Source organism: Nocardia sp. X0981 (assembly GCF_977089955.1).
Window position 1 is genome coordinate 6301709 of record NZ_OZ372435.1, and the last position, 55247, is coordinate 6356955.

The 55247-nt window shown below is 65.6% G+C and carries 60 protein-coding genes and 4 pseudogenes (1 of these 64 cut by a window edge); 32 read left to right on the top strand and 32 right to left on the bottom strand.

Translation table 11 applies throughout. The features are described 5' to 3' along the window. Positions 1-79 precede the first annotated feature (79 nt). The 8 genes from ACYR7D_RS28090 (at position 80) to ACYR7D_RS28125 (ending at position 8232) form a co-directional block, all read left to right on the top strand. Positions 80-946: an isocitrate lyase/PEP mutase family protein gene (locus ACYR7D_RS28090; protein ID WP_459547512.1), complete on the top strand. Its 867-nt coding sequence runs from the start codon at positions 80-82 to the stop codon at positions 944-946. 17 nt (positions 947-963) lie between these two features. After that, complete coding sequence (locus ACYR7D_RS28095) at positions 964-2208, top strand: 3-isopropylmalate dehydratase large subunit (protein WP_459550322.1); 1245 nt, start codon at positions 964-966, stop codon at positions 2206-2208. After that, positions 2205-2741: a 3-isopropylmalate dehydratase small subunit gene (locus ACYR7D_RS28100; RefSeq protein ID WP_459547513.1), complete on the top strand. Its 537-nt coding sequence runs from the start codon at positions 2205-2207 to the stop codon at positions 2739-2741. Before ACYR7D_RS28095 ends, ACYR7D_RS28100 begins: the two co-directional genes overlap by 4 nt. Beyond that, entirely contained in the window at positions 2738-4087 is a 1350-nt protein-coding gene (locus ACYR7D_RS28105; protein WP_459547514.1) for an MFS transporter, read from the top strand. Before ACYR7D_RS28100 ends, ACYR7D_RS28105 begins: the two co-directional genes overlap by 4 nt. Further along, complete coding sequence (locus tag ACYR7D_RS28110) at positions 4084-5769, top strand: class I adenylate-forming enzyme family protein (protein WP_459547515.1); 1686 nt, start codon at positions 4084-4086, stop codon at positions 5767-5769. Before ACYR7D_RS28105 ends, ACYR7D_RS28110 begins: the two co-directional genes overlap by 4 nt. Positions 5770-5867: 98 nt before the next feature. Continuing rightward, positions 5868-6185 (top strand): antitoxin VbhA family protein, encoded by a 318-nt coding sequence (locus tag ACYR7D_RS28115; protein ID WP_459547516.1) that lies wholly within the window; start codon positions 5868-5870, stop codon positions 6183-6185. Continuing rightward, on the top strand, positions 6182-6583 hold the full coding sequence (locus tag ACYR7D_RS28120) for a Fic/DOC family protein (protein WP_459547517.1): 402 nt from the start codon (positions 6182-6184) through the stop codon (positions 6581-6583). The genes ACYR7D_RS28115 and ACYR7D_RS28120 overlap by 4 nt, the downstream gene beginning before the upstream one ends. A 146-nt stretch (positions 6584-6729) precedes the next feature. Next, positions 6730-8232 carry a plasmid pRiA4b ORF-3 family protein gene (locus ACYR7D_RS28125; protein WP_459547518.1) on the top strand — a complete coding sequence of 501 codons (1503 nt, stop codon included), beginning with the start codon at positions 6730-6732 and terminating at the stop codon, positions 8230-8232. Between the two features lie 10 nt (positions 8233-8242). Here the strand turns inward: ACYR7D_RS28125 and ACYR7D_RS28130 are convergent, their stop codons facing one another. The 7 genes and pseudogenes from ACYR7D_RS28130 to ACYR7D_RS28160 all read right to left on the bottom strand — a co-directional run bounded on the left by ACYR7D_RS28130 (position 8243) and on the right by ACYR7D_RS28160 (position 15954). After that, complete coding sequence (locus tag ACYR7D_RS28130; RefSeq protein WP_459547519.1) at positions 8243-8515, bottom strand: hypothetical protein; 273 nt, start codon at positions 8513-8515, stop codon at positions 8243-8245. Then, complete coding sequence (locus ACYR7D_RS28135; RefSeq protein WP_459547520.1) at positions 8503-9138, bottom strand: AAA family ATPase; 636 nt, start codon at positions 9136-9138, stop codon at positions 8503-8505. The genes ACYR7D_RS28130 and ACYR7D_RS28135 overlap by 13 nt, the downstream gene beginning before the upstream one ends. Before the next feature lie 103 nt (positions 9139-9241). Further along, a complete protein-coding gene (locus tag ACYR7D_RS28140) occupies positions 9242-10177 on the bottom strand; it encodes an aminoglycoside phosphotransferase family protein (RefSeq protein WP_459547521.1) in 936 nt (311 codons plus the stop codon). Further along, the gene (locus tag ACYR7D_RS28145; protein ID WP_459547522.1) at positions 10174-11304 is read right to left on the bottom strand and encodes an aminotransferase class V-fold PLP-dependent enzyme; all 1131 of its coding nucleotides are present in this window, start codon (positions 11302-11304) and stop codon (positions 10174-10176) included. Before ACYR7D_RS28145 ends, ACYR7D_RS28140 begins: the two co-directional genes overlap by 4 nt. Then, positions 11301-13706, bottom strand: coding sequence for an ATP-binding protein (locus tag ACYR7D_RS28150; protein WP_459547523.1), 2406 nt, complete (start codon positions 13704-13706; stop codon positions 11301-11303). The genes ACYR7D_RS28145 and ACYR7D_RS28150 overlap by 4 nt, the downstream gene beginning before the upstream one ends. 314 nt (positions 13707-14020) lie before the next feature. Beyond that, positions 14021-14236, bottom strand: coding sequence for a hypothetical protein (locus ACYR7D_RS28155; protein ID WP_459547524.1), 216 nt, complete (start codon positions 14234-14236; stop codon positions 14021-14023). A 333-nt stretch (positions 14237-14569) separates the two neighbouring features. Further along, a pseudogene (locus ACYR7D_RS28160) lies at positions 14570-15954 on the bottom strand (IS1380 family transposase). Positions 15955-16106: 152 nt separating this feature from the next. Here ACYR7D_RS28160 and ACYR7D_RS28165 point away from each other — a divergent pair. Beyond that, complete coding sequence (locus tag ACYR7D_RS28165) at positions 16107-16481, top strand: hypothetical protein (protein WP_459547525.1); 375 nt, start codon at positions 16107-16109, stop codon at positions 16479-16481. Positions 16482-16546: 65 nt separating this feature from the next. After that, positions 16547-17074 carry an HD domain-containing protein gene (locus ACYR7D_RS28170; RefSeq protein ID WP_459547526.1) on the top strand — a complete coding sequence of 176 codons (528 nt, stop codon included), beginning with the start codon at positions 16547-16549 and terminating at the stop codon, positions 17072-17074. Here ACYR7D_RS28170 and ACYR7D_RS28175 read toward each other — a convergent pair. Further along, positions 17036-17524, bottom strand: a complete 489-nt coding sequence (locus ACYR7D_RS28175; protein ID WP_459547527.1) for an NUDIX hydrolase — start codon at positions 17522-17524, stop codon at positions 17036-17038. The two genes, ACYR7D_RS28170 and ACYR7D_RS28175, sit on opposite strands and share 39 nt — an antisense overlap. Before the next feature lie 1437 nt (positions 17525-18961). On the opposite strand from ACYR7D_RS28175, the gene ACYR7D_RS28180 reads away from it, so the two are divergent. Together ACYR7D_RS28180 and ACYR7D_RS28185 are read left to right on the top strand one after the other, a co-directional pair. Next, positions 18962-19603 carry a hypothetical protein gene (locus tag ACYR7D_RS28180; protein WP_459547528.1) on the top strand — a complete coding sequence of 214 codons (642 nt, stop codon included), beginning with the start codon at positions 18962-18964 and terminating at the stop codon, positions 19601-19603. 814 nt (positions 19604-20417) lie between these two features. After that, the gene (locus tag ACYR7D_RS28185; RefSeq protein WP_459547529.1) at positions 20418-20765 is read left to right on the top strand and encodes a hypothetical protein; all 348 of its coding nucleotides are present in this window, start codon (positions 20418-20420) and stop codon (positions 20763-20765) included. Positions 20766-20870: 105 nt separating this feature from the next. Here ACYR7D_RS28185 and ACYR7D_RS28190 read toward each other — a convergent pair whose 3' ends face one another. The 3 genes from ACYR7D_RS28190 to ACYR7D_RS28200 form a co-directional block, all read right to left on the bottom strand. Beyond that, entirely contained in the window at positions 20871-21179 is a 309-nt protein-coding gene (locus tag ACYR7D_RS28190) for an AMP-binding protein (protein ID WP_459547530.1), read from the bottom strand. 121 nt (positions 21180-21300) lie between these two features. Next, positions 21301-21900, bottom strand: a complete 600-nt coding sequence (locus ACYR7D_RS28195; protein WP_459547531.1) for an IS3 family transposase — start codon at positions 21898-21900, stop codon at positions 21301-21303. A gap of 2 nt (positions 21901-21902) precedes the next feature. After that, positions 21903-22202: a transposase gene (locus tag ACYR7D_RS28200; protein WP_459547532.1), complete on the bottom strand. Its 300-nt coding sequence runs from the start codon at positions 22200-22202 to the stop codon at positions 21903-21905. A gap of 82 nt (positions 22203-22284) precedes the next feature. On the opposite strand from ACYR7D_RS28200, the gene ACYR7D_RS28205 reads away from it, so the two are divergent. Further along, a complete protein-coding gene (locus tag ACYR7D_RS28205) occupies positions 22285-22548 on the top strand; it encodes a hypothetical protein (protein ID WP_459547533.1) in 264 nt (87 codons plus the stop codon). Between the two features lie 215 nt (positions 22549-22763). On the opposite strand, the gene ACYR7D_RS28210 is transcribed toward ACYR7D_RS28205, so the two are convergent. The 6 genes and pseudogenes from ACYR7D_RS28210 to ACYR7D_RS28235 all read right to left on the bottom strand — a co-directional run. Continuing rightward, positions 22764-23129 (bottom strand): hypothetical protein, encoded by a 366-nt coding sequence (locus ACYR7D_RS28210; protein WP_459547534.1) that lies wholly within the window; start codon positions 23127-23129, stop codon positions 22764-22766. A 417-nt stretch (positions 23130-23546) separates the two neighbouring features. Continuing rightward, positions 23547-23825, bottom strand: coding sequence for a hypothetical protein (locus ACYR7D_RS28215; RefSeq protein WP_459547535.1), 279 nt, complete (start codon positions 23823-23825; stop codon positions 23547-23549). Further along, positions 23822-25195 (bottom strand): caspase, EACC1-associated type, encoded by a 1374-nt coding sequence (locus tag ACYR7D_RS28220; RefSeq protein ID WP_459547536.1) that lies wholly within the window; start codon positions 25193-25195, stop codon positions 23822-23824. Before ACYR7D_RS28220 ends, ACYR7D_RS28215 begins: the two co-directional genes overlap by 4 nt. After that, the gene (locus tag ACYR7D_RS28225; protein WP_459547537.1) at positions 25122-25487 is read right to left on the bottom strand and encodes an effector-associated constant component EACC1; all 366 of its coding nucleotides are present in this window, start codon (positions 25485-25487) and stop codon (positions 25122-25124) included. Before ACYR7D_RS28225 ends, ACYR7D_RS28220 begins: the two co-directional genes overlap by 74 nt. A gap of 55 nt (positions 25488-25542) precedes the next feature. After that, the gene (locus tag ACYR7D_RS28230) at positions 25543-26802 is read right to left on the bottom strand and encodes a DUF4041 domain-containing protein (protein ID WP_459550323.1); all 1260 of its coding nucleotides are present in this window, start codon (positions 26800-26802) and stop codon (positions 25543-25545) included. Between the two features lie 39 nt (positions 26803-26841). After that, positions 26842-26961 (bottom strand): annotated as a pseudogene (locus ACYR7D_RS28235) (DUF2510 domain-containing protein); the annotation flags it as partial. A 173-nt stretch (positions 26962-27134) separates the two neighbouring features. Between ACYR7D_RS28235 and ACYR7D_RS28240 the strand changes: the two are divergent. Further along, positions 27135-27489, top strand: a pseudogene (locus ACYR7D_RS28240) (macro domain-containing protein); the annotation flags it as partial. Between the two features lie 106 nt (positions 27490-27595). Here the strand turns inward: ACYR7D_RS28240 and arfB are convergent. Further along, positions 27596-28024 carry an alternative ribosome rescue aminoacyl-tRNA hydrolase ArfB gene (gene arfB / locus ACYR7D_RS28245; RefSeq protein ID WP_459547538.1) on the bottom strand — a complete coding sequence of 143 codons (429 nt, stop codon included), beginning with the start codon at positions 28022-28024 and terminating at the stop codon, positions 27596-27598. Positions 28025-28332: 308 nt separating this feature from the next. On the opposite strand from arfB, the gene ACYR7D_RS28250 reads away from it, so the two are divergent. Both ACYR7D_RS28250 and ACYR7D_RS28255 read left to right on the top strand, forming a co-directional pair. Beyond that, entirely contained in the window at positions 28333-29154 is an 822-nt protein-coding gene (locus ACYR7D_RS28250) for a CPBP family intramembrane glutamic endopeptidase (RefSeq protein ID WP_459547539.1), read from the top strand. Between the two features lie 470 nt (positions 29155-29624). After that, positions 29625-30200, top strand: a complete 576-nt coding sequence (locus ACYR7D_RS28255) for an alpha/beta fold hydrolase (RefSeq protein ID WP_459547540.1) — start codon at positions 29625-29627, stop codon at positions 30198-30200. Positions 30201-30334: 134 nt separating this feature from the next. On the opposite strand, the gene ACYR7D_RS28260 is transcribed toward ACYR7D_RS28255, so the two are convergent. The 3 genes from ACYR7D_RS28260 to ACYR7D_RS28270 form a co-directional block, all read right to left on the bottom strand. Continuing rightward, a complete protein-coding gene (locus tag ACYR7D_RS28260; RefSeq protein WP_459547541.1) occupies positions 30335-30940 on the bottom strand; it encodes a dihydrofolate reductase family protein in 606 nt (201 codons plus the stop codon). Positions 30941-31431: 491 nt separating this feature from the next. Next, entirely contained in the window at positions 31432-32271 is an 840-nt protein-coding gene (locus tag ACYR7D_RS28265) for a carotenoid oxygenase family protein (RefSeq protein ID WP_459547542.1), read from the bottom strand. Between the two features lie 216 nt (positions 32272-32487). Continuing rightward, positions 32488-32688, bottom strand: coding sequence for a hypothetical protein (locus ACYR7D_RS28270; protein WP_459547543.1), 201 nt, complete (start codon positions 32686-32688; stop codon positions 32488-32490). Between the two features lie 301 nt (positions 32689-32989). On the opposite strand from ACYR7D_RS28270, the gene ACYR7D_RS28275 reads away from it, so the two are divergent. From ACYR7D_RS28275 to ACYR7D_RS28285, 3 genes are all read left to right on the top strand, one after another. Next, positions 32990-33817, top strand: a complete 828-nt coding sequence (locus ACYR7D_RS28275) for a CPBP family intramembrane glutamic endopeptidase (RefSeq protein WP_459547544.1) — start codon at positions 32990-32992, stop codon at positions 33815-33817. Positions 33818-35137: 1320 nt separating this feature from the next. After that, positions 35138-35305: a hypothetical protein gene (locus ACYR7D_RS28280; protein WP_459547545.1), complete on the top strand. Its 168-nt coding sequence runs from the start codon at positions 35138-35140 to the stop codon at positions 35303-35305. A gap of 507 nt (positions 35306-35812) precedes the next feature. Next, positions 35813-36244 carry a pyridoxamine 5'-phosphate oxidase family protein gene (locus ACYR7D_RS28285; protein WP_459547546.1) on the top strand — a complete coding sequence of 144 codons (432 nt, stop codon included), beginning with the start codon at positions 35813-35815 and terminating at the stop codon, positions 36242-36244. Positions 36245-36351: 107 nt separating this feature from the next. Here the strand turns inward: ACYR7D_RS28285 and ACYR7D_RS28290 are convergent, their stop codons facing one another. The 3 genes and pseudogenes from ACYR7D_RS28290 to ACYR7D_RS28300 form a co-directional block, all read right to left on the bottom strand. Then, positions 36352-36900, bottom strand: a complete 549-nt coding sequence (locus ACYR7D_RS28290) for a hypothetical protein (RefSeq protein WP_459547547.1) — start codon at positions 36898-36900, stop codon at positions 36352-36354. A 19-nt stretch (positions 36901-36919) separates the two neighbouring features. Beyond that, positions 36920-37195 (bottom strand): annotated as a pseudogene (locus tag ACYR7D_RS28295) (dihydrofolate reductase family protein); the annotation flags it as partial. A gap of 415 nt (positions 37196-37610) precedes the next feature. Next, complete coding sequence (locus tag ACYR7D_RS28300) at positions 37611-38579, bottom strand: alpha/beta hydrolase (RefSeq protein ID WP_459547548.1); 969 nt, start codon at positions 38577-38579, stop codon at positions 37611-37613. A gap of 48 nt (positions 38580-38627) precedes the next feature. Here ACYR7D_RS28300 and ACYR7D_RS28305 point away from each other — a divergent pair, with 48 nt between their 5' ends. Beyond that, a complete protein-coding gene (locus tag ACYR7D_RS28305) occupies positions 38628-39077 on the top strand; it encodes a MerR family transcriptional regulator (protein ID WP_459547549.1) in 450 nt (149 codons plus the stop codon). Between the two features lie 57 nt (positions 39078-39134). Here ACYR7D_RS28305 and ACYR7D_RS28310 read toward each other — a convergent pair whose 3' ends face one another. The 4 genes from ACYR7D_RS28310 to ACYR7D_RS28325 form a co-directional block, all read right to left on the bottom strand. Next, entirely contained in the window at positions 39135-39257 is a 123-nt protein-coding gene (locus ACYR7D_RS28310) for a hypothetical protein (protein ID WP_459547550.1), read from the bottom strand. A 168-nt stretch (positions 39258-39425) separates the two neighbouring features. Next, a complete protein-coding gene (locus ACYR7D_RS28315; protein WP_459547551.1) occupies positions 39426-39746 on the bottom strand; it encodes a hypothetical protein in 321 nt (106 codons plus the stop codon). 537 nt (positions 39747-40283) lie between these two features. Beyond that, positions 40284-41363 (bottom strand): linear amide C-N hydrolase, encoded by a 1080-nt coding sequence (locus ACYR7D_RS28320; RefSeq protein WP_459547552.1) that lies wholly within the window; start codon positions 41361-41363, stop codon positions 40284-40286. A 243-nt stretch (positions 41364-41606) separates the two neighbouring features. Beyond that, a complete protein-coding gene (locus ACYR7D_RS28325) occupies positions 41607-42317 on the bottom strand; it encodes an SDR family NAD(P)-dependent oxidoreductase (protein WP_459547553.1) in 711 nt (236 codons plus the stop codon). Here ACYR7D_RS28325 and ACYR7D_RS28330 point away from each other — a divergent pair. Further along, the gene (locus tag ACYR7D_RS28330) at positions 42216-42878 is read left to right on the top strand and encodes a TetR/AcrR family transcriptional regulator (RefSeq protein ID WP_459547554.1); all 663 of its coding nucleotides are present in this window, start codon (positions 42216-42218) and stop codon (positions 42876-42878) included. The genes ACYR7D_RS28325 and ACYR7D_RS28330 overlap by 102 nt on opposite strands. A 122-nt stretch (positions 42879-43000) precedes the next feature. After that, positions 43001-43582: a DUF1707 SHOCT-like domain-containing protein gene (locus ACYR7D_RS28335; protein WP_459547555.1), complete on the top strand. Its 582-nt coding sequence runs from the start codon at positions 43001-43003 to the stop codon at positions 43580-43582. Between the two features lie 82 nt (positions 43583-43664). Here the strand turns inward: ACYR7D_RS28335 and ACYR7D_RS28340 are convergent, their stop codons facing one another. Next, positions 43665-44336 (bottom strand): hypothetical protein, encoded by a 672-nt coding sequence (locus ACYR7D_RS28340; RefSeq protein ID WP_459547556.1) that lies wholly within the window; start codon positions 44334-44336, stop codon positions 43665-43667. A 256-nt stretch (positions 44337-44592) separates the two neighbouring features. On the opposite strand from ACYR7D_RS28340, the gene ACYR7D_RS28345 reads away from it, so the two are divergent. From ACYR7D_RS28345 to ACYR7D_RS28365, 5 genes are all read left to right on the top strand, one after another. After that, positions 44593-45405, top strand: a complete 813-nt coding sequence (locus tag ACYR7D_RS28345) for a helix-turn-helix transcriptional regulator (RefSeq protein WP_459547557.1) — start codon at positions 44593-44595, stop codon at positions 45403-45405. Positions 45406-45500: 95 nt separating this feature from the next. Then, on the top strand, positions 45501-46127 hold the full coding sequence (locus tag ACYR7D_RS28350) for a LysE family translocator (protein WP_459547558.1): 627 nt from the start codon (positions 45501-45503) through the stop codon (positions 46125-46127). Positions 46128-46337: 210 nt separating this feature from the next. Then, positions 46338-46676, top strand: a complete 339-nt coding sequence (locus tag ACYR7D_RS28355) for a hypothetical protein (RefSeq protein ID WP_459547559.1) — start codon at positions 46338-46340, stop codon at positions 46674-46676. Positions 46677-46723: 47 nt separating this feature from the next. Beyond that, the gene (locus ACYR7D_RS28360) at positions 46724-47626 is read left to right on the top strand and encodes an SGNH/GDSL hydrolase family protein (protein WP_459547560.1); all 903 of its coding nucleotides are present in this window, start codon (positions 46724-46726) and stop codon (positions 47624-47626) included. A gap of 2 nt (positions 47627-47628) precedes the next feature. After that, positions 47629-48873: an acyltransferase family protein gene (locus tag ACYR7D_RS28365; RefSeq protein WP_459550324.1), complete on the top strand. Its 1245-nt coding sequence runs from the start codon at positions 47629-47631 to the stop codon at positions 48871-48873. A gap of 105 nt (positions 48874-48978) precedes the next feature. Here the strand turns inward: ACYR7D_RS28365 and ACYR7D_RS28370 are convergent, their stop codons facing one another. Then, positions 48979-50229, bottom strand: a complete 1251-nt coding sequence (locus ACYR7D_RS28370) for a cytochrome P450 family protein (RefSeq protein WP_459547561.1) — start codon at positions 50227-50229, stop codon at positions 48979-48981. A 783-nt stretch (positions 50230-51012) separates the two neighbouring features. Between ACYR7D_RS28370 and ACYR7D_RS28375 the strand changes: the two genes are divergently transcribed. After that, positions 51013-51201 (top strand): hypothetical protein, encoded by a 189-nt coding sequence (locus ACYR7D_RS28375; protein ID WP_459547562.1) that lies wholly within the window; start codon positions 51013-51015, stop codon positions 51199-51201. A 130-nt stretch (positions 51202-51331) separates the two neighbouring features. Here the strand turns inward: ACYR7D_RS28375 and ACYR7D_RS28380 are convergent, their stop codons facing one another. Then, positions 51332-51865, bottom strand: coding sequence for a hypothetical protein (locus ACYR7D_RS28380; RefSeq protein ID WP_459547563.1), 534 nt, complete (start codon positions 51863-51865; stop codon positions 51332-51334). A gap of 182 nt (positions 51866-52047) precedes the next feature. Between ACYR7D_RS28380 and ACYR7D_RS28385 the strand changes: the two genes are divergently transcribed. Together ACYR7D_RS28385 and ACYR7D_RS28390 are read left to right on the top strand one after the other, a co-directional pair. Then, positions 52048-52488, top strand: a complete 441-nt coding sequence (locus tag ACYR7D_RS28385; protein WP_459547564.1) for a DUF2267 domain-containing protein — start codon at positions 52048-52050, stop codon at positions 52486-52488. A gap of 52 nt (positions 52489-52540) precedes the next feature. Beyond that, positions 52541-53485, top strand: a complete 945-nt coding sequence (locus ACYR7D_RS28390) for a DUF5996 family protein (RefSeq protein ID WP_459547565.1) — start codon at positions 52541-52543, stop codon at positions 53483-53485. An 83-nt stretch (positions 53486-53568) separates the two neighbouring features. Here the strand turns inward: ACYR7D_RS28390 and ACYR7D_RS28395 are convergent, their stop codons facing one another. Further along, positions 53569-54012: a DUF6069 family protein gene (locus ACYR7D_RS28395; RefSeq protein WP_459550325.1), complete on the bottom strand. Its 444-nt coding sequence runs from the start codon at positions 54010-54012 to the stop codon at positions 53569-53571. A 253-nt stretch (positions 54013-54265) separates the two neighbouring features. Here ACYR7D_RS28395 and ACYR7D_RS28400 point away from each other — a divergent pair, with 253 nt between their 5' ends. Beyond that, a complete protein-coding gene (locus ACYR7D_RS28400; RefSeq protein ID WP_459547566.1) occupies positions 54266-54817 on the top strand; it encodes a dihydrofolate reductase family protein in 552 nt (183 codons plus the stop codon). A 264-nt stretch (positions 54818-55081) separates the two neighbouring features. After that, positions 55082-55247, top strand: the start of a protein-coding gene (locus ACYR7D_RS28405) for an antibiotic biosynthesis monooxygenase (protein WP_459547567.1). Its footprint extends 455 nt past the window's final position; only the first 166 of its 621 coding nucleotides appear in the window; its start codon is at positions 55082-55084; its stop codon lies beyond the right edge, outside the window.

Here is a 55247-nt window from a genome sequence, read left to right on the forward strand (position 1 = left end):
GACTTTGTGACCCGCACCACCCTACCGTGCCTTATCGAAATGTGAAACACATTCCGCATTGCGAAACGGAGAGTGGACTGTGCGCAGCCCGACCCTGAAAGACCTCACGGAACGCGGCCTCGTCTACGCCCCCGGCGTATGGGACGGCCTGACCGCCCGCCTCGCCGAACAAGCCGGTTTCAGCGCCCTGTGCGCCTCGGGCTTCGCCGTCTCGGCGGCCCTGGGCCTGCCCGACGCCGAGCTCTACACCCAGACCGAGAACCTGCAGGCGGTCCGCACGATCCGCGAATCCTCCAAGCTGCCCCTGGTCGCCGATATCGACACCGGCTACGGCAATGCCGTCAACGCCGCCCGCACCGCCACCAAATTCGCCGACGCCGGCGTCGGCGGGATGTTCATGGAAGACCAGGTCTCCCCCAAGTCCTGCCCCATCTGCGTGGGCGACCCCGTAGACCTGATCCCCGTCCCCGAGGCCACCGGCAAGATCCGCGCCGTCCGCGACTCCATCCCCGACGACGTCCTGCTGATCGCCCGCACCGACGCCCGCGGCGACGAAGCCATCCGCCGCGCCCGCGCCTACGTCGAGGCCGGTGCCGACATGATCATGCCGGTCACCAAGACCTTCGACACCGTCGAACAGTGGCAGCGCTGCCACGAAGAGGTCGGCGTCCCGTTGATGGCCACCCTCACTGCCTCCACCTGGACCGAACGCGAGTTCACCCCCGAGATCCTGGATCAGATCGGCGTCCGGTTGGCCCTGCTGCCCACCCAGGTGCTGATGGCCGTGGCCGGAGCCGCCCGCGAGACACTGAAACGCCTGGCCGCCGGCGAAGCCCCCGCCCAGGTCAGCGCCAGCACCCTCCAGCACCACGAATTCGTGGACCTGATCGGCTTCCCCGAGGTCGAGGCCATGCAGAACAAATACCTACCCGCGAAGGAGCAGTGACCGCCGTGGGTTACACGATGACGGAGAAGATCCTGAGCCGCGCCTCGGATCAGCAGACGGTCCACGCCGGCGAGAACCACGCCGTGCACCCGGCGCGCATGATCGCCTACGACTTCCCCGGCTACACCGATGTGATGTTCCGCCAGATGCGCGAGGACTTCGGGATCACCGAGCTCGCCGACCCGAGCCGCTACATCGTCTTCATCGATCACATGCTCACCAAGCGCAACGACAAGGAAGCCGAAGTCCACCAGGTGACCCGCGACTGGTGCGAGTTCTACGGCATCGAGCTGCACGAGGGTCGCGGTATCGGCCACCAGCTCACCGCCGAACTCGGCCTGGCGATCCCCGGCGAATTCCTCGTCCATTTCGACGGCCACATCAGCGGTATCGGCGCCTTCGGCGCTCTGGGCTGGGGTATCCGGCGCGACCTCATCGAAGCCTGGGTCACCGGCCGGGTTTTCGTCGATATCCCCGCCACCACCCGCTTCGACCTGGTCGGCGAGTTCCCACCCGGCGTCGACAGCCGCGATCTCGTGCACACCATCATCGATATGGTCGGCGCCGACGGCTGCGCCCATCAGGTGATGGAATTCGGCGGCCCCGGCGCCCGCTCGATGGCCATCGACCACCGCCAGGGCCTGTGCGGAATGGCCATGTTCACCGGCGCCGTCTCCGCTCTCTTCGAACCCGACGAGACATCACTGGCCTACGCGAACAAGGTCGCCCGCCGCGCCTTCGACCCGGTGTACCCCGACCCCGACGCCACCTACGCCGCCCGCCACACCATCGACCTCTCCACCCTGACTCCCCGGGTGGTGCTGCCCGGCTCGGCCCGGGCCGTCAACACCAAAACCGCCCGGGAACTCGCCGGCACCCCCATCACCAAGGCATTCATCGGCTCCTGCGCCAGCGGCCGTATCGAAGACCTGCGCGCCGCCGCCCTGGTCTTGGACGGTCGCAAGGTGGCCCCCGGCGTCGAACTCAATGTCGTCCCCACCTCGCAGAAGGTGTACGAGCAGGCCGAGCGAGAAGGCATCCTCGACGTGCTCCGTGCCGCAGGTGCGCATATCAATATATCGAGCTGCGATTTCTGCTTCGGCTACCAGAAACCCCTGCAACCCGGCGAGAACTGCATATCCACCGGCGTCCTGAACATCTCCGGCCGCATGGGCAGCCCCGACGCCAATATCTACATGGGCTCCCCCTACACCGTCGCCGCCAGCGCGCTGACCGGCACGATCCAGGAGTCGGTCCAGTGAGCGCCTATCCCCCACCGCCGGACATCATCGAAGGCAAGGTCGCCTGGATCTTCGGCGACGATTTCGATATCGACCTCGTGGTCGGCGTCGCCAATATCAAGTCCTACGACCCCGACCACTTGCGTTCGGTGTGCATGCAGGCCTACGACCCCACCTTCACCGACCGCGTCCGCCCCGGCGATATCATCGTCGGCGGCCGCAACTTCGGCTACGGCCATCCCCACTATCCGCCCATGGTCGCCCTGCGCAACGCGGGAATCTCGGCCATCGTCGCGGAATCCTTCTCGCCCGGTTTCTGGCGCGGCGAGACCTTCAACGGCATGCCGTTGATCACGATCCCCGGCGTCTCGACCGTAGTGCGGGTCGGCGACGCCGTGGCCCTCGACTGGCGCACCGCCACCCTGCGCCTGCCCGAGGGAACCGACCTGGTCGGAACCCCACCGAGCCTGCGGACCGTCAAGGTCATCGAGGCCGGTGGTTCGTATGAACTCCTGCTCGCCGAGCACGCACGCGAAAGACAAGAAGCTCAATGACGAACCTCGAACCTCGCGTCGGGTCCACGGACCCCCACCCCTCCGGACCGCTGCCGGCGACAGCAGCGAAGAAGTCGACCTCCGTGGCCCGCCGCGCCGCCATCGCCGGCGGCGTCGGCACCCTCATCGAGTACTACGACTTCGCGGTCTACGGCTTCCTCGCCGTCACCATCGCACCCCTGTTCTTCCCCTCCGACAATTCCGCGGTATCGATCCTGTCGACCCTCGCCGTCTTCGGCGTCGCCTATGTGGCCCGCCCCCTCGGCGGCATCTTCTTCGGCCGCCTCGGCGACCGTCGCGGCCGCCGCCACGCCCTCGTCATCACCGTCGTGAGCATGGGCGTGGCCTGCGGCATCCTCGGCCTGCTGCCCACCAGTTCCGCCGTCGGCATCCTCGCCCCCATCCTGCTGGTCCTCGTCCGTCTCGCCCAGGGCTTCTCCGCCGGTGGCGAAGTAGGCGGTGCCGCCACCTATATCGCCGAATCCGCCCCGCCCAAGCGCCGCGGTTTCTTCGGCTCCTTCACCCCCGTCGGCTCCACCCTCGGCTTCGCTGTCGCCGCCGCCGTCGTCGGCGTGGTCGCCCTCGCCACCACGGATGAGCAGATGGAATCATGGGGCTGGCGTATCCCGTTCCTGCTCGCCCTCCCCCTCGCCTGGGTGTGCCTGCGCGTCCGGATGAAGCTCGAGGACACCCCCGAATTCGAGGAGATGGCCGAGAAACAGCAGGTCACCAAGAGTCCGCTGGTCGACACCGTCACCAAGAACCCGTGGTCCGTCGCCCGCGTCGTCGGTGTCGCCATCGCCATGAACGGCTCCGGCTATATCGGCCTCACCTACTTCAGCGTCTACCTGATCAACGATCTCGGCTTCTCCAAAGACGCCGTCTACTGGACCTCCGCCATCGCCATCGCCCTGGCCTGCGCCACCTTCCCGCTCAGCGGTATGGCCACCGACCGCTGGGGCCGCAAACCGGTCCTCATCGGCGGCTACCTCGCCTACGTCGTGATCGCCCTGCCCGCCTTCATGATCATGGGCGCCACCGAGAGCATCCTCGTCATCGGCATCGTCTACTTCCTCTACATGGTGCTGAACGGCGTGGTCCAGGTCCCCGCCTTCCCGCTGTTCACCGAACTCTTCCCCCGCACCGTCCGCTACACCGGCGTCTCCCTGGGCTTCAATATCGGCACCATCGCCGCCGGCGGCACCGCCCCCTATGTCGCCGCCCAGCTCGTCGAATCGACCGGCAACGCGATGTCGCCCGCCTACTGGGTGATGGGCGTCTGCGCCATCGGCCTCCTCACAGTCGCCACCATCCGCGAAACCAGCCGCAAGGAACTCCCGGCATGACCACCGGTAACACCGGGAATGCCCCGTCCGCCGCATGTGATGAGGGTGCGGCGGGCGGGGCGTCCCGCTCCCAAGAAGAGCTCGGCACTCTGGTGGCGGCCTGGCACGACCGGGTCCGGCACGAACCCGACGCCCCCGCCCTCGTCTACTTCGACACCACCCTCACCGTCCGCGAGGCCGACGACCTCGCCACCGCCCTCGCGGCCGCCTTCGCCGACCGCGGTGTGAGCCACGGTGAACGGGTGGGCATCCACCTCCAGAACATCCCGCAATACGCGCTGGTCCTGCTCGCCCTCTGGAAACTCGGCGCGATCGCCCTCCTGCTCAACCCGATGTATCGCGGCCGCGAACTCCGCGAACTGGTCACCGACGCCGAACCGGTCGGGATCATCACCACCGACCGCGATGTACCGCAGGTCCGCGAGGACGTCGCCGACAGCACGGTCCGCTGGGTACTCGGCACCGCCGAATCAGAACTCCAGTGCCGCAACGACCGCCGCATCTTCAACGGCGAACCCGCCCCCGCCACACCCGCCGAGCCCGACCTACTCGGCTTGGCACACCGATACCTCGGCAAACACCCCCCGCAAACCCAGGTACACGGCGAAGACCTGGCCTTTCTCGCTTACACCTCCGGCACCACCGGCCCACCCAAGGGCGCGATGAACTCGCACGCCAACGTCCGCGCGGTAACCACCAGCTTCGCCGAACTGGCCGGCATCACCACCGGCGACGTCGTCTACGCCCTCGCCCCGCTCTTCCACATCACGGGCGCGGTAGTCATCGGCTCCCTCGCTCTCACCGAACGCACCGCCCTGGTCTTCACGGGCCGCTTCCACACCGAGGTCGCGGTCGATGCGATCCGCGAGCACGGGGTCACGTACACGATCGGTTCCATCACCGCCTTCAACGCGATGATGAACTCGGAATACGCTTCGGCGGAACACTTGAGGTCGATCAAGACGCTGTACAGCGGGGGTGCGCCGGTGCCACCGAGTACGGTCGAGCGGTTCCAGGAACGCTTCGGCCACTACATCCACAACGCCTACGGCATGACCGAAACCTCCTCAGCAGTCACCGCAGTCCCGCCCGGAACGAGCGCCCCGGTCGACCCGGACAGCGGCACTCTCTCCATCGGACTACCGCTCCCGGGAGTGAACGTCGAGGTGGTCGACCCCGAAGGTCACCCTCTCCCACCCGGCAGCCAAGGCGAACTCGTCGTCACCGGCCCCCAGGTGATCCGTGGATACTGGCGCAAACCAGAAGAATCCGAAGCCGCCCTACCCGAAGGCCGCCTCCGAACCGGCGACAGCGCGATCGTCGACCAACAGGGCTGGGTGTACCTGGTCGACCGGATCAAAGACCAGATCAACGTCTCCGGGTACAAGGTGTGGCCGCGCGAGGTCGAGGATGTTCTCTACGAACACCCGGCCGTACTCGAAGCTGCTGTCGTGGGCGTTGCTGACGAATACCGAGGCGAGTCGGTAGCCGCCTACGTCTCTCTGAAAGACGGCCACACCGCCGACGCCGACGCGCTGATCGCGTTCGCCCGGGAACGCCTCGCGCCCTACAAGCGGCCCAGGTCCGTGGGAATACTCGCCGACCTACCCAAAACACAAACCGGCAAGATCCGCCGACGAGCGCTGCGCGAGCACCTGCAAGACATCCGGACAACACAATGAGTTCCAGCTGATCGGCGACAACGGCGCGGCCTGAAGGACTTGAACAGCAGAAGGCCTCTACCATCCAGAATGTGTACACGTTCGGGTACACATTAAGCATGTTGATCGAGACGTGGTCAGTTAGGGAAGCCCGCGAGCGGCTACCGCGAATGCTCGATCGATTCCGCCACGGCGACCGAACACCGGTCGGAGTCGATTCACGACGCAAGACCGAAGCCGTGATGATCCCTGTCGAAGTCTTCGAGGAGTTGACCGCCGAGCGTACTCGCGCGACCGCGGAGGCCAGGGCGTCGGTACGCGCCGAAGGTCTGACCCCCAGTCCTGAAGCCGACGACATCACGGCCCGATGGTCGCGGGGCGAGATCAGCACCGAGCAGATGCGTCAAATGGTTCGCGAACTGCACGGCGCGACGTGACAATAGACCCCTATCTCGATCCCGAATCAGGTGTATTGAGAAACCGGCTCGGCATCGCACGCACAGAACCCTTCTGCCTGCCATCCCATATCGACTCCTATGCCGCGCAGGTATTCGGACAGCTTGCGGCCGAGAATTTCCTCGGCGGAGCAACCCGGCAAGTATTCGTCGACCGCCTCACCCATTTCCTCGCCGAAGTCAACGCGATCCACCCGTTCCGCGAAGGCAACGGCCGCGCTCAGCGTGCATTCTTTGGCCAACTCGCCCGCCAGGCAGGCCACCCGATCGATTGGTCCCTACTCGATCCGGTGGAGAACGCCACAGCGTCGAGACTCTCGCTGGTCGGCGACAACAGGCCTCTGCGCGGCCTACTCGACCGACTGGTCCAGCCGGAGTAGCCCGATACGCACGTCATTCGTTGCTGTCTCGGCGTTCGTCAGCCGGTAACGGAGCTACTTCACTGTTCTGGTTTCCCGCCTTGTCAACGTGCCGGATACCGATCTCCGATGCACCTGCTTCGCAGGAGTTCCGTACGGTGTCGGCCATGACCGACAACGACCCCGCCCCCGACCTCGACAAGATCTTGGCCGCGATGCCGCCGGCGGCAGTCACCAGGTTGTTCGGTGAACTGGTCGCCGATATCGCCGGGCAGCTCGGGGCGCCGGGACCGGCGGCACCCCGCGACGTGCCGAGTGCACGGCGGCTTCGGCGCTCGACGCCGGTGACTTACCGGATTCGTATCGACCTGCTGCATGCGAAGCCGCCCGTGTGGCGGCGGGTGGAGGTGGCCTCGGAGATGTTCCTCGACGAGTTGCACGAGGTGATCCAGGCAAGCTTCGATTGGTACGACTGCCACCTGCATCAGTTTGCGAGTTCCGGCGATCATTTCGCGGACGAGGCCGAACTGTATCTGTGCCCATACCAGGTGGAAGAGGGCGATCCCGGCGTACCGGAGGAGCAGGTGCGGCTCGACGAGGTGCTCGTCGATGCCGGTGACGCGATGTCGTACTGGTACGACTTCGGCGACGACTGGATGCACGTGCTGAAGCTGGAGGCGGTGCTGCCGCGGGCGGATGATGCGCCGCGGGCCCGCTGCACGGCCGGACGGCAGCCGTCGCCGGCAGAGGACTGCGGCGGAATTCCGGGATACGAGTTGTTCACCGCGGCCTGCGATCCCGGCCATCGCCGACACCAGCAGGCCCTGGCCGAAGTGCGTGAGTGGTACGGCGAGGATTTCGACCTCGACTCCTATGCCCCGGTGCCATTCGATCTCGATGAGATCAACGCGGCGCTGGCAGAACTCGGCACCGGCTCGCGCACCCGTAGCGCCGGTGCCGATGAGGCGCAGGCGATCCCGCCCGCACTCGCCGAGATACTCCGGGCAAACGGAACGGTCCGCGGCAGGCGGCAGCTGCGGGCGCTGATCACCGACGCCGCGCTGGACCGGCCCGCCACCGTCGATGCCGGCACCGCAGCTCGAGCCGTCCGGCCTTACACATGTCTGCTGGACCGGATCGGGCCCGACGGCGTCGCCCTCACCTCGGCCGGCTACCTGCCACCCACAACGGTGGCCGCGGTCTTTACCGACCTCGATCTGGGCGAACGGTGGATCGGGAAGGGGAATCGCGAGGATCTCACCCCGCCGATCGCGAACCTGCGGCAGACGGCGCAACAGGCCGGCTTGCTGCGCAAGTATCGCGGGCGGCTCAACCTGACCGCCAAAGCGCGCGCGATCGATGGCGACCCGATCCAGCTGTGGATGTTTCTCGCGGAACGGATCCCGGCGATGCTGAAGGGAAAGGCCCGCCACGACGCCGGCCTTCTCTACTTCCTGGCGCTCGCGGCCGGCGACGCCGAGTCCGCCGTCGCCGAGATCCTCGACAATATGGGCTGGTGCCACAGCGACGGTTCCCCGGTAACGGCGCATTCAGTGATCGAACTCCTACGCGATATCAGATATGTCCTGGAACCGACCGGCCTGCGCTCCCCCGACGCGAGCCTGGCCACCGAACCGTTCGCCCGGGCGGTTCTGGCCCGATTGCTGTAGTCGTCAGGTGTCAGTCGCCCCGATACAGCCGCTCGAGGTCGACCAGTTCCACATCGTCGCGGGAATCGGCCACGGCGCGCAATTCGGGGGTGAAGTCGTATCCGGTGAAGAGCAGCAGTTTGGTCTGCCGCGACACGCGGGGATCGCGTTGAACCAGCAGATCCCGGATCCGGTCGAGCCGGTTGACCTGTTTCTCCCCGACGACCGCATGGTTCTTCGCCTCACCGATCGCGAGGATCCGTTCCGCACCACCGGCGTCCCGCCCGAACACTACGACGTCCAACTGATGGCCGGTCTTACCCGCGGGGTCGGGCAGAACTCCGGAAAGCACATGCGTGCGCCTGCCTCCCACGGTGCCCGGTGCTGCGTACCACCGGCACCATGCGCGCGACAACTGCTCGAAATGCGGACCGAGTACTCGACTTGTGAAGGTGGCCCCGAGCGTTCCCATACCTCAGTGGCGTGCCCCGGGCGTTCGAGGTCGCTCCATTCCGAGCGCATGATCGCGTAATAGAACGTCAGCAGCGGCTCGGTGATCCGGTAAGTGGACCGGCGGGCGTGGAAGGCGTCCTGTTCGCAGGCGACCATGCCGACGCCTTCCAGGACGGTAAGCGGGTGCCCGAGGTCGGTGGACTTGCGGCCGAGGAAGCTCGCAATGCCGCCCCGGGTGTTGTTACCCTCGGCAATCGCCGCGAGAACACCGTGATAGAGCGCGCTTTCCCGTAGTTCGGGCTCTTCCGCCAGCAGGAACCGCGCTTCCCGGAACAGCGGCCTCGACGAGTTCAGCACATTGCGAACCACCTGCGCTGTGGGGCGTTCGGCGTTGCGCCTTCCCCCGGCCGCAGCATCGCACACTGCAGCAATCGCGGCCTGAACTGAACTGCGGGTAGCCGCAAGACCTTCCACGAAGCGATCCGCGATCTGAAACGATTCCTCGACGAACCCCAGACCACCAGTCGATCAGAATTCACATAGGTGAGTCGGCTCGCCGGCACCGAAACCGCGGGCTTCACCGAGCCGGCTGTACACGATTTGTCAGCTCCGCGGGATCCACCGCCTGGACGAATGCCTCGATCCGATCGCCGGACACCGGGAGGTAGGAGCGATACTCAGCGACAGCCAGCACGTATGTCCAGGCGTAGAGCCTGTTTTCATCGAGCATGGGATGCGCGCAAAGCTCGCTCAGCCGCTCCGGAATCGACTCCGGTCCGTCTTGGATCGCAACCCATAAGCCCGCCTCGGCATTGATATCCCCGACCGCGCCGAGTGGATCGATCGTGTACCACCTACCCGGGCCTTGCAGGATGTTCTTCGCCTGCAGGTCCGCATGGAGCACATGACGCTCAGTAGTAGTGCTGAGCAGTACCTCCAGCAGCTTCTCTGCCTTTGCAAGATTAGTTGCAGCACCGAAACGTTCCATGGCGTCGGCATAGCGCTCGTCCGCGAAACGCTCGCGCGCCCAACCGATCCGCATCCACGCTATATCGGCTAGGTCCTTGAGCTTCGGCGATTCGGGCAACCCGGGAGCGTTGAGCCTGCTCAGCAGCTCACCGAACTGCGCCGAATCACCGGCGCCGTGCACGGGCCAGGCAATCTCACCCGGCACGATGCGAGACATCAGGAAGACGCCCGACTCTTGGTCGAAGTGCAGAACTTCCGGTGTCGCACCCGAAGCCGACCAGCGATCGAGCATCGCCGTCTCGGTGGCCCCGGATTCTTGGTCCACGGGAATTTTCAGTACCGTAGCCGTTCCGTCTCCGGTGCTCGAATACACGCAGCACGACATGGCCCCGCTATCGGCGATACTCTCCAACCGCAGACCCCACCTGTCGGCATAGCCCGCGATCCGTTCGGGCAACGCGTCGAGCCACAACCGGCCGTCGTCTTCACCTCGGAGAAAGATGATCGCCCTTTCGAGCCGTTCGGGAACGAGAGGCACTGTCATCGTGAGAGAGCCTCCTTGATGCGGCCGGCGAGGGCTTCGAGGTCGTGCTGGTCATTGTAGATGTGGGTCGCGAATCGAAGCAGGCATTCCCCCTGCGGGCCAGGACCAACCCAAGCACGAATGCCGGCTTCTCTCAGGACGGCCTTGATCTCGGCCACGGTAACGCCTCTCAGAACGAATGCGCGCATTCGCGGCGCGGAAAGTTCGGTGGAAGCGGTGGGCTGGGCTCCTACTTCTGTCAGCAGCTCCGACCCCAGATCGGCCAGGCGTCCACATTCGGCGAGCAGACCGGCGTCCTGCCATTGCTCCCACTGGTCGATCGCCGAGGTGGCGGTCAGTCGGGGCACCGGGTCGAAGGTGCCTGGCCAGGAGAAGCGTTCGACCAGATCGGGCGAGTCCCAGGTAAGCGACACCTCGGCTGGCCGGATACGGTCGACGAGATCTCCGGTGAGCCAGAGCAACCCGACCGGACGGAGAGTGGGCAGCCATTTGTGCAGTGTGCCGAACATGGCGGCGGCACCCCAGGCATCGGGCGCGACCGGGATATGCCCCGGAGCATGTGCCACATCGAGGATCAACCGGCCCCCACGCTCACGCACCCACCGGGCAATGTCCTCGATCGGGAGTCGTAGGGCAGCCGAAGACGAGATGACGCTCAGCTGCATATAGGTCACGGAGCCGGGGACTGCAGAATTCAGAGCCGTGAGCAACTGATCCGAGCTCTGGAGCGGGAGCGGCACCGGCACCTCGACCAGATGCGCCGAGGCGCGCTGGCAGGCGGTTGCCCAGGCTCTGATGATCGACGAGTACTCGGCGTCGAGGATCACAACGGTGTCACCCGCGGCGAGGGGAAGCGAGCCGATCAGTGCGGCGGCGCCGGAGGTAGCGTTCATACAAAAGGTAGTTCGACTCGCATCGAGGCCGAGCATCTCCGCTGTGCGGAATGTTCGGGAGCGCAACCCGTCTGTGAGCTCACTGCCGAGATGGATTGTCGGATCGGATTCTATTCTGTAGCGCTCGGATTCGGCCGCATTCAGCACGTGACGGGAGGTCAGGCCGTACGACGGGTGGTTCAGCTGAACCAATCCAGCTTCGAGCGCAAAGTCGACGTAGGCGGACCTTTTCACGATCCGGCACCGTTGCCGAGTATCGAACGCAGATGCGGCAGACTCGGCACGTCGAAACGGAAGATCGCATCCGCAGCCAGCGCGTCATCGGGGGGCACGCCGAGGCCGGCGATCGAGAATTCGACTGGGTTCCATCCCGGCGCACGCAGGTCGATCGCGTCCAGAACCTCCACGAGCCGCTCACCACGCTCAGTGGCGATGACGGCATCTCGGGAGACCCGGCGCAGCTGAGCCAGCAGTATCTCGCTCGCCATCCGCCCGTGGAGATTCTCCACCTCATGGATTTGGCAGGCCAGAGTTGCCGCCGCTCGCGGAAGCGCCAGCGGGAGACTGATATCGAGGTACCGCGCGAACGCTTCCGCCGCTTCGGGGTACCGCCGCTGTAAGCCCAGCACGCGACTCGAGTCGCGCAGATGGGGCGGATTCTCGCTCGCGACACCGGAGGTTCGTGACATCCGGCCCAGCTCCTCGAGCAATTGCCAGGACCGATCGAGTTCCAGGCAGGCCATCGTTTTCTTGCTCAGCCAGTGCAGTGCCTCGTAACCGGCGTAGGGATGGCCGGTAGAGCTCGCGACGTCGATCGACCGCCCAAGCCAATGCTCGGCGTCGGCCGGCTCATATGCGGCAAGATGCGCGAGGCCGCGATGCCCGTGCGCGCGAGACCGGATATCGGGACGATTACTCATCGCGGCGACGGAGTCACATAGTTCGATACAGCGCCTGGCGTCCTGACTCGGTCCGCACAAGGCGATCTCTGCTTTGAGCATCAGCGCTTCAGCGTGGATTTCGCCAGGCCCGGAATGCTCGGCGAGCAACTCGTCGAGCGCCCGGTCGACCTCGTCCCAACGGCAGGTCATGCGAAGGTTCCGAGCCCAGAGCAGCCGGACATCCGCTTCCCGCCCGGGATCGACCGTCTCGTCGACCGTGCATGTCAATGCTTCCGCGCAGGCCCGAGTGGCCTCGAGATGATCCCCGCGTGCCGAAAGCGACTCGGCCAGCAGTGACCAGGCATCGAAGGAGGGAGCATGGTCCACTGCTATTTGCGCGAGTTCCCGCGCCTTCGACACCGCGCCGAGCGCAAACTGTCGGCGCGCTGCCGCCAGCGACAACGCACCAGCCTTCTCGCGATCCCCCGCAGCAACAGCGACCGCCGCCACCCGGACCTGCATCTCGTCGTCCCAGTCCGGCTCGGATTCCAGAACCTCCAGGAACCGAATGTGATGGCGACGCCAACGCGGCGAGTTCGACGCTCCCCGTTCCCGGAGAATTTCCGCAAACAGCGGATGGTGGATCAGGTACCGGTCGTACTTCCCGCGTGGTTCCGCCGGCCGCACCAGACCGTGCTCATCGAACAGCACATGCAGCCGCTCGTACACATCGTCGACATCCATTCGCGCCAGGACGGCGAGGTAGTCGACTTCGAAGCTGTAGCCGATCAACGCGGCGGTCTCGAGCAGCCGCTGATCCTCCGGCCGCAGGAACGACAACCGTTCTTCCAGCACCGCGGCGATTTGCCGTGGCGCCACACCGTCACCCTGACCACCGAGCCGCATGAGCGACTCCGCGAACAGCGGGTTCCCGGCACTCAACCGGACGATCCGCGACACCACTCGCGGCGAAACAGGACTACCGTCCGCCGCCTGCCGGACAAGCTGCTCGGTATCAGCACTCGACAACCGCGGCAGGTCCATGACAACCGTTTCGGGCCGGTACCGGCACAACCGGAACACCGCCCGCTGCAGCGGATGAGTCTGATCGGCCGAAAGAAGCTGGTCGGGCCGATAAGCCAGCACCATGACGAGCGGACCCTCCACGCGCAGCGCGATCGTGGTCAACAGGTCGATGGTGGCGGTATCGGCCCAGTGCAGGTCATCCAGAACCATCAGCACCGGCCCGTCGGCGAGCAACGCTTCGATGAACCGGAGCAGCTGATCGAGCCGGCTGTCGATCTCGGACTGATTCCGCCCGGACGCCGCATACGTCTGTCCGGTCCGCACCCCCGCGGCGAGCAGCTGCCCTACGACAGGGACAGATTCGATCCAGTCGGGAGCATGCTCACCGAACGAGGAGGCCAAGCGCTCGAGCCTCGACTTCGGTCCCGATCGATCTGCAGACGAGGTGAGCGAGCGCAAGCATTCGCGGATGGCCTGGAACGAATCGGAGGCAAGAGAATTCAGCATCGCCTGCCCGTAGCCGGACAACAGACCAGAGGATCCGTGCCGCTGCACCGCCCGATGCGCCAAGGTCGCGAGCAAACTGGTCTTCCCGACACCGGCTTCCCCACGAAGAACGAACACGGTACTCGCCCCGGATTCGACAGCGTGACCGACGCCTTCGAGCAGTTGGGAGAGCTCGTCGATACGATCGACCAGCGGTGCGGGTTCCGCGAGACTCGACGACAATTCCCCTCCAGATCAGCCGAGCGACAGATGACCACGATTCTAATCTGTGATCACGGCCCGAGAACGACTGATCGCCAAAGGATCTGGCCGCGTACGCTCTCGCCCTCCCACGTAGAGCCGTTCGCACGGCAGCCGCGGCAGATCAGCCGCGGACACAGGAATAACGGCGACCGAACCAGCCGCGTGCCGGTAGCGCCATTCAGCCATGAACAACAACGCCGCCGACCGGCACGCCAGGTATTCGAGCCTGATCCCGTGCAGGAAGATACTCAGGCACAGATCCGGCTCCCCCGGCCGCGGCGTTCCCTGCCCGCTCATCCGGCGCAGTCCACCAGCGCGTCCACGACGGTCTTCAAACTCGGTCGGTAGACATCACGCGCCGACACCACCCACCGCCGATAGGCGTCGGCGACCGGACCCGGCAACGCGACTATCGCGAGCGGTGGAACGATCTGCGAGTTCGTACGTAGCAGGGCGCGTGCGTAGAGCGAGCTCTCCTCGACCTCGGGCGAATACCCGGTCAGAAACATGTACCGGCGCGACCGATGCGAAACGACCGGGCCGACCAGAGACCGTGCGGACAGGAATTCACGTATTACTTTCCCGAGCCCATCCGGAGTGGTGACCGCCCGAACCCGCCTGACCAGTCCCCGATAACGCGACCACCCGGTTTCAGAGTCGGTTTGTCGTGATCGGCGTTAGCCTCGATTTTTCGTGAGGGGTGTCAGGTGGTCTGATCGGGTTCGGGTGGTTGTTTTCGCTGTTCGGGGCAGCGTCAGCTGCCCCGAACAGCGGGTTGACTGCCGGGTTCCACGGGCCCGGAGTGATTCGCCTTTCCTGGTTGCAGGGGAAGTTGATGCTGGTCAGGGGGCTGACAGGCGTCCGAAGGTGGTGAAGGCGAGACCGGCCCACGGGTGGTGGGCCGACAGTCGCAGGTGGACGCGGCGGGCGTGGCGGACGAGGCGAGCGGGGATCGAGAACAGCCGCAGCCGCAGTGTTTTGGGTTCCCATCGGCGAGCGGGGTGGTCAGCGAGGGCCAGGATTTGTGTCCAGGCGATCAGGTCCATAGCGAGGGTGACCACGGCCAGCCAAATACGGTTGGCGGCGAACCCGCGGAACGGGAGGTTGCGTCCGCCGGTGTCCTTCGCCGCGCGGATACGGTCTTCGCAGCGTGCTCGGCGCCGGTGTCGTAGTTCCAGGTCCGGCAGGTGCCCGCCTCGGGTATTGGTGACGAACGCTGTGAGCCGGTGCCCGTCGTGGTCGGTGAACCGCAGTTGCGCACCAGGGTGCGGGCGTTCTTTCCGGACGATCAACCGCATGCCCGGTGGCCAGCCCGCCAGACCGACGATCCCGGTGACTTCGGCTACCCAGGCACCGAGCCGCAGCACACCATCGGCTCGCAGGCCGGGATCCACTCGGCGGCGGTGAGGCCGGCCTGCATGGCCGCGACGATATCGTCGGTGAGGGTGAATCCGATCGAGTATTGGACTCGGCGGCGGTGGCAGTAGTCGAGGAAATCGTGGGTGCCGCCTCCGGAATCGGCGCGGACCAGCACTTTGTGCCCCGCTCGCCACTCGGTGACCTGCGGCAGCTGCGCCAGCGCATCGGCGAGGACTTGTTTGTGGTCGTGGGCGGTGTTGGAACCGGCGTTGCCTGGGCGCAGCATCACCGCCGCCGGTTCCCCGGTGCCGCTGCGGCCGTGGTCGATGAACGCCCAGAGCGGGTGGAAACCATAGCCTCGCTTGAATGTCGGCGCCGCGTGTTCTTTCTCCGAGTACGCCTCGGTCAAGGTGGCATCGAGATCGATCGTCAATGGCGCGTAGGCATCGATCCCGTGATCGGGGGCGGCGGCTCCCGCAGATTCCCACGCTCGCGCTCGCGCTTGCGCGCGAGCAGACGCTATGGCCGCCAGCACTTTCGGAGTGTCCTCGGTCAAGGTCGCGATCAGTCGTGACACCGTCGGATCCGAGGCCACCGCACCGAATACACCGGGCTCGCCCCGCAGCACCGCCAGGTCCGAGACACAATCACCACCGACCGCGAGCATCACCGCCAGATCGAGCACGATCTTACCGGGATCGTGCACAGCGCCGGGTCTACGCCACGACGCGAAGGCATCCGATAACTCCCCGGTCAGGCCGGTCTTCTCCGCAGTCCGCAGCAGCACACCTGCCCCGGCCTGCGACACGACACTCGGTCCACCGTCCTCGATTTTCAGCGACGGATACCACGACATAGACTCACTCACCGAAAGGGTGCTCCACAACCTCGATCTTCGATCCTCAACAAATCGAACTATCGCAGGTCAGAGCACCCTTTCGCCAATTCCGGCACTTCGTGCCGGAATTGGCGTGAACAGGGGAGGCTAAGACGGTACTGCTCACGTTGTTCGTATGCGCTGTGCTGACCCTGACTGCGTGTTCCGATGATGAAGGGGTTGCTTTGGAAGAAGACCGAACACTGTCGACTCAACTGGCCGACCTCCGCCAGAACGGTGGGTCGGTCAGCCTTCGCGAGCTGACCGGCGGCGACTGGGATTCCGTTTATGTGTCGCACCAGCCGGTCTCGCGCGACTACGTCGAGCGCCAGGTCGGGGGGAAGATCGACATGGACGAGACGTTCATGCAACAGGGCAATATCCTCGTCTTCCTCGAGAACGGCGAGGTCGTTCGGGCGACCTACGTCATCCCCGATCTCCTTCAGCCCGGTGAGTACTCCAGCAGCGTTCGAATCACCGCCGATGGATACCCTGCGCTGCTCGAGATGTCCGAATAGGGCACCCGAGCACGAGGAAAGGAAGCCATGCTTGCTTCCGTGATGCCGGGCGTACCATCTCGGCCGTGAATCGGGTTGTGGCTGCCCTGCTGGCGCCGCAGACCGAATCGCGTCGGGCTCACTCGGTCGCGGTGGGGCAGCGGATGGAGTCCCTAGCGGAGTTACTGCCGGTCGACCTTCGTGGGGACGCGGTGACAGCCGCCTACCTGCATGACGTCGGCTACGGGCATCCTGACCTCGGGTTTCACCCGATAGACGGTGCCCGGTTGCTGCGGTCACTCGGGTACTCGCCGGTCGTGTGCCATATGGTCGCGTTCCATACGGCAGCGGAGGTCGAGGCGGGAGTGAGAGACCTGAGCCCGGACATATTCGAGGAGTTCCGGCTCCCGAATGCGACCGGGCTCGACAAGGCCGCAGATTTCCTGTGGTGGTCCGACCTGTCGACGGGCCCGAACGGAGAGGATTTCACGGTGGATGAGCGGCTCGCTGAAATCTTGCGGCGCTACGAACCCGGCAGTGCCGTTCACACCGCGATTACGAAGGCGGAACCGCGACTACGTGCAGCCGTTCAGCGCGTATCGGGGTCGATATGAGGTTCGCTCTGCCCAGTCGATGCGCTTGCGCTGGCTGCGGTCCATCGGTAAGTCGGGTATCTGCTCGACTGGCACCCACTCGACGTGCGTGCTCTCGCTGCTCGTCGTGGGGTGGCCACCAATCGGCTCGCCGCGATACACAACGGTGAATTCCTGACGGACCTCGTAGTTGCTCGTGTAATAGATGACGTGGGTCGGATCGGTGAAGATGCCGACAATGCCGGTTAGTTGGATATCCACTCCCGTCTCTTCCCGAGTCTCGCGAACAGCGGTGCGACTGAGGAGTTCACCCGGGTCGTGCGCGCCTCCCGGCATGGACCAGTTGCCGTTGGCGGACCGGCAAATCAGCAGGACTTCCCCGCCACTTCGGACGAATGCGGCTGCGCTCGGCCGGACACTGTTCGCGGCCGGTGCATGGGGGTCCTGATAGTAGTCGATTCGCCGTCCCATGAGGTCAGGTTGCGGTGCGGCCTGTCTTCCAAACAGCCTCGAACGAATCCCATGTAGTAGGCGAAGAGTCGTCCGCCGGGGACCTTCTGGAGGTGCTGAACCGGAGATTTCGACGCGTACGCACCGTAGCTGTGGGTGTTGACCAGCAGCGAGTCGCCGAATCGGTAGATGCTGTTGTACAGCGGGGTGCGATGCGTCCGGATATCTACCATCGGCAGGTCCATCGTTTCCCGAAGATACTCCAGCATCGACTCACACCGCTTCGCCAGCGAGGGCAAGCCTTCTTCACGCCCCGTGCTACGACCTCCGGTGCGTCACTTTCGCCCAGCAGGATCCGAACTCGTACACCAGCACCCGCATTGGCGCGGACGACGTTCACGAAGTCCAGCGACTCGACCAGAAAGCCTCCTGCATAGACACGGGACTGTCCCGGTCGAATGCGCCTTCGGCCGCGTTCAACGAGCCCTCGCAGGATCGTGCATCGGAGCGAGCGGCGTGGCCGTGGGCTTCTACCATGTGGCATCCGGCTTCCAGCGCGGGTAGGCCGGCCGAGCGGGCCGCGATCTGCGCTGCGCGTGCGAGGTCCACCGCATCGCCGGGCCGACCCACGTAGGTCGCCTGGTGACTCATCGCCGCCAGGATCTCCGCGCCCAGCGCGGCGTCACCGGCTGCTCGTGTCGTCCGAAGTGCCTGGATCAGATACCGCTGCGCCAGACCATGTTCCTCGAAACGACCGGGTCGAACCGGCCTCCTCGCCGCCAGTGGCGACGTTCTGAACTACCGTGAGCACGGACGTACCTTCCCGACCGGCGTTGGCGCGCCGGCATGATCAAGACTTCGGACTGATAGATCATCCGGGAAGGTGCGTCCTTCCCGTCATCCACAGGTCTTGATCATTTCTCGGCCGCACGCGGTGTCGTCGGTCGCTCGCGCCCTGCTGCGGCCCGGCGGCGGGTGCTACTCGAAGCGACGGCCTGCCCCAGCGCACTGAAGCCCTCGTGGTCGGCGGTGAACGGTCGACTCGCTCAGCCGAGCCTGCCGGATACCGGTGATTCCGCACGTCGGCCTCCGGAACCAACGAGCACGAACGCCGGTCGGCATGGGTACTATCCATCCTGGTCGGGGGAGCCCCGCGCTGCAAAAGAGGGTGTACTGATGGTCGACGAAAGACAGCGGGGGCAGAACCGCGCCGAGGATTTCGCATGGGGAGCGCACGGAGCGGCCACGCCTCCGAATGGCCCCGCTGTCCAGCAGCAGTATCCCGGTGGGCAGCAGCCGTTTCCCGGCGGTCCGCAGTTCCACCCGAACATGCAGGCGCCCGGTCCAGGCATGACGGGGCAACCACAGCCACACCCGATGGGAGGAGCGCCGCCGCAGCTGTGGCAACACGGAGGACCGTCGTCGCCAATGGGATTCGCGCCTGCGCCCTATCCAGGTATGCCCGGTCCACCGGGCTCCCGTAGCAATGTCGGCCTGATCATCGGGCTCGTGGTGGCCATGGTGGTGGTTCTGGTGCTCACGGTGGTCGGCATCGGGGTCGTCGCATCGAGATCGGGTGGCGATGACGAAGCCGACCCGTGGGCCGGGGACTACTCGCCGGAAGGGGTCACGAATACTTGTCATCTGGTCGATACCACGGTCTTCGATCCATGGGCGCCGGACCAGACGGAACTCGTGCACCACGAAGATATCGCCGGGCAATACGGCGGTCCGTCGATCGACTGTCGTACAACGAACTCCGGACCGAACAGTGCCTACGTCACCTTCAAGATCAATGTGGCGTTCGAGACCGATCTGTATGGGTTGGAGCTCGATCGCGCCAAGAGGTCGGATACCGAAATACTGCCCGATGACTACGTGTTCGGTTCGGTGACCGGGCTTGGGGAGGGCGGGTACTACGGAGTCCGGAATCCTCCGGACTCGGACCGGTATCTGGGCTACACAATGGCGATCAAGGACAGCAATGTCCTGGTCGACGTCGACGTGGAAGTCATCTCGGACAAGGCTTTCGACCAGGCCGAGGCCGACCGGATCTGCCGGTATCAGATCGGGAAGATCCTGGACAACCTCCGTAAATGATGCGGTGTAGCAGTTCAGCTTCGCCCGCTGGGCTTTCGCGAAGGTGGGCCCATGAGCGCCCCGGTGGCAGTTGGCTTCGCCATCGCGATCGGACTACCGCTGCTGGTGATCGCGGCGACGATCTGGTGGTCCTGATCGTCGCATTGTGAATGGGCCACCGGCAGTAGCACTCGGGTACAACGGTGCAGCCCGCATTCGGGAACACTCACCTCACGCCGCGGGGTCGGTCGGCATCTTCAGCAGATGCCCGCCGATGTCGGCCAATAGGCAGAGGAGAAGGAAGAGCGATGAGTAGCTCTCGACAGCGTGGCTCGATGGCCACCTCCCGCCGCAATTCGTGCCCCGATACGATTAAGAACTCGTCTACGCGCTGAAGGCCGCTGTGAATACGTTCCGCACGCGCTTCACCGCTGGCCATCCGGTCGCGCATACAGTGCTGGAGGAAATGCGCGGCGGCCCCATTCGGATGCGGATTCCGAACCGGCATGGGCGGCGTGACCCACGTACTCGACACCACCGGCGTCGCGAGGGTCCTCGGCGATGCTGTCGCCGCTCTCACGACGGGTGCGACAGTGGTGGCCGTGGGGCTCGGCGCAGGCACGCCGCCGGTCGATATCAGGCTATCGGGCTGTACGGCGAGAGATTCGCGCTGCCTGGAAGTGCCGCCGTGCCGGGTGAATTCGATTACGCTTGCGTTCCGGCGGCGATGCTGCAGGATGCTACCTACACGTCGGCCGTCAGCACGTAACAGTAGCTGCGCATTTGCCGATACGCGAGAGCGAACCATTTCCACCCAGTAGATGGAGCAGAATAGATGCGTTCTACGGTCCGCAACGGGCTTGTCGCCGCCGCGATCACCGCGGCGGGACTCACCGCGCTCACCCCGTCCGCCGCCGCCCAGCCCTCCATGTACAACCCGGTGATCACGCCGTGCAGCCACCTGTTCCGCACCCCACTCGAGGCACCGCGCCCCGGCACCGAGGTCTATTGGAGCCCGTTCGGCACCGCCGATATCGTCTGCTTCGACGCCGACATGGGAGGGTTCAGCTTCTATCAGCGTGATCCATGGGGCGGCTGGCACAGAATGAACGAACTGAGGCCCGGCCACTTCTTCTATGAGGTGGTCACCTCGACCGTGCCCGACCAGGCCACCTGGGGCTGAATCGCCGAGCGCGCGTCCCGGATTCGTGGGATCAGGCTGCCGGTCACGCGACGTCGTCGATCGCCGGCCACGGCGCTTGCGCGACGACGCCCGGAGTCGGATCGGTCATCGCCTCGGCTCGACGGTGCGGATGCGATCCGTCGGCATAGCCGACCTCACCCGGCAGCGGTCGGCCCACGCCGCCCGCCTTCCGGCACCGAATTCCCAGCACAGGTCGGCGGTCCACGCACAGACCGAACCGGCGAATTCCGCTGCCCCGTAACCCCACAGCAGGACCACGCCGAATCGGCGTTCGAACTCCGCGCGTAGGTCCGGGTCCAGCGGACTCGACCCGCCGGGCAGGTATTCCAGCGAGGAGAGGTCCTCCGATGCCACGTCGGCGTCGAGCAGCATGCGCAGGATGGTCGGCTGCACTCCGGTCCGCCGGATCCGGTAGGTTTCACAGCCCGGACCCACGGCTGACCGCGAACTTCTCCAGCAGGATCATCCGCTTACCCTGATAGTGCGCGGCGAGCAAACTGGGGCTGATGCACGGTCAGGTGACAGTGTCACCTGACCGTGCATCAGCCCCGTTCGCCGTCGCGGATGTCGCGGCTCCAGACCGCGAACTCGAGTGCGCCCAACACCAGTTCGGTGTCGCAGCGGTCCGAGGTTTTCCAGCCCACGATCCGGTGGAGAACGCATCCCGCACTGCCGCCGGCCAGAACGCGCCCTGCCCGCACGGGATCCTGGTCGCATCAGCCACCCACAACCGGTTCGGCCGGTCCGCGGTGAAGACCCGTTCGACCAGATCCGGTGCCGGCGTTGCTCGTGGATCGGTTCGTGTCGAGGCGATGCGCCACCGTTTCCGCAGGAACGCGCACTGCAATCCGGCACCCCGCATCACCCGTTCCACTCGTTTGCGGCCGACGGAGATGCCGCGGCGGGCCAGCATCGCGTGCACGCGTGGAGACCCGTAGGTGCCGCCGGAGCTGGTATGGATATCGGCGATCTCGGCCAGCAATGCTTCGTCGGCGACCTGGCGCGCCGAGGGCTGTTCCAGGCGTTTGCACCACCAGTAATAGGTCGACGAGGCGATGCCGAGGACCCGCAATACGAGCTCGACCGGGTGCCGGCTGTCCTTGACGAACCGCACGATCACCTCCGGGTCTGGCCGAGCTCCGAGGCGAAATACGCACTCGCAGAGCGAAGGATGTCGTTGACCCGCTCCAGCTCGGCGACCTGTTTACGCAGCCGCTTGTTCTCCTCGGCCAGATCGGACGCCTCCGGCTCGGGCCGTTGACCGGCGTCGGCTTGGCGGATCCAGTTCCGCAATGCCTCGTGATGGACCCCCAGCTGCTGGGCGAGCTTGCGGATCGTCGGCTTCGGGTCCGACTCCAGATACAAGCGGACCGCTCGAGCCTTCAACTCGTCCGGATACTTCTTCGGTGCTGCCACGCGGGGCTCCTTCCTGGCCCTATCGGACCATGCTCAGAGCCCTCCGAGGAAGCGGGGAAACCTCACCCACGGCGTCCCCACCTTGGCCGGACTTCTGGCGCTCGGCACTTATCCCCAGCAGTGGTTTCCCCAGTACGGCATCCGCGCCGCCGCAGAGGCCGGGCCCACCGACCCACCGGGCGCCCGGGCACGCAACCAGGTCACGTTGACCGGACCGATCCCCCGCATGCTGGACGCGGCTCTGGAGTGGGCCGGACAGACCTTCGATACCGCCATCGTGAGCAGGCCCGACGGCACCGTAAAATCGACGTACCGCCCTATCCGCTGGTCGCATTCCGCGAGCTGATCGCCAACGCACTGCTGCACCGTGATTTGGACCAGTGGTCACAAGGGATGGCCGTGGAGGTACGGCTGCGCCGCGACCGTAGTCGATGTGTATCGGGCGCTGCTGGAGGACCGCGGGTCGGTGGCCGGCCGCACGCCCGAATCGGCGGACCTTCGTTCACCGAATGGCTCGACGCCACCTACCCCGTCAAGGGCTGGCCCCGCGGCCCCGTCCGATCAGCAGCCCTGCGGAGCCCGCCAGGCGTCCTGCGCGTAGGTGGTCGAGCCGACCATGGCGCCGATCACGCCACCGATGATCCCGAGCGGGATGGCCCCAACAAAGGCGAGGGGCAGCCCTGCGATCGCGCCGCTCCCGGTCCCGAGCAGGGCGCCCAGACCGGCCCGGAGTTCGATGGAGTCGCCGGGCGCCATGCACGCCGCGATGGGCGCCACCGCCCCGGGCCCCGGGGCATCGGGTGCTTGCACCGGCGCGACCGGCGCGGGCGCCGGGGCCGGCTCGGCCGCCGCGACGCCCACTGAACCGACAATGAGTTGCACGGCAATGACGCTGCCGAGCATGGTGCGGGTCGATATCTTCAACATATGCACGCAGATCCCTGATCAGTCGAAAAACGCAGTGTGCGACCTGAGTAGTCAGATCTGCGACCATAATGTCGCATCGGCCGGTGTAATGCTCGCTTTCGATATCTCGGTCGGAGCGAGCCAGAAACCGCGCTCGCCGATGATCCGGCCTGGCCCGCCTGCCCGTCCTGCGCAGGTAGACCCGGTTTCCATCCTCCCCCATGTCGTCGGCTCGAAGGAGTTGCCGTCCGATTCTCGAATCGGCCGCCGACACCTCGTAGGGCCGGGTCGAGTCTGCCAGAATGCCCTTGACCTGACCGGGGGTAGAGGCTCATCCGCCAGAAATCCGGCGGTAGTGATTCAAGGCAGACAGTGACCCACTATCTGCCGGACACTGTGACTCGGCCTCGCGTGATGACGGTTCCGCGATAGGGCGGATCAGTCTTCGTCGAAAACGAGGATCGTGACGACGATCCCGCTGCCTACACCGATCACCACCGCGTCGAACACGTGCCGTGTCACCGGGTTCCACCCACCGGCGCCGTCGGTGTTACTCCACCAGCGGCTTCCATGGCCGAGGAGGCGGACCAGCGAACCGAACACCTCAGCTGCCTTGGCCCGGTCATAGCGTCCGCGCGAGCCGTAGGCGAGCGTGGTCGAGGCAAGGCCGATCAGCCGGTGCACAGCACCGTCCACATCGATCTCGGTGATTATCACCGAGCCTGCGTCCAGGAGACCGGGCCACGTGGTTTGTCGTTGGCGCGCTGCACACGCTTGTGCCCGGCCCTGCGCCACCAGGCTGCAGCTTCGTCGCTCTGTCCCCGGAGACGGAGGCGAATCGCCAGGTTGTGCATCGCATCGGTGTGGCCGGATTCGGCCGCCCGCTGATACCAGGTGATGGCATCGTCGAACCGGAGAGTCCGGTCGAGCATGACGGCCAGGTTGTACATGGCGTCAATGTTCCCGGCTTCTCCCGCCCGCTGCCACCAACGCTCTGCCTCCTCTGGAAATTGCTCTTCGCACAGCAGGTTTGCCAGATTCCCCATGGCCTCGGGGCTCCCCGCCTCAGCAGCCTTGCGGTACCAGTCATGGGATTCAGTGGCCTGTTTACGCACGATGAGCAAATTGGCGAGGTTGTTCATTGCACCGAGGTGCCCCTGCGCCGCGGCACGCCGCCACAGGGCTTCCGCTCCGACCGTGTCTCCCTGGTCGGCCGAGTGCTGCGCGCTGTCGAACAGAGACTCGCTATTCGCGTCGGTCGCCGGGACGGTCACAACAGCTGCGGTCGTGTTCGGCTGGGGGTCAGGCGCGGTGAACAGGCGTAGCTCGCCGGCGATGTTGACGCTTCGTCGCTGCGGGCGAGGCTGGCTGTTCTGATACAGCATCCGATCGACCCTGTGATAGAGCTGATCGAGGGTCAGTCCGGTGTCTGCCGCGGCGCTCAACAGCGCACCGGTGAAAGCCGTGTAGCGATGACCTTCCGGCGCGAGTGACGTCTCGTCCCGCGCAGAGGACGTGATGGTATAGGTCCCCCTGATATCGATCTGTCCGCCGATCACGGCACCGGGTGAACTCATCGCTTCGAACGCACGTCCCGAGAAGCAACAGTCGAGGATCAGGATTCGGGCGCGGGCCCGACTTTCCATGAGCTCATCTCGAAGCACCGTGAATGCCACCGAACTCCATTCGGGCTGTTCATGGTCGGTGTCGGGAAGTGCCAGGTACAGGCGTCCGCGGCGGTCTACTACACCATGACCGGTGTAGTAGACGAGAAGGACCTCCTCGGCGTCACGCGCAGCGGCAGCGACAGCCTTTCCGACCTCGGTGCTCTGCCCGGGATCGCTGAGCACAGTGCAGTGCTCCTCGTCGAATGCTGCCCCGGGAGCGGTCAAGCTTCGGGCGAGGTCTCGGACATTGTTGCCGGCAGCCGGAATGTCCGGGAACTGAGGATCGGAGTACCGGCTCACCCCGATGAGTGCGGCACGCCAACCGTTTCGATTCCGCATCGCTCCTCTATCGGTTGTCGAGCTGCTCCAGCATGGACCGCAGTGCTTGCGCGACTTCCGGCATCTTGACTCGTTCGGCATCGAGCGTGATCTCGGGGCCCGCGCCGGCCTTGATAGTTACGGCGATCTTGGACCTACGGACAGTGAACCACGTGGTCAGCGACCTGGCGAGCGCGGTGGCGACCCCACCGGCTCCGGCCGCGACGATCAGTACATCGGTCAGTCCACCCATCTGCCCGGGTCGAATTTGTTTCGAGGGCAGATTCACTCTGCCGCGCAGTTCATCGTTGTCGTTGAACCATTCGAGGAGCTGGAAGAGATCGTCGGCGCTGCCGTCCGTCTCGATGGTTACCTGGTCCACAGATTGCGTCATACCTTCCGTCCTTCATGTCGAGACGATGAGCGGTTGGGTTGTAGTTCGGCCCGTATTACGGCCGACCAGGGCCCTGCTGGGCATTGCGGCTCTGGCGGTATTGATCGGCCTCCGGCGTCTCGGTGAACTCGAGCAGTCCATCGGTCACCTCCCGGAGGTGTTCTCGCACCTCGGCGGGCGTCACACGGAAGAATTCACGGCGCCGATTGACCTTGTTTATGCGCTTGTCCTCCAGCCGACGGTGGAGCTCGGCTTCGATACCGGCAGCATCCTTGTCGAAGAACAACGCGTGAACGTCGTACTTGAACGGCACAGACGCATTGCTGAGTTCGCTGATCCGCTCGTACGGATGGAACCGTCGGGTCAACCCGATCTGTACCACGTCTGGGCCGAACGCGCCGATATTGGAGATGACGTACACGTATCCGGCACGGACATCGTCCACTCGGGCCTGGATAGAGGCGATGGCCCGATCCCGGTCCGCCAGCCGTTCGCGTAGCTCGTTCGCGGCATCCGTTTCTGCATTCCCCGCAGCTTCGAGGCCAGAAAGAGCCTGGCGGTCTCTTTCCTGTTGCTGCTCGAGTTTCGATTGCTCTCGAGCCAGTTCCTCCTGCGCCCGGCGTTCCTCGCGTAGCCGATCGCGTTCGTCGCGCTCCGCCTCTTTCTGACGTGCCAGCAGTTCGAGATGATCGGCGGTCAGCTCCAACTCGCGACGACGAAGCCGGTGATAGTCAGGAGCGATCCGTAGTTGCATGGTCGCGCCGAACCGCTCGAGAGTGTCAGCGAGCCGGTCCAAACGGTCGAGCGTCTTGCGTAGCCTGTACGGTTTCAGGCCACGCACCAGGTTCTCGGCTTCTGCATTGTAGGCGCGCAGCATCAGCTTCGAGTACTCGCGGATCATTCTGCGGCCATCGGTGACCGATCCTTCGACCACCCACGTCTTTGGTGCCTCTATCGCGCCGCCGTCCCGACGAGCTAGCGCTTTTATCTCGCCCTGCAGACGCCTCAACTCGTCACGGTAGGCGACGGAGTCCGACAGAGGATGCCGGTATTCGTAGATCCCGATTTCCTGAAGGACGTGCTGCTCTCGCATATCGACCACCTGCTCCACCAGGTCGTCCCGCACTGCCTGCTGCTCAGCGATCTCTGCCTCGAGCTGAGCCTGCAACCGCTGCAGGTCGCCGATCCCGAGGCCGCCGATCTGCTCCAGCTGTTCACGTAACCGCCGGTTTTCGAAGAGTGCGTCGGCCAGCGCATCCGCCTGTCTCTTCGCATATGCGCGAGCTCCGAACAGCGGGACCTTCGACTGGTCCATAGCGCCGGATAGGGCATGGTCCGCGGACATGGCTCGCCGATCCGCCGTCCACGCCTGCCCATCCCAGTATCGCAGGAAACCCTCATTCTGCGGGTCTGGATACCAATCCGGTGGCACCCTGCTCATGATCCCCCTTGCTACAGTTCGCATTTCGAGCATGCCAGCTCAATCCAAAGCTTGCACAGCGAATCTCGAAACAACTCACACTCCAGTGAACCGGCAGAACTGGTGGGCGGTCGAACCACCCATCGCTCAGCCAAGGCCACAATGCGACCCGGAGATCTACTGGACAGAGTCGATCACGACTCGTCAGCGAAAGTGTCCCGGTAGAGGGCGTCGACGGCGCCACCCACCGCAAGGGCGGACCCGAGATCCTGTCGGAGTGCCGAGCCCTGCGCGCCGGGCACCTCGGCAAGAGGCTGCCGACCGGACAGGCGGTGGCGACGACCGCGGGACGACTGCCCGGGCGCTGGGTGATCCACACCGTGGGGCCCGGTATGGTCGGCCACCGAGGACCGCTCGGCGTTGCTCGCCTTGTGCTACAGCGGATCCCGGCGCGTGGCACCATAATTGGGCGCCGAGGCTGTCGCTTTCTCTGCGGTCTCCACCGGCATCTTCGGCTGGCCGATGGACGATTGTGACCGAATTGCCGTCGAGACGGTGGGTGCTGCCGAAACGGCCGTCGAGGATCCGATGGGTGTCACTCGACGAGGCGGTAGAGATGATCGCCCCTGGAGAGGCCATCGCCCGCCTTCCATTGTCAGTGGTGTATCGGGTACTCACACCGATCTGGCTAATCGTCGGGAAAGGCGCGGCGGTTTCGCTTGGTGATGCCGCGTCGTTTCTTCGCGGCGATGCGACGTTCCTTCGCGCCGCGCGAGGGCTTGGTGGCGCGGCGAACGGGCGGCGGAGGGGCAGCGGCGTCGCGCAGTAACGCGGCCAGGCGTTCGCGGGCGGCTGCGCGGTTCTGCAGCTGTGCGCGGTGCTCCGAAGCGGCGATCGTCAGCACCCCATCGACCAGGCGGGTTGCCAGGCGGTCGAGCATCCGGGTGCGCAGCGACTCCGGCACGGAGGGCGAGTTGGCGAGGTCGAACGACAGCTCGACCCGGCTGTCGGTGGTATTGACGTGCTGCCCACCCGGGCCGGACGAGCGTGAGAACCGCTCGCGTAACTCGGATGCGGGTATCACCAGCGTCCGAGTCACGGTCAGGTCTTCTGCCATGATCCGATGCCGTCTTTCCGATTCGCGAGGCCACTATTCCGAGTGGCTGAATGGTGACTCTCTCGTTCACGATAGTGACGACCTCGGGTACGGGTAACTGGCAGCACGCGGTCGTCGCGTTCTCACCGATGTCGCCGACGCCGGACTCGCACGCCTCGCGAAGCCGCGCCTCGAGGGCCTGACCGAAGAGCGAGCGGACAGTACGGTGTCCCCCTCGAGTACTACCGGGAAGTCTCCCGTGGAGTGATGCGACGCGGCTCTGCTCGTTCGTAGCCTCGCCGTACTGCACAACGGCGAGAGGATTTTCAATGGCCATCCCCACCGAGCGAAAACCGCCGATACAGCGGTTCCGGGTGCCGGTTCTGCTCGTCGGAACGATCGTGTTGCTGATCGCCGCCCGGGGGCTGGACGCGCTCGTTTCGGGTGTGCCTGTGCTGCGTTTCTCCCTCGGGATCGGCGCGGCCGCCGGAGCGATCTTCGCCTACACGTGGCTGTCCCGCCGTGTCGAGAACCGGCCGGCGGTCACCGAACTGGCCGCCGCGGGGCGGTGGCGCGGGCTCGGGCACGGCGTACTCATCGGCGCCGGGGCTTTCCTCGCGACGATGCTGCTCGCCGCCCTGTTCACCGACGCCGACGTCACCGGTGGCTCGTTCGGGGCCTGCCTGGGCGTGGCCGGCTCGATGGCCTCGGTGGCGGTCACCGAGGAACTGCTGTTCCGTGGCGTGGTGCACCGCATCCTGGAGGAGCGCACCGGCAGCATCGTCGCGATCACGGTCTCGTCACTGATCTTCGGTCTGACACACTCGATCAACAGCAACGCCACGCTATGGGGCGCCCTGGCCATCGCGGTCGAAGGCGGCGCGCTGCTGGCCATTGCCTACACCGCCACGCGATCGCTGTGGCTGCCGATCGGCCTGCATTTCGCCTGGAACTTCACCGAGTCCGGCGTGTTCGGCACCGCGGTATCCGGCGCCGACGGCGAACCCGGCCTGCTGCGCACCGTCCTTTCCGGACCGGAGGTACTCACCGGGGGGACGTTCGGTCCGGAAGCGAGCCTCTTCGCGCTGCTGTGCTGCCTGGTCCCGGCGGTCTGGCTCCTCCGCAGCGCGAAGCTCGTCACGCCGCGCTGACCAGTTCACCTCCGAAACTCCCGGGATCCTGCCGCCGTGGCACGCCCTATGAAGCTGCGTAGCGCGACCTCGTCCTGGTACACGCGACCCTGAAGTCACGCGGCTGGGGTAACAGCGACCGTTGATCGATTTCGCCACCAGCGCGCTACGCACAAAGACCGGTGGTTATGCCAGTGAATTCGGGCGTCGTTGGTCGGCGAATTCGGGCAGTGACGGGACCTATCTGTACGAGAACCTGGTAGTACTTTCTTCGCGCGTGGAGATTCCCGATGACCGAGGGGGAAGCATCCGGGTCAGCCGGTTCGACGATGAGTCGGCGAGAGTGGAGACAGGCTGGTGTTTCAACCTGGTGGTCGACTATGTCTTCGATGACGAGACTCGTCCGGCTCCCGCACTCGAAGTGGTCGAGGCGATCTGTTCCGGACGCGCACAGGAGAGCTGCCTACTCGACTCCAGCGGTAATTGGGTCGGTGTGCTGGGAACATGCCGACGCCATACGCACCGAATTCGGCGAACCGGTGGATGTCCTCGGTGTGTCTTCCGGGGGTTCGATCGCCCTGCAGCTGGCCGCCGATCATCCCGAGGTAGTACGCAAACTCGTAGTGGTGTCGGCGGCGTGCCAGTTGGGTGCGTCCCTGCGGATCGGTCAGCGTCGCTATGCGGAAGCGATTCTGTCGGGTAGGCGTGCGCTGCATCACATGGCGTCGTCCACCGTCGGCAATCCGATGGGTGCGCGTCTGGTGGCGGCGGCGATGTGGTTGGCCGATCCGCTGGTGCGGCCGAAGGTACCGGCCGACACCCACCGCTTCTTGCTGGCCGAGGACAGCTTCGATCTCACCGCGAGACTCGGCGAGATCGCGGCCCCCACCTTGGTCATCGCCGGCGACCGCGATGGCTGCTACACCACCGATATCTTCCGGTGCACCGCCGACTGCATCCCGGCCGGACGCCTGATCCTGTACCCGCGCACCGGCCACCTCGGCACGGTCTCGCATCCACGTTTCGTGGACGACGTCGTTCGCTTCCTCGGTGATGCGGAGCGGTAGGCGCTGGTGCGTTCGATCGAGCGGGAAGCTGCCACCGAACAGCACATGGATCATCGTCCCACCGTGGCAGCCCAGCGGATGAGTATCGATGCCCGCCGACCCGGCGGCGGGCCGGACCGACGGACGGGGCGACGTCACGCAGGGGCGCCGAGCGGCGGGTGCTCGAGCACGCGGGGCTTGTACTCGACCAGCTGGATGCGGCCGTCGAAAGTGCGGTGGTCGAGCATCTCGAGAGCCACGTCCGGATAGCCGTCGTAGATGCGTTCTTCGCCCGTCGCCCCGGTGATCACCGGGAACATCACCACCCGGAAGCGGTCGACGAGTCCGGCCCGCAGCAGGGACCGGCACAGGCTGAGGCTGCCGATCGTGCTGAGGAGCCCCGAGCCACTCGACTTCATGGCGCGGACCGCCTCGACGGCATCGTCACGGACCAGCGTGGAGTTGGCCCACGTCAGTGGCTCCTCGAGCGAGGAGGAGAACACCACCTTGGACGCTCGCGTGAGCTCATCGACCGACGCCTCTTCTTCGGGCCGGAACTCGTCCTGGCCATCCGGGACCTCGCCGGCGGCGAAGCCCGACATCAGGCGGTAGGTGTTCGCTCCCATCAGGTAGGTGACCTCGGGCTGCTCACCGAGCCACGCGAGGTACTCCGGGCCCTCCAGACCCCAGAACCCGGGCCACCCCACTCCTGACGCGTAGCCGTCGAGAGAGGTGATGAAGTCGACGAGAAGCTCCGGCATGGCGGTGTCCTTTCCTGAGGTGTCACGAGCTTCGACCCGACGGGAGCCACGAACTCATCGGCCGCGCCGTGGGGTAACGAGAACACACGCGCTGACGAGCGAGCGATTCTTGCGATCGCAGATCCGGACATCGGTAGCGGGCAATGGGAGCGGGTAGCGCATGGCAGTCCGGACGAGCAGCTATTCTCCCCGCCAACGCAAGCCATAGAACGCGAAGACGGCCTTGTCCTGCTCCACCACGTTCCGAACACGCCCTGACCCACCAATTCGACTCGGCTCACCGATCGCTCACCCGGACGAAGCAGGACCGGCCAGAGCGCGCCCGCAGAATCAATCGCCGTCAGCTGCGAGACCTCCGGTATGCAACTCCCATCGTTGCCGAGGATCCTACTGACACCGAGCCTCGACCGGCCTCTCCCAGCTCGTGCCCGTGCCCTGAGAGCCGAACTCGATCAGGCACCAACCGACCGGCATACTCGCAGAGCCGCGGGTCACCGAACTGCTGGAGATGGACGGCCGCTGGTGAGTCCTGGTCCGGCCTGCGGTGATGGCCGGTTGCTGGTCGGCTCGACTCCCAACGCTATTGGTTGGTGCGGGAAGTCGGTTTCGTGGCGTGGCATCAGGGACCGCACTGGTCCCGTCACCGGTCGTCGGTGCCACCGCACCGCACCGCCCGTCCGCGGCATCACGCCCACACGTGTGGGTGCTCCGGCAGCCATCGGCAGTCGAATCCGTCGAAACCCAACGGAGTATCCCAGAGCACCACATGGTTGCCGGTAAGCGCGAAGTCGTGCAGAAACGGGGGTCCGCGGCATCGCGATCGGTACGGCGCGAACCACCGCACCCGCGGTATCGGTCACGATGTACTGCACGAACTCACGGCCGGGCATATAAGACAGGGAATGCAACTCACCGTTCCGCGGGTCGTGCTTGGAATGCGCCCCCGCGGTGAACCCCTCCGCCGTAGCTCCCAACTGGCAGAATCCCACGGTGTTCAGCTCGTCGTCCAGCAGCGCCGGCGGCAGTCCACCCTCCGCCATAGCGAATGTCTGCCCCGCATGCTCGATCACATGCACCATGGGCGCGAATCCCGGGACACGCACGAAACGGTTGCGATACCACTCCGCCCGCCCGTCGCGCAGCCGCACCCCGTGCACCATCCCCTGCCCCATCCCCCAGACATGCCTGCCAGGGTCCTCCACGCCCACCGGGTTGGGACCGTTGCGCACGTACCGACCACCGAGTTCGGCCGGGATACGCCCGGTCACCGGCAGATCGTAGGCCGTGACCTCCACCTCTACCGGCGCGAAACAACCTTCCAGATACCTCATGAGAACACCGTAGAAACCGGCACCCCAAAGACTCTCCCGCACAACACAACCACCACGCTGTGCATTAGTACAGACCGCCGCACCGCGTGGCCGCCGCTTACACGCCCCCGGCCAACGGCCGCACTGCCCCTGTCCACAAAGGGCAAAACGAACAACCTCAGGTCGATCAATATCGTCGACCAGCGATGAATGTACCCGTTGGCGTCCAAGAGAACATCAATTGATGAACAAGCCGAAGGCGCCATGGACTGTCGTGCGCGCCAGTTCCCACTGGGACATGCGCTCGTCGGGGAGCAGCGCACCGCCGGCGAAATATCCGTCGCCACGCAATCCGGTGCGCCGTGCGGCCGCCCGGCTCGAACCGCCGATATGAATCGGAAGCGTGGCCAGCGCCTGACGCTCCTCGGCCGTGCCCATCCGGTCGAGCTGACCACGGCCCTGGCTGCAGGGCAAGTCCAACCACCGCCGCAGGTCGACAAACGCCGAATAACCGCAGCTCAGAACCACAAAACCACTGACTCGCGGAATAATTCATCAGATGAAATACGGGCTAGAGCGCAGATAGTGACATACTATCTGCGGTATCTGGCGAGTTGCCCTACCGTGATGCCCCGTTCGAGCGGGGACGACTCGGGAAACTATTTGCGGTAGCAGGGATGGCGTGGAGTCCTTCCATCGGAGGACGCGCATTCGCCGATGCCGACTATACGGTTGGCATATGGAGCCGCCGACCGCCGACCGTCCTGCCCGCGCCGCCGTATCCGCTGGAATTCTCGTGGTATTCGCGGCTGTCACCGGTTGGTGGATGCTGCTCATCGACGGGGTGGGCGCAGTCACCGGCCCCGAGTACACCCGTGGCGCGCATATCGTGCGAGCCGTGGGGGCGACGCTGTTCGTGGTTCCCATGATCGCGCTGATGCTGCGGTTCCCCGTTCGGCTCCGCTGGTCCGATCTGGGGCTCACCGGGTGGCGGCTCGGGGGAAAACAGTTTGTATCCGGTGCCGTCTGCTGGGCGGTCCCGGCGTTGCTCACGCTCGCTGTGCTGGTTGGGGCAGGATGGGCCGAGTTGTCCGTACAGGCGCCGGTGGTCGAGATCGCCGGCGCACTACTCGGGCTCACCGTGCTCGTACTGCTCTACGAGGCGATACCCGAGGAGATGGTGTTCCGCGGATACTTCTTCGCCGTCCTGGCGGGCCGTTTCGCACCCGTCTGGGCGGCACTGGGACAGGCGGCGCTGTTCACCGCCTGGGGCGCGCTGAACGGGGGCCAGGTCTCGGTCGATCGCACGGTTCTGTTCGCGCTGTTCGCCACTGTGCTGGGCGCGCTTCGCGTGGTGACCGGCAGCCTCTGGTCCTGCATGGGCTTCCATACGGCATTCCAGGTGACGGCCCAGTTTTTCAGCGAATCCTGGACCGAGATGGCGTTGCGCGATCCAGATCTGACCGTCACCGCGGTGGCTTTCGTCGCCGTCCCGTTCGCGTCTACCGCTGTGCTGCTGTGGTGGCAGCGCCGTTTCGCGAGAGCCCGCCGAGCCGTGCCGAGCTGATCACAGCGTCCGGAAGCTCCTCACGCGGTATGGACCCGGTATATACAAGAACACCACGTGGGCGTGGAATGTGCCCCCGGGCTCCTCGTCGGGCTCAGCGTGACTTTTCTCCCGCATGCTCCCCTGCACACTGTCGACGATTTCGCTGCGGCCATCGTCGCCGCGGTTGACCAGCGATAACCTGACGCATCAGTGTCCATGAACGCATCGGTTGATGAACATGTCAGTTGGCTGGTGCGCTCGAATGTTCTGTATAGAGGCGGAATGCCCGTTGCGTCAGAAGCCAGGCTGCCCCGATCCTCTGCGCAAGCGCCTCGTCATCCCCGACGATTCTCCGGAACTACCAGAGATTGGAATGAAGTGCCGCCACGGGAACGGCGGGTATGGGCGCGGACAGGCCGGCCGTTTCGAAGGTGTGCGCGTACACGAGTCGTCATGGCCACGCAGTGTTGCACGGCGCTCCGACAGAAAAGGCTAGTCGACTTCTTGGTCTGCAACAGAATTCGGCTTCGATCCTTCGGTCGGCTGATCTGCCGGTGATCCGCGAGAATCGCTTGTGCAGGTGCCTCGATACTCACGCTTGCGCTTACATTCGGCGAAGTAGGCTCGGCCGAAGCCTTGCGCGGGCAGCGGTTCGCCGGCCGAAGCCGGAAAGAGGTGTGGGAGGTGGAGTACTCGGTCGCGAGTTCGACAGTGCGTGGGAATTCATCGCGACCCTGCCCGCGGCGGTTGACACCGGCGCTGGTCTGCGTGCCCCGGCAAGCCGATCGGAGCCGACTCGCCGCCCTCAGGGGGCATGAATACGGCCGCCGCCCTATGCGTTGCACACGTTTTCTCCACATGTGCCGGTGATCACACTGGCACTGACTCCGAAAACCTCATCGCTCCCGCTACTTTCGCTGGTCCCCGGAGCGCCTGCGGGCAGATACCGGGTTCAGGGCGCACTTCTCCAGGTGTCGCGGGCCGACTTCCGTTGTGGTCCTGGGGCCCGCGGCCTCGGCTTCCTGCGGTATGCGCCGAATGCGCACTCGGCGGTAGGCGACCTCGTGAGCGTCGGGGCAGTAGACTTCTCCGCAGCGGGACGGTCACCTCCTGTTCGGAGGTAAGACGCGCTCTCGCACTTGCTCGTTCGCTTTCCGATGCCCCTGGCATCCGTGGGAAGTGTGGCGGGCGGAGATGTACCGAACACCGGTCGGTGCGTCTCCGTCCGTCGCAACCGCACGGACTCCACAGGGACGTCGAGCCCGAAAGCGAAAGGTGGTGAGGTCCTTGGGCCTGCCTCCGTCGAGTGAACCCCCGGGAGACCGCAAGGTCGCCCAGATGATCGTCCGTAAGGGTGTGCCGGCGCTCATGCAGTGCCTGCGTGCCGCGGGCCTGGTGTTGGGGCTGGTGAACCTCGTCGGAAACGACGATGCCGCCAGCTCGGCGCATACCGTGCTGACGGCGATCATCAACCTGGTGAAGACCCTGCTCGGCCTGGAAAACTGACAGGGACCACCTGCTCGAAGGAGGCCTTCGTACCCGCTGGGTGCGGAGGCTTCTTCGTTATATGTCAACAAACGGACACCGCACATATTGCACGGAACCCGTGTGTTGTCCTTGCCGATGGTACGGGATTCTTCCTACTGGAAGGAAAGCAAAAAGTCTGGTTAGCGGCGTAAAACAGACTTTTGGTCTGTTTTACCGAAGCATGCTCAGGGGCTCCCACCCACGCTGACAAGCGATTTCGGACACTCGACCAACACACACCTTCTGTCATGAACTGCCGTAAATCACACTTCTCGATCGTGACGCCTGTTCGGTTACGCGGCCCGCGCTTCCTCGTCTCCGGAACCCACGCCCGCGGATGGCCCACGCCGGATCCGTGATCGGTGACCTGTCCGAGGCGCCGACCGGCGCCATCGTGACGAATACGACGATCGAGCCGGCAACGCCGTGGGCCGCGCCGAAGGGCCGTATGGGAAGAGAAACATCGACCGGCCGGTTACATGCTGTATGCCGAAACCCTTCACCGAAGCCGAACGCCAGGAATTCCTCGCGGGCAAGCATATTGCGGTGCTGTCGGTCGCTGCGACCGATGGACGGCCGCCCGCCTCGGTCCCGATCTGGTACGACTACGTCCCGGGCGGTGATATCAGGGTCAACACCGGCGCGAACCTGCGCAAGGCCAGGCTCATCCAGGAAGCCGGTGTGGTGACCTTGGTAGTCCAGCGCGAAGAGCTGCCGTATCAGTACGTCATCGTCGAGGGCACCGTCGTCGATGCCGAGACCCCGTCCCCTCGTGCAGCGCGGGAAGCCATCGCCGTCCGCTATCTCGGTCCCGAAGGCGGACGCGAGTTCGCCGATCAGATGGACGGCGCCCAATCCGTTCTGTTCACCATCCGCCCCGACCGCTGGGTCGGCCAGGACTACTCGAGCGACTTCTGAGCAGTACTGCCGGCCGACGCCGCCGGGTCGGTGGGCACGGGGCGTTCGCGGTTTCCCGGCGAACGTCCGAGAGCTGCGCTCGGCCTCTTTTGTCCCGCACACGAGCTCTAGCCATCGGGGAGCCCGGCCATATCGGTGTCGATTCGGCGTTGCTCGGCATCACAGAGCTTCCGATAGTGCTCGGCTCCGGTCCGGTCACCGACCTTGCCGGCCGCGTCGGCAGCGGCACGCAACACCACAAGAGGTAAGCCGGGTACCTCGCGCGCCTGACGATCCGCCTCGGCGAACACCGTCTCGGCCAAACCATCCTCCGCGGAGCCGACCAGCAGGAACAGTTCCTCCACATATGACCGGCCCAGACCCATCTCCGCCCATCCGGCCACGCCGTCGAGAGCTCGGCGGCACTCGCGTAGCGCGTCCCAGGCGGCACGATGGTCGCCGGCCCGGCGTTCGAGTCCGGCCAGGGTCTGCCGAGCCGACGCCGAGTCCCGAGCGGTGCCGGCGTACACCAGGCTCTCGCGCTGCACCCGAGCCGCTTCGGCGTAGTCCTCCAGATCGGCCAAGTGGTAGCGGAGCAGGCCCAAGGTGGCCTTGTCCCGCCGACAACCGGCCATCCATCGGTCCAGCTCCCGGCGCGCCAGTTCACGGTCACCCACCAGTTTTGCCCGCCCGACCCAGGTCAGCGGAGAACACCACTTTCGGCATCGCCCGCCAGCGGCGGGCGAACTCGGCCTGCGCCGGTGTGGCACCCGGCTGCTGGTCGGCGGTCGGCCAGTGGGAGCTCATCGTCTCCCACAGTTTTCGCCCGTACAGCGCCGTGCCCGTCGCTCCTACCCGATCGGACCACCACTGGAACAGCTCGTCGCTCGGCACACTCCAACCGAGATCGTCGCCGGGCGCGGTGATATAGCCGTCCAGGCTCACGTTCATGCCGAACATCAGTTTGCGCACAGTGTCAGCCTCTCGTCGGCTGGTACTGGATGTACAGACCAGCACGGCTCGAGGAAATCATCGGTCGGGCCACTCCGAACTCCGGTCCACTCGCTGGAGTACGGGATAGACGCGCTATGGGTGATCGACGGGCTGCGGGGGCCGGGTTGTCCGAGGACTGTGCAGGTCGTAGCCCAGGGACGCAAGACTGCCCTCGCCCGGGGCACCCCACGCTTTTCGTGGTGTCGCCACTTTGTCCACAGAATCGGAGCCGGATCACCAGGTGGCGCATCGCGAGGTAGTCGATGGGGGGTGCGGCCGGGTGGAAATGATATCGGGTGTCACCGCTGGCGGTCGCCTTACGGATAGCGGCACCGGCCGGGCCGGCGGCGACGGCCGACCCGGCCGGCACGCCTCCGGGTCGGAGGCGGACTTTCTACCGTGCCGCCGAAACGGCGGTGAGCGCATGGCGTAGTGCGGCGGCGACTTCGGATCGCGCTGTGCCGCTGTCGTCGAAGGGGTGGCGGAGGAACTCGTGGATCATTCCCGGGTAGCGGCGGACTTCGACCGGCACACCGGCGCGGGCCAGCACAGCGGCGTACTCTTCACCTTCGTCGCGGAGGGCGTCGTATTCGGCGGTGACGACCAGGGCCGGCGGTAGACCGCGATGGTCGGTCGCCAGGAGAGGCGAGACACGCGGGTCGAGTTTTTCTTCCTCGCTGGTCAGGTAGTGGTCCATGAACCAGTGCTGGCCCGCACGAGTGATATTCCCGTATCTCCCCGCGAACTCCCGGATGCTGGCGTTGGTGCGACGGAAATCCACATCGGGGTAGATGAGCAATTGGAAGGCCAGCGCCGGTCCGCCCAGATCGCGGGCCATATGGGTGACGACCGCGGCAAGGTTACCGCCGGCGCTGTCACCGGCGACCGCGATCCTGGTCGCGTCGGCGCCGAAGCTCTCGGCGTTGGCCGCGGCCCATCGGGTAGCGGCGAAACACACCTCCGGCGCGGTGGGGAACTTGTGTTCGGGGGCCCGCGGATAGTCGATCGAGACGACGATGGCGGTGGCGCCGTTGGCGAGGCTGCGGCACAGACCGTCGTGGGTATCGAGATCGCCGAGGACGAATCCGCCACCGTGGAAGAACAGCACCACAGGCATCGGCGCCGTACCGGCCGGCGTGTAGATCCGTATCGGAGTCCGATGGCCCGCCAGTGTGATGACCCGATCCTCGATCGCGGCCACCGATTCCGGCTCGGCGAGCATCGGGATCTGGCGCCGGAATCCCTCGCGCGCCTGCGCGGGAGTGAAGGTGTGCAGTTCCGCGAAGCCTGCCCGCGAGATCCGCTCCAAATATGTCTGCACCTGCGGAGGCAATCCCGAGGTGGGTGTGTTCGATGTGCTCATGCCGCTATCCTGCGACTTGAAGCACGGTTCAAGTCAAGGAGAACAGATATGGAGCTACTCGATATCGCCGAGGTGGCCGACCGGTCCGGATTGGCCCCCTCTGCCCTACGGTTCTACGAACGACGCGGCCTCATCCACTCGGCCGGACGCAACGGACTGCGCCGCACCTTCGAACCGGACGTACTGGACCGGCTGACGCTCATCGATTGTGCGCGGGGAGCGGGTTTCACCCTTGCCCAGATCCAGCGGTTCCTCACCGCGACCCCCGACGACACCGAACTACGCGACCACCTCGCGGCCAAGGCGACACAACTGGACCACGACATCGCGCGGCTGACCCGGATGCGCGACAGCCTGCGCCACGCGGCGACCTGCGCCCACCAGCCCCTCGTCGAGTGCCCCCAGTTCAAAAACACCCTCACCGAGAGCGACGGCCCGCGCCCGGCGCCGGTATCCACTTCGATGGTGGCCGGCGACCAGGTGGCCGGAACCACGTAGCGAGCTCACGCCGGCCCACCAGCGAAAACGCGCACCGGTGGGCAGCCGGATCGGCTCTCAGCGGGCCTGCGGACAACCGATTCCGGCGATGTCTCGGGCCAGGTCCGCCAGGGTGATCTCTACGTTCAACGAGGACACGAGTTCCTGGTCCAGCGGCCGCAACCCATACACGTCACGCACCGCTTCCAGGTCGATAGAGACCTCGTAATAGTCCTCGGCGAAGCGCTGGAACGCTTCGGGTAAGCGGTCGACCAGTAGGTGAAACAGACCTGTCGCCCCATCAGGGTCGGCACGGCCCGAGGGGAAATCGATCGTGCCGTGACGCCAGTGATCATCCGTCGCCTCCCGCTACAAGCAGGCCGTCACGACGGGCACGCCGTCTTCCACTCCCGGCCAGGGCTCGCAGTCATTGGCATACGGGCTCATCAGCGATTCGTGGCTGAAGCCGCGGACATAGGCTCCGGCCACCGAGAACACGATGGAGTACTCGTCTCCGGAGCCGTTGCTCATCGAGGCTGTCTCCTCACCTTCGGCCCAAGCAGTGCTGAAGGAGTAGTACCGGCTTTCCCGGTCCGGGCTCAGGATCGCGTCGAGCATCGCCAGCGAGCGGCACAGGTTCCGCAGGTCGGCGATGGCCGGAAGCCGGCGGGCTACGTCATAGACGGTCACGGGCTCATCCAACCGGATCCCTCCGACATCAGCCGCGCGCCTGCCAGGCGTCACGATCCGTAGCAATTTCCAGAGCGAAACGAGCCAACACGCGGCAGTCGAATATGCGATCCCACCGGTAGGGGCTTATCGCGGATCACCACCTCGCCTGCTTCCGCGTATATGTCGAAGGTGCGACGAGGTAGCCGAGAGCGAGACCACGGCCGGGCCCTGCCTTATGGGTTCATCGCAGGAATCGCGCTACGGTACACACATTTTCCGGCTACCCGATCGCAGTCGAAAATTCATGTATGCCAATCTGTTTCGCCGATACCGTTGAATTATGCGAAAGATCGTCAGGGCCTTGCTCTCGGTGAGCGCGCTGCTGCTGATCGCCGTACTCGTCCTGGCCGGTCCGTGGACAGCGCTGCGCATCCTGATCTGGGCACTTCTCGCCATTTCGGCACTGGCCGCCGGCGGCTTCCCGGCCGTGCTCGCCGGGCACAAGAGCGTGCTGTATCGAACTCCGCCGAATGCCGATGCCGCCCGGCCCCTCGCTCACGAAGACGCCGACGCACCGCTGCCTGCGGATCGGCGAATTCCTTGTGCTGATGGCCCGGCAGTATTGCGCGCCGCTTCGAGCTGCTCCAGAGCCTGAAACGAGAAGAACACCATGGGGCCGACGTCCTCGAACCGACTGCTCACATTGCCGGCGATACCACCTTCCAATGCGAGTTTCCCGACCAGGTCCAGTTTGAGTTGCGGAGAGCCCTCGGCGAAGTCGAGATCCGCCAGATCCACCCAGACGATATTGGGCCGCGTTGTGGACTCGTATACGTAGCGTTTGTTCGTCAAGTCCAGCACAACCTGCCATATGGTTTGCGACGCATCGGGTTTTCCGGGGTCCGGGATACGGAACGGCTGCGCCACATTGCGGATGACGCTGAACATGCTCGCGATGGCCTCCAGCCGGCTGTTCGGCTCGGGCAGACGCTTCGCGTAGTACTCCGCGCGCGCGAAACGATGTTCGGCCACCGTATCGCCGGGTAACGGATCGTCTCCCCCGAGACCTTCCCAGCGCGTGAGCAGTGCGAGCTGCCGGTCGTAGGTGGGAGAGTTCGTCATCACGCGGTAGTCGCGACCGTGGTACACCTTCGGATGACCATCGATGTATTCGATGATCGCCGAATCACCGTTCGCGTCGTCGAGAGCGAGGTGAATCGCCGGTGGTTCGCCGCCCGTCGGGTCCGGCATCCGAACAACTTGAACGTCGGTTTTCTCGACCCAGTCCACGGCCTCTGCCACGGTGGCGAAATTATCGAGGAAATACTGCAACCAGACAGCCTGGCTCAACGCGGGCCGGGAAGTGTCGAGTTCTCCGTAGGTGGATTCGGCGAGCCACAGGATATGCCCACCCAATCCCGCCTCGTTCAGGCCGTCCACCGAAATGATGTCGAAGGCGGCGGCGATGATACTTCCGTAACGGGAAGTCCACTTCAACTTCCCTTCGACGCCGTCGTCGCGGGTGACTCCACGAGGCTGTTTCCACAAATTGGTCATCAAGTCCTCATGGAAGTCCATATTCCGGCCCACCAGAACGGACCCGTTCGCGTCCGGCCAGATCACGCGAGTGCACATAAGTCTCCTGGACCTTTCACAATCGCTGTCGAGTGAGCTGCCAACGAGAAAACTTCTGCTATTTTTCAGCTATTTCCGAGACATACTACAGCTACGCTGAGCCGACGGGGGGATACCAGCACATCGGGCGCCGCAATGTGACGCATGAGGCTACATACCAGCACATCGGGCGTTTTCACGAAGACGGAGCGCTCCGGCCCCCGAGCGAGCGGAAGGGGGAACAGGCATGGGACGTCGGCCCGGTCAGCCCGGCAGCTGAGCACCCTCCGCGAAGTCGGTCGTAGCCGAGAGGTCGGCCCACTTCTCGATCTCGGCGTCCACGGCCGCCCGGCCGGCCCGCACCAGCCGCAGGGCATCGGAGCCGAGTATCAGATGCGCCGGCGGGTCCGGTTCCTCTATCACCGAAAGGATCGCAGCCGCTGCCTTTTCGGGGTCGCCGAGCTGGTTGCCGTCGGCTGCCCGGCGGCGTGCGCGCACCGGATCCATCAGCTCGTCGTAGTCCGGGATGGAGCGTTCGGTGCGGACCATGGAGCGCCCCGCCCAGTCGGTGCGGAACGATCCGGGTGCCACGGCCGTGACATGGATCTGGGTGGTGGCTACCGCGCCGAAAACGTTGACAGCGAACTGGTTGCGCAGTTCGGTCAACGGCGCTTCTTCGAACACCCCTTCGTGGCCGTATCCGGCGTTGGCGATGACGATATCGATCGGACCGACCGTGGCTTCGATGTCGTTCACCGTGGCGAAGACCGCCTCGTCGTCGGTGACATCGAGAATGCGCGCGATGGCACGGCCGGTATGCAGTGCCCGGAACTCCTCGGCATCGGTTTCGCGCCGTACCGTGCCCACCACGACGTGACCGTCCCGGATGGCCCTTCGTGCGATCGCCTGCCCGAAACCGGAACCACCCGCGGCCGCCGCCGCACCACGCCCACCAAGGGTGATCAGCGCGAGCAATCCATCCTCGACGCCGCCGAGAAGCAGCTGGACACGATCGGGTTCGACCGGATGACGATCGAGACCATCACCAAGGCGGTGGGCATCACCCGGGGAGCGTTCTACTTCTACTTCGCGTCCAAGAACGCGGCGCTGGCCGCCCTCGTCGAGCGAACCGTGGCCACGCTACGCGCGGAGATCGGAGCCGCCGACACCTCCGGCGAACCGGCGCTCGCCCTGCGCCGCAGTATCGACCGGACCCGCGATATGTGGCGCGACCACGGCAATGTCATGCGCGCCGCCGTCGAACTCGCCCCCACCATCCCCGAGGTCGACGAGAACTGGTACGCCGCGGTCACCGCCATCCGCGATACGACCCGGTCCATCGCCGAACGCGCCGGCCTCCCCGGCGACACCGGCCCGACCGGCGCGCATGCCGTGACAACCGCCCTCGTCTGGATGACCGAACGCACGTTCTATCGAGCCTCGAAGACCGGAGCCTCGCTCGACGACACCGCGGCGACCCTCATCTCTTTGTGGCTCAACGCCCTGGGCCTGGCGCCGGACTCCCGCACACCGTAGTGGCCGGCGGGCGGGTGCGGTTTCGTGGCCGACCGCCACGGCGAGCCGCTTCGAACTGCCCGGCGCACCACTCGTCGCGAAGCGGTGACCGGTACATCCGCCGCCACGCTATCGTGACGAATATGACGGTCGAGCCACCACCCGAGAACCTCCCGGCGGTGCGCGCCACCGACAACGAACGCCACAGCGCCGCCGCGCTCATCCAGCAGGCGCACGCCGACGGCCGGCTGGACCTCACCGAATTGGATGAGCGCCTCGCCGCCGTGTACTCCAGCCGGACCAGACCGGAACTGGAGGCGGTCACCGCCGACCTGTCGCCCGTCGCCCACGGAGGTACGGAAGACCGCCTGGTACTGCGCGCCAAGGGCAGCAAACTGGTGCGGCACGGCACCTGGCTGGTGCCACCACAGATCGTCGTGCGCTCCGAACACGGCAGAGTGGTCCTCGATTTCGGCTCTGCCGTACTGCGAGCCCAGGAGATCCTGGTCGAGGTGGATATCGAACACGGCGGCATCGAGTTCGTCGTACCCCAGGGCTGGTTCATCGACCTCGACAATATGGTCACCGAATGGGGCCGCATCAAGAACGAGGTGGTCCCGCCGGTACCCGGAATGCCCCGGCTCCGGATCGGCGGCCGCGTCGAGCACGCCGGAATCACTGTTCGTCACCCCCGCCGCCGGCGCTGGTGGTGGCCGTTCCGCTGAGCAGGCACCTGACCTGTCCGGCGGCGTGACCGGTTCGGGGCCACGGTCGGGACAACATTCCACATCCCGGTGCCCGGGGAGGTCACTGGTCACGCCGGTACGGCGGGTTCGCCGACAGCTCGGTTTCCTCGGCATCCAGTCCGGGAGCGGCGCACAGCGCGGTGATGAGCTCCGCGCTACCGCCTACGCCGGTCCAGGGCAGATCGATCTCGGTGGCCACGAACCAGGCCCGGTCCGCGGGCCACATGAGGTTCGGGCTGTTGATCGTCCGCGGCCGACCGGGCAGCACAGGGGCCGCACCCCACTGACCGGCCACCTCGAGCGGCCCGCGGAACAGTAGGTAGCTCCGTGCGGAGAGGTTCAGACGTGGGCCCGCCAGTACTTCGGCCGGAAACGCCGGTGGTATGGCCGGTGGCGGGGCAGTCTCGGTGGTATCTGCCGCCGCGAACGTGAACACGCCCCCGCCGTAGAGATCACCGAACCCCTCCCACAGCGCGAAGAAACAATCGTCGGGGGTCGCGGTCCGATCGGCGAGGATGCGGATGAGCCGCTGGAGAACACCGGGATCGAGATCGCCCTCGCGCTGGTCGCTGAGATCCCGATCGCCGGGATCGTCACCGGGCCGCGGCGGGTGGAACAACCGGGCATATCGCGCAAACCCGCCCGGCCCCAGCGCCGCCACCTGCGTCCACGGCTCATCGCGGTCCGCGAACCACTCCGCCACCGAAATATCGGGCTCATATCGCAACGGCATGCGCACCACAGTAATTCGGGCCGTTGCGCAGGCCCCCGGCAATGCGCCGACGCATAGCGCACGGCGGCCAGGACATACCGGCGTGACGGCCCGTTCAGTCCCAGTAGTTGAAAAGCGCTTCGCCGAGGGTTTCCGGTTTCCAGTAATCGATATCGGCTCGGTCGATATGAGGCCAGGCCGCGGCATCGAAAGGGCCGGCGAGTTCGGCTGCGGTGAGTACTGCGCGAGCGATACGTCCGCTTCTAGGCTTGTGCCTGTGGTGCAGGCAGAGTTCTGGCGCAGCGATGCGCTTCCCTTTCTCGAGAGCAGGCGAGCCTGCCGCACCGTGTCCTGCTACAAGCCGCATTTCCACGATGCGGTGTCGATCGGCGCGGTCGACGAAGGGCGCAGCGTGTTCACCGGCGCCCCCGACGGCCCCGTGCAGCTCACGGCGCAGAGCCTCGTGGTGATCCCCGCCCGCCGAGTCCATGCCTGTAACCCTGTCGATGGCCGGTGGAGCTATCAGATGCTCCACGTGGACGAGGCGTGGCTCGCCGAATCCCTACCCGAACTCGGTACGGGGGCCGAGGGAACCGCCCCGCCCGTACGCATCATCGACGAGCCCGGACGCTACGCGGCGTTCTGCCACCTCAACGAGGTGCTGTTCTCCGACGTCGACCCGCGCGAGAAAGAAGAACTGCTCGTCACTGTTCTCGACGCAGTACTGACCGCGCCCGCTCATCTCGTCGCCGGCACCACAGCCGGTGGGCCGGACCTGGCTGTCGTCGCCCCGATCCTCGAACACCTCCGCACCTCGAATATGCAGGTCTCCCTCGGCGATCTGGTCCGGGACACCGGGCTGAGCCGGTTCCAGTTGGTTCGGCGGTTCCGTGCCACCACCGGCCTGCCTCCCATAGCCTGGCAGACCAACGAGCGCATCCTCAGGGCGCGTTCCCGGCTCCGCGCGGGCTGCGACCTGGCCGAGGTCGCCAACGACCTCGGCTTCGCCGACCAGAGCCACTTCCACCGGACCTTCAAAGCGCGCACGGGGGTCACGCCCGGCGAGTACCGCGCCGGCGTCACTCGCTGAAACGGACACACCGGCCCCGCAATTTCGTTCAAGACGCGTCTGCGGCGACGGCGGCACAGTGGCTCGGTCCGTGACACGTCGAGCACAGAGGAAGAATGAATCAATTCGCTGCTGTGGCCGGTGCCCACTTCCTTGCCCTGCTGTCCCCGGGGCCCGACTTCCTCCTCATCGCGCATTCGTCGATGACTACCGGATGGCGGCGCGCGACAGGAGCGTGCGCGGGCATCGCCGCCGCCAACGCCGTCTTCATCGTCATCGCTTTCGCGGGCCTGTCGATCCTGCGGCCGGGCGCCCTCGCGTTCACCGCTGTCCAGATCGCGGGCGCCGGATTCCTCATCTACCTCGGAACCGGCATCCTGCGCGCGGCCGGCGCCACCTCGATCGAATCGGCACCGGCCGGGGAAAGCGTTCGCACCGCGAGAGCCTGGTGGAAACTTGCCGCGACGGGGTTCGCCTCGGCCGCTCTCAACCCCAAGAACGCCTTCTTCTACGCCGGTCTCGCCGGCGTTGCGACCGTCGACGCGAGCACGGGACAGCTCGTCGCCTACGGCCTGTGGATGTTCGCTGTCGTCCTGGGCTGGGATCTGCTCGTTTCCGTTCTCGTAGGCAACCGCGTCGTCATGACCGGATTCGCTCGAGCACTTCCGGCGCTCGAACGCATATCCGGCGTAGCGCTGATCGTGCTGGGTCTCGGCATTCTCCTGATGACGGCCTACCACTGAGAATCGCCGGCCGAGAACCACAGCGTCCTCGCCAGGGCCCGGGTGCCACCCGCTTTCGGCTTGTGCGAAAGGCGGCATCCTCCTGCCCTGCCCAAAGAAATCCGGGCTGTAACGAGGCCAGTGGATTTCGCGATACTGGGCCTGACAACTCCGCGACCCGGACGGGTGGGGTTCAAGGATACCGAAAAGCCAGCAGGATGGGGAAGCTTCATGAAACGTCGTCTGGTTACCGTGTTCGCATGCGCCGCAGTGGTCCTCGGCGCAAGCGCGTGCGGTGACGACTCCGAATCGCACGAGAACCACGAGACGACCTCCAGTACGGTCGCGACCAGTACGGAGGCACCCTCGGGCGTTGCCTCGACCACGCCGTCGCCGCAGAGCCCGGCACCGGTTCCCCCTCCCGCCGCCGAACCTCCGCTTCCCGCGGCCCCCCCGGCGGAGGAGCCGGCACCGCAGCCCCCCACCCAGCAGGCGCCCGTGCAGCCCGAACCCGCTCAACCCGAGCCGACACTCACCCTGCCCGATTTCGATCCGCAGGCCGGCTACTGACCCTCGGGAAAGACATGATCCGCAAGTTGTTTCGGTATCGAGGGGGGGTGGCCGGCGCTGTGGTGGCGGCCGCGCTCGCCGTGACCGCCATGTACGCACCGGCCGCGGCGGCGCCGGTCGAAAACGACCGGCCCGAGGGCAGAGCTCTGGTGGTGCTCGGTGATTCCTACACCGCGAACTACCCGAAGGTGTTCTCCGGGACCAAGGAGTGCCTGCACGCGCCCACCTCGTGGCCGACCCGGCTGAGCGAGCGAATGGGACTTGCGGGCACGCCGGACTTCCTGGACGCCTCCTGTAGCGGGTCCACGCTCGCTTCGGGCAACGGCTGGCGGCTGGTGCACGAGGTGGCCGCGGCGGCCAAGCAGCAGGCCTTCGGGCCGAAGACCGAGATCATCGCTATTCAGACCGGGATGAACGATGCCTGGTCCCGGACGAATACGGCGTCGATGATCACGTCGTTCCAGTCCTGCGTTTTCAACTTCACCGATGGGTGCGGGCTGGAGGCGGCCGAACAGGGACGGTTCACCGAATACCGGAACGTCACGGGCCGGCTCTACGCCGACCTCATCCGCGAGGTGATCACCTATATGCGCTACTACGCGCCGAACGCACGGATCATGCTGGTCGGATACCCGGAACTGTTCCCCGCGGGGCAGGAGCACGTATGCGTGAACGTACTCGGCGCCGGGCAGGTCGTGCAGCCGAGGGGTCGCGCGGTGACCGAATACCTGGACCGCCTCGATACCGCGCAACGGGAGGCCGCGGAGCTGCTGGGACTCGAGTTCGTCGATATTCGCTCGGTGACCGCGGGCCACGGGCTGTGCTCGGACGATCCGTGGCTGAACGGTTTCTTCGATCCCGCGGCCGATATGGCCGGTATGCCGTTCCATCCGTCGGCCCACGGTGATGCGGTGGCCGCGGAGGCGGTGTACGAGCGGATCCGCCGGTGAGCATGGCGCCGGCCCGGGTCGATTCCGGACCGGATTTCCTCGATACGACGGCGGCGCGGCCGGCGCTGCCGTCGCTGACAGGGGCACGCTGGTGGGCGGCGTTCGCCGTGTTCCTGTTGCACGCCCTGGTGTTCCTCCCGGTGTATCCGTTCCAGAAATCGGAGTTGTTCCGGCAGATCCATCAGCTGATGCCGATGCAGCTGGGCGCCGCGGGGGTGACCTTCTTCTTCGTCCTGTCCGGGTTCATCATTTATTGGTCGTTCCGGCCGGGGAACTCGGTGCCGCGGTTCTACTGGCGCCGGGTATTGAAAATCTACCCGACCCACCTGGTCGCGGCCGCCGCGTTCATCCTGGTGGCGAGCGTCCCCTTGACCCGGCCGGTGGTGTGGGCACCGAACCTCGCGCTGGTCCACACCTGGGTGCCGAAGTGGACGACGGTCGGCGGGCTCAATGTGCCGTCCTGGTCGCTGGCCGCGGAAATCCTGTTCTACCTCAGCTTTCCCCTCGCGCTGCCGCTGGTGCGCCGGATCAGCAGTCGCCGGGTTCCGTGGGCGCTGGCCGGGTTGCTGGTGGCGATCCTGCTGTTGCACACCGCGTACTACCTGTGGGTACCCGGGCCCAAGGGGATCGCGAACACCTTCGCGCCCCGGCTGATACCGGGTGAGGTATCGCCGTATTTCGAACTCCATGCCGCGCCCATCTGGTTCGAACAGTCCGATATCCCTGTCGCTCTGTCGTATTGGCTCAGCTACAACTTCCCGCTCTCGCGGCTGCCCGAGTTCTTCCTCGGGGTACTCGCGGCCCGGCTGGTGCTGGAGGGCCGCTGGCGCAACACCCGGCTGGCGCCGCCGGTGATCGCGCTGCTGATCGCCTATGCGGCGACCTGGGTGGTGCCGCCGAACTACAAGATGTCGGCGCTGCTGCTCGCGCCGATGACGGCCGTGGTGGCCACGCTGGCCGCGCGCGACCTGGCGGGGATCCGGGGGTTCACCGCCTCGCCGCGGATGGTCTGGCTGGGCAATATCTCCTTCGCCTTCTATCTGATCCAGTTCCCGGTGATGGTGTTGATCACCCGCTTCCTCATCGGCGGAAAGCAGTTCGGGCCGCTGGGCTGGCTGGGGTTCGCCGGACTGAGCCTGGTCGTGTCCACGGTGGTGGCGGCGGCGATCTATCACTGGATCGACGACCCCCTGATGCGCCGATTCTCCGGCCGCCGCACCGCGGCGCGGAAGAAACCGGCCGGGTGAGGATGCCGATATCTCGGCCGGTGCCGCGCTACCGCGGGCCGGCCGAGACGGCGCATGCGCGGGGACAGACCATTCCGAACCGATCTCTCCACTTGCCGGCTTACTTCATGTGGTCATCGGCGGAGCCGGCGCGAAAGCAACCGGCAAGCACGCCAAGGAGCGATGGTAGGGCCCGGACCGCCACTGCAGGTCCTCGATGGGGACAGCCAACTCCATCTCGGGTAGCGCATCGAGCAGTTGATCTATCGCCGCACGAGCGATGGTAGAGGACAGATCCTTCGCCGGACAGGCATGCGGGCCGGCACCCCAGGCGAGGTGGGACCGGTTGGCAATGAAATCTCCGAAATGTACTGCGGGGTCGTTGTTACACGCGGACATGCTGATCAGCACAGGCTGGTGGGCAGGTAACCACACGCCATCGATGAGGAGTGGTTGTCGCGGATAACTGAAGCAGAAGTTCGCCAGGGGTGGATCGGTGAACAGCAGCTCTTCCAGCGCGTCCATGGTCGAGAGACTACCGCTGACCATCCCCCCGCCGAAGCGATCGTCGGTCAGCATCAATCGCAACGTATTCAATATGAGGTTGACTGTCGGTTCGATCCCCGCTCCGTATATGACGACCAGTTGGTGAATCACCTCCTCTTCGGTCAGTTCCGCGCTGTGCGCGATCATGCGGGTGGTGATGTCGTTGCCGGGCTCGGCGATCCTGCGCCGGGTTTGCTCGTACAGCGCCGATTCCAAGATCACGTTGCCTTCTTCGGCATCGGCGGAGGTATCGAATACGGCGGCCATGCCCTGCGCGACACGCGCCCCTATATCGGGCGAGCAGCCGACCAGGGTGTTCAGGGTTTCGAAGACAAGGGGGTGCACGAATTGTGCGAGCAGATCGGCGTGTCCGGCGGCGCAGAAGCTGTTGATCAGCGGCACTGCGATTTTTTCGACCAACGATTGTACGGCGTGCAGGTCGATTCCGTTGATAGCGAAAATGTTGGCCGACCGCAGCCGAGCATGTGCAGCTCCGGTATTACGCAGCGCATTCGGCCGCCACTGCAGCATCGGCCGGACAGGACAGTCGAGCGGTACGTGCTCCTGCCAGGTCCGAGGGTCGGCCGGAAAGTGCTCGGGGTCGTGCATGATTCGCTTCGCGGTGTCGTAGGTGAGCACGAGGGTGGCCGGAACGCCCGGCGCGATCTCCACGGGAGCCAGCGATCCGTAGCGGGCTCTCAGCTCCCGGTAGACGCGATGGGGGTCCGCGGCGAATTCTTTGGTGTATAGAGCTACTCGCGGTCCATCCCCGTCGATCACCGAGCTGGGCGCGATCGGGCAACCATCATATGAAGGCTGCGGTGTATCCAACGGCTGAGGCACAGACACAGAGAAACTCCAGACGATTCGACAGTTACGAACGGAATATGACGAGACGAGGTCGTCGGCCGGGCACACGACCGGCCGACGCGGGACACGTCGAGAGAGCGTGTCTCGTGGTTTCGCAGGTCGCAGGAAAGAGGTTGGGCGCAGCAGGCTCTCGGCATGGCTTGTTGATCGGCTCCGACCCGCGCTACCGGCCACAGGCACGATATTGGGTGAGTTCCTAGCCCATGCTCCCTCTCGGCGAAGTGATTGCAGATCCGTTAGCACAAGTTCGCGGTGAATCACACCCTCTTCCGAGGGGAGGACGAACGCTCGGCGGGGATGTTACACGCCGAGGACAAGGCCGTAGCGAAAACTGCGACCGGATCACCCGCTGATGTGAGAACGTGACCTGAATTCACCTATGCGCTCTTCGGAAGAGCGCGAATCCGCGAACCTTGCCCCGGCCCCACCCCCATCCAGCATCTATGTCACAGTGACGGATCCGGGCCGAGGCCGAGGGAGCCGATCCGGTGCCCCTGCGATCGACAGTCGGCTGGACGGAAATGCCGATCAGGGACGGATGGATTCGGGAACCCGGTCCATTGCAATCCAGGGGAAGGTGGCTCATTTCGTCGAACATGACGAGGCTCGGACGGAGACCGGGGCGGTACTCGATCACGGTGAGAGCGGCGTTCGCGCTGCCGAGGCCGAGCCATCGGGCGGGAGCGCGTCGAGCGCGTCTCTCACCAGCCATGCGATCGGGTACGCGTGCGTGATGAGGAGTTCATGGATCTCCCCCGCGTGCTCGGCGGGGTCGGGCGTGGTGGCGAAGGCGATCAGGCGCTGCGCCGAGCAAGAGGTGGGGAGCACGACTGGATGGACCGCACCGACGTCGACTCCCGCCACCGAGTGTGGTTCGAACTCCACGAAGACCTTCTCGCAACGCTCGGCATCGATCGCCGCGCGGAGATCTGATCGGACACCCGGCGGCCCTTCCGAAACCGGTGCGCAACCGGCTATAGCGCCGCCGGTGTCCATGATGCCCAACCGGTTTCGGCAAAGGGACGGCCTGTCACCCACGCGGGGTCACGCTCGGTGGGTGCGGTCAGGGGACGAACACTTCGGCCGTTGCCGGAATGCCCGGCCGGTCGGTGCGCACGGTGAGCGCGACCCGTCCCGGACCCGAGTCCACGTGCACGTAGAACGGCCGGGAACTCGTGTGGCCCGCGGGGATGAAATGGCTCACCGAGCCGCTGCGGCCGGTGTCGAGGTTGCGCCAGTCGACGATCGCCGTGACGTCACAGGCCAGGACGGTCGGCGCGAAATTACCCAGCGGGGAGAAGCCCTGCGTGATCCGCAGTTCTATGGAATGGGCAGTCCCCGGAAAAACGTGGTACTGGGACAGGGGGCCGTCGTAGGCGACACCCGCGGCACTCAGCATACCGACACAGACCCCGTTGCCCAGCGTCCATGCCGGGGCCGTCCGGACCTCTGTCGTGGCGCAGGTCCGGGGTCCGACATTCGACACCCCGAGCTGGCAGGGATCGGCGGCGCCGGCGGTACCCGGCGCTGTCACGGCCATCGCCGCACCGACGAGTCCGGTAGCGGCTGTCGTGACCAATTTCCGTGCGATCGTCATGCACCGATGATCGCGCGCCGCTTCGTATCCATTACATTTCGCCCGGTCTCGGAATCGAGCGCGTATCAATTTCCGGGCGGCCGTGGAGCCAGGAATCGAACCTGCTGTTCTCGCCGGTCACGCCGTAGAATTACGGTATCGAACCGCGCATCGGACCGGCCACCTGGAAGGCAGGCGCACCAATGACGCATCACCATGATCCCCTTGCCGCCGGCATGCACACCGCACACACCTGGTTACGGGCCGTCGCCGACGACCTGGGTACCGAAGATCTCACGTTCACGCTGCGTGCACTGCGCGCATGGATGCACACCGTCCGGGACAGGATGGGTGTGTCCAATTCCGCCCATCTCACCGCCCAACTACCCGATTTCCTGCGTGGCATCTGGTACGAGGGATGGGTACCGAGCCGCGTACCGGGAAACCACGGCATAACGGAGTTCGTCGACGAGTTCGCCGAACGCGCCGGAATCCCGGCGGGCGATGTCGCGTTCACCGCCGGTTGTGTCACCTCCGCGCTGGACCGGATGATGTCGCCCGGCCAGCTGAACCACGTGTTCGCCGTGTTCCCGGATCGCCTCGGCGCCGTGCTGCGCGGGGAGAGGCAGATGGCCGAAGCCTGACACACCGCCGCCCCGCCCCGTGCCCGGGGTCCACCGTGCCGAAGGGACGGATATGCGCACCACATCGAACGAAGTCTGGCCGGCCCTGCGGGTGGACGACTGGGCCGATACCCGCGACACACTGCACATGTGGACGCAGATCGTCGGCAAACTCCGCCTGGCCCGCGCCCCGATGGTCAATCACTGGTGGCAGGTGACCCTTTATGTCTCCGCACGTGGGCTGACCACCTCGGCGATCCCCTACGACCGCGGAACGTTCGATATCGAATTCGACTTCATCGACCACCAGCTACACATCCGGTCCTGCACCGGCGCGCGGCACCGGATCAATCTGGAACCCAAAACCGTGGCCACGTTCTACGAGGAGGTGATGGCCGCCCTGCGCGCGCTGGGTATCGACATCACGATCCTGGCCCGGCCGGTCGAGGTGGAACACGCGATTCCGTTCGCCGAGGACACCACGCATGCCACCTACGACCGGGATCACGCCCATACCTTCTGGCGCCAGCTGGTGGCCGCCGATCGCGTCCTGAACCGGTTTCGTGGGGAGTTCGCCGGCAAGACCAGCCCGGTGCACTTCTTCTGGGGCGCGATGGACCTGGCTTGTACCCGCTTCTCCGGGCGTACCGCCCCACGACATCCGGGTGGCGCTCCGAACTGCGCCGACTGGGTCATGGTCGAGGGGTACTCACATGAGCTGGCCAGTTCCGGCTTCTGGCCCGGCGGCTCGGCCGAGGGCAGTTTCTACGCCTACGCCTATCCCGAGCCCGAGGGATACGCGCAGACACCGATCCGGCCGCAGACCGGCTACTACGATGCCTCCGTCCACGAGTTCCTCCTTCCCTATGAGGCCGTGCGCACCGCCGCGGAGCCCGAAGCCACCGTGCTGGAGTTCCTCCGATCCACCTACGACGCCGCCGCCGTCGACTGGGACCGGGAGATCGCTCCACTGCACAGTGCCCCGGCCACCCCTGCCGCGCCGGCTCGGACAACCTGACCGGTGGACTGCCCCGGGATATCGGGCGCGTACTCGCCGAGGGCCCGCATCCCTCGGATGCGGGCCCTCGGCGTCCGTGTATGTCACCCTTCGAGCAGCTTGCGACGCAAACCCTCCATCGCGACAACCATGGCGGGAACCAGCGTCAGGTGCGTGATCGAGAGCGCGATCGTGGACGCGGTGTCGAAGTCGGCGGCCACGGTCATGGCGATGGTGGCGACAGCGAGCGTCGAGCCGATCACCGCGGCGAGGCGCAGCACTCCGACCCACTTGTAGGACAGCAGCACGGCCGCGCCGAGACCGATCAGCATCGGGACCACGGTCATCATGACGATCCCACCGGGGGCGACACTCTGCCCCCGGCCCGCGTCGGTCGTTTCGAACGTGCCACCGGCGGCCGCGCCGATCAGCCAGACGACGAGGTTGGCCAGGAGAGCGGCGCCGATCGCGCCGAAGAGGGCGACGGGACGATGCAGCGCGGGGATCCGGCCGGTGGCGGTGGTGGTAGTGGTGGCGGTGCTCATGATGATCTCCTGAGGTGAAGCTGTGAAGCTCGGATGAGACCATCCTGAAACCTCAATAAATATTGAGGTCAATCTCCGCGGGCAACGGTGTGATACGGATCCCATCCGGTGTGCTGCCTCCTCCGGTCCGGGCCGCGCGCCGGCGTGGATCGCCCACATACGAGACGTCCGGGTCGTCGCCTACGGCAGCGGGTCCGAGACGATCGGCACATGCGAGCGCCGATGAGTTTCGAGCCCTCAGCAGGTCTACACGGCTATGAGGAGACTGATCTACGGGTTCAGCGTGTCTGTGGACGGCTACATCAACGACCGCGCCGGCGGCATCGACTGGACCTCCCCGGACGACGAGCTGCACCAGTTCCACAACGACCGCTACCGCGAGATCGAGGTCTCGCTGCACGGCCGTCGCATGTACGAGCTGATGGCCGAGTACTGGCCGCATGTACCCGAGAACGCGCCGCGCATCGAACGTGAGTTCGCCACGCTCTGGACGGAGAAGCCGAAGGTCGTCTTCTCCCGGACACTCACCGAGGTCCACTGGAACAGCAGACTGATCAGCGAGAACGCGGTCGAGGAGGTCCGCAGGCTCAAGGAAGAAGGAGACGGCGTCATGGAGGTCGGTGGCGCGAACCTCGCGGCCTCACTGATACCCCACGGGCTCATCGACGAGTATCAGCTGTTCCTCGTGCCCGTGGTGCTCGGCGGCGGTACTCCGTTCTTCCCCGCCCTGGCCGAGCGCCTCCAGCTCCGATCGGCCGAGACGAGGCACTTCGACACCGCGGTGCTGCTGCGCTATCTCGCCGGCTGAGGTCCGGGGAAGGCACGTCGGCCGGACCCCGGGATTTTCGATCACCTTCTGCTGCGCCCGGAACAGGGCATACCAGCGGACGTAGATCTCCTGCCCGATGTTCTCGGCGACGAGGCAGCCCCACCGAATGTGAGGCCGGCACCTCGCCTCACCTTCCGCGGGACCGTGTCGTCGGCCCTCTTGCCACTGCCACGGCGAGGGAGCAGTGTGAAAGGCACCGGTGGCGCCACCGGGGCGCTACCTCGAGCGGAGAGGGGGTGGATCGTGTTCGCGCGATCTACCACTATTCAGGCGCAGCCCTCGGCTCTCGACGCCGGGATTGCGCATATGCGAGATGCCGTTCTGCCCGCGTTACGGGAAATCCCCGGGTGTACCGGACTGTCGCTGCTGGTCGACCGGGACAACGGGCACTGTATCGCCACCAGCGCCT

Bases quoted from the DNA above. Each gene is read 5' to 3' on its own strand.
- ACYR7D_RS28095 (WP_459550322.1), top strand. From the start codon at position 964: ATGACGGAGAAGATCCTGAGCCGCGCCTCGGATCAGCAGACGGTCCAC.
- ACYR7D_RS28105 (WP_459547514.1), top strand. From the start codon at position 2,738: ATGACGAACCTCGAACCTCGCGTCGGGTCCACGGACCCCCACCCCTCC.
- ACYR7D_RS28110 (WP_459547515.1), top strand. From the start codon at position 4,084: ATGACCACCGGTAACACCGGGAATGCCCCGTCCGCCGCATGTGATGAG.
- ACYR7D_RS28115 (WP_459547516.1), top strand. From the start codon at position 5,868: ATGTTGATCGAGACGTGGTCAGTTAGGGAAGCCCGCGAGCGGCTACCG.
- ACYR7D_RS28125 (WP_459547518.1), top strand. From the start codon at position 6,730: ATGACCGACAACGACCCCGCCCCCGACCTCGACAAGATCTTGGCCGCG.
- ACYR7D_RS28140 (WP_459547521.1), bottom strand. From the start codon at position 10,177: ATGACAGTGCCTCTCGTTCCCGAACGGCTCGAAAGGGCGATCATCTTT.
- ACYR7D_RS28155 (WP_459547524.1), bottom strand. From the start codon at position 14,236: ATGTTTCTGACCGGGTATTCGCCCGAGGTCGAGGAGAGCTCGCTCTAC.
- ACYR7D_RS28175 (WP_459547527.1), bottom strand. From the start codon at position 17,524: ATGGGACGGCGAATCGACTACTATCAGGACCCCCATGCACCGGCCGCG.
- ACYR7D_RS28180 (WP_459547528.1), top strand. From the start codon at position 18,962: ATGCCCGGTCCACCGGGCTCCCGTAGCAATGTCGGCCTGATCATCGGG.
- ACYR7D_RS28185 (WP_459547529.1), top strand. From the start codon at position 20,418: ATGCGTTCTACGGTCCGCAACGGGCTTGTCGCCGCCGCGATCACCGCG.
- ACYR7D_RS28210 (WP_459547534.1), bottom strand. From the start codon at position 23,129: ATGTTGAAGATATCGACCCGCACCATGCTCGGCAGCGTCATTGCCGTG.
- ACYR7D_RS28220 (WP_459547536.1), bottom strand. From the start codon at position 25,195: ATGCCGAACGAGTCAAGATGCCGGAAGTCGCGCAAGCACTGCGGTCCA.
- ACYR7D_RS28225 (WP_459547537.1), bottom strand. From the start codon at position 25,487: ATGACGCAATCTGTGGACCAGGTAACCATCGAGACGGACGGCAGCGCC.
- ACYR7D_RS28230 (WP_459550323.1), bottom strand. From the start codon at position 26,802: ATGGACCAGTCGAAGGTCCCGCTGTTCGGAGCTCGCGCATATGCGAAG.
- arfB (WP_459547538.1), bottom strand. From the start codon at position 28,024: ATGGCAGAAGACCTGACCGTGACTCGGACGCTGGTGATACCCGCATCC.
- ACYR7D_RS28250 (WP_459547539.1), top strand. From the start codon at position 28,333: ATGGCCATCCCCACCGAGCGAAAACCGCCGATACAGCGGTTCCGGGTG.
- ACYR7D_RS28260 (WP_459547541.1), bottom strand. From the start codon at position 30,940: ATGCCGGAGCTTCTCGTCGACTTCATCACCTCTCTCGACGGCTACGCG.
- ACYR7D_RS28265 (WP_459547542.1), bottom strand. From the start codon at position 32,271: ATGAGGTATCTGGAAGGTTGTTTCGCGCCGGTAGAGGTGGAGGTCACG.
- ACYR7D_RS28270 (WP_459547543.1), bottom strand. From the start codon at position 32,688: ATGGGCACGGCCGAGGAGCGTCAGGCGCTGGCCACGCTTCCGATTCAT.
- ACYR7D_RS28275 (WP_459547544.1), top strand. From the start codon at position 32,990: ATGGAGCCGCCGACCGCCGACCGTCCTGCCCGCGCCGCCGTATCCGCT.
- ACYR7D_RS28280 (WP_459547545.1), top strand. From the start codon at position 35,138: ATGATCGTCCGTAAGGGTGTGCCGGCGCTCATGCAGTGCCTGCGTGCC.
- ACYR7D_RS28285 (WP_459547546.1), top strand. From the start codon at position 35,813: ATGCCGAAACCCTTCACCGAAGCCGAACGCCAGGAATTCCTCGCGGGC.
- ACYR7D_RS28300 (WP_459547548.1), bottom strand. From the start codon at position 38,579: ATGAGCACATCGAACACACCCACCTCGGGATTGCCTCCGCAGGTGCAG.
- ACYR7D_RS28305 (WP_459547549.1), top strand. From the start codon at position 38,628: ATGGAGCTACTCGATATCGCCGAGGTGGCCGACCGGTCCGGATTGGCC.
- ACYR7D_RS28320 (WP_459547552.1), bottom strand. From the start codon at position 41,363: ATGTGCACTCGCGTGATCTGGCCGGACGCGAACGGGTCCGTTCTGGTG.
- ACYR7D_RS28335 (WP_459547555.1), top strand. From the start codon at position 43,001: ATGACGGTCGAGCCACCACCCGAGAACCTCCCGGCGGTGCGCGCCACC.
- ACYR7D_RS28340 (WP_459547556.1), bottom strand. From the start codon at position 44,336: ATGCCGTTGCGATATGAGCCCGATATTTCGGTGGCGGAGTGGTTCGCG.
- ACYR7D_RS28350 (WP_459547558.1), top strand. From the start codon at position 45,501: ATGAATCAATTCGCTGCTGTGGCCGGTGCCCACTTCCTTGCCCTGCTG.
- ACYR7D_RS28355 (WP_459547559.1), top strand. From the start codon at position 46,338: ATGAAACGTCGTCTGGTTACCGTGTTCGCATGCGCCGCAGTGGTCCTC.
- ACYR7D_RS28365 (WP_459550324.1), top strand. From the start codon at position 47,629: ATGGCGCCGGCCCGGGTCGATTCCGGACCGGATTTCCTCGATACGACG.
- ACYR7D_RS28375 (WP_459547562.1), top strand. From the start codon at position 51,013: ATGGATCTCCCCCGCGTGCTCGGCGGGGTCGGGCGTGGTGGCGAAGGC.
- ACYR7D_RS28380 (WP_459547563.1), bottom strand. From the start codon at position 51,865: ATGACGATCGCACGGAAATTGGTCACGACAGCCGCTACCGGACTCGTC.
- ACYR7D_RS28385 (WP_459547564.1), top strand. From the start codon at position 52,048: ATGACGCATCACCATGATCCCCTTGCCGCCGGCATGCACACCGCACAC.
- ACYR7D_RS28390 (WP_459547565.1), top strand. From the start codon at position 52,541: ATGCGCACCACATCGAACGAAGTCTGGCCGGCCCTGCGGGTGGACGAC.
- ACYR7D_RS28400 (WP_459547566.1), top strand. From the start codon at position 54,266: ATGAGGAGACTGATCTACGGGTTCAGCGTGTCTGTGGACGGCTACATC.